A 40619-nucleotide genomic window follows, 5' to 3' on the forward strand; every position below is an offset into this window, starting at 1 on the left:
TTTCCTTGCCGGTGTGGCGGAATTGGCAGACGCGCGCGACTCAAAATCGTGAGGGAAACCGTGGGGGTTCGAGTCCCTTCACCGGCATCAAACTAAACAGATTTATAAATACACCCTAGTGTGATATTTATAAATCTGTTTTTCTTTTGCCTTTTTTTCATGTTCCATGCAATGTTTCTTCGGAATGCGAATCTAATCATTCCCTCCCCACTCCTTATCAGACTTTTCTTTATTGAAAAATCAAATCTTACAAGCATATAATGAAGACTCAAAGCAGATCAGGTCGTTATTGGTCAGGCTTGGATGAAATCGTAAATGATTACAGGAGGAAGCTGCTTTGTTAAGTAGTTGGTATCAGACTTTTATTAAAGACAAGACGCTCTCGAAGATGGTGGTTATATATAGTCTGATAGCCATCGTTACTGTGATAGGCATCGCCCAAGCGATCTTTAGGAGCATGTTGGATTCGGCCGTGCAAAGTCAGATGGAAATCCAACGCAGAGCCTTGGACAGTATAAATGACTACGTGCAGAAAAATGTGGACTATGTGGAGCAGATTACAAACGAAATATATAGTCAATCAGCGCTTGCGGATAATGTGTCTTTTTTTCTCATGCACAATTACAACGAATATGTAAACTACAGATTGGAGAAACTCACCGGTTCCGGCGCCTCATACTGGGATGCCGCGAGTTTCTTTGTTAGGAAAATGGATGCCAATCCCGCGATTAAAGAGCTCATTCTTTATGGGGAGGATAGTCAGCAAGTATACGATTTCTGGCATGGGCGATTGAAGTCCTATCAAGTAAACGCCGAGAAATCCTATGTGCCGGGAGCCATCATGAACGAAACCGCTCGGATCTCTGTCCCTAATCTATGGCTTGAAAAGCTGGTCGATAAGAACCAGGAACGGATGTACACGGCGCGTACGAACATCACAAACCGGTATAATCTAAAGACGGTTGGACATCTGCTGGTATACTATGATTCCGACCAAATCGGCTCAGCCATAGCCCCATACGAAAATAAGCTTAAAGGTAATTTATTGGTGCTCACCCCAAAGGGCAAGGTGATTTATGATCGGTCCGGCCAATATTATAACGAACCGTATCCATATGGCGAGCAAGTTCTATCTTACAATGGTTCGGCCATTTTGAAGGAAAATTCATGGATTAGCGCTGTCCAAAATAATAATGGTTACATTGTGCTAAGTGTCGTTCCCAAGGCGGAAATCAATGCCGGATTAGTGGATATTCAGCGAACTATTGTGATTTTGAGCATGGCTTGCATACTTGTCATCATTTTGATTCCCTTTGGATTCGTGATGAATTATACCAAACAGATGCATCTGATTATCCATTCAATGCGCAGTGTTGAAACAGGGGAATTGAGCGTTCGCATTCCCGTTAAAAGGAAGGATGAATTAGGGCTGATCGCAGGCAGTTTCAACCAAATGCTGAATAAACTTACCCACCATATTAACCGAAGTTATAAGGCGGAAGCAGAGCAAAGCCGGGCGGAAATGACCGCGCTTCAGGCTCGCGTGAACCCGCATTTCTTGTTCAATACACTGGAAGTCATCCGAATGAGAGCCGTCTCGTTGGGCGTAACGGAAGTAGGGGACATGGTCTACAATCTGGCGAACTTATTTCGGAATCTAGTCGAGGAAGAGATGTTTGTAAGCCTTCAGCAAGAGATGGAGAACAGCAGGATGTATCTGGAATTGTTCAAGTCTCGTTACCAGGATAATTTCAGCTATGAGATCCGATTGGACCCTCGAACGGCGGACCATTGCATTGTAAAGTTGTCGCTACAGGTCATCATTGAGAACTTTATCGTTCACGGTTTGCGCGACGACGATATCATCAACCGCATTGAGGTGAGTTCCGAACTAAAGGACGAACTTGTATCAATTGTTGTCAGCGACAATGGAGTAGGGATGAGCGAGGAGAGGTTAAATGCAATCCGACAATCTTTGTCACAACCTGATTCAGGCAGCAAATCCTTCGGACTTCGTAGTGTATACCAACGGCTGATTTATATCTATGGCGATGAATGTACCATGGATTTGGACAGCAGGTATGGCGAAGGAACAACGGTAATAATCAGTATGCCTTACGTGAAGGGAGATTTATAGGTGTACAAAGTTCTTCTTGTAGATGATGAGAAATATATTCTTGAAGGTCTAAGCAGCTTAATCGATTGGGGAGCAATGGGACTGGAAATCGTGGGAATGGCAAAGGGAGGAAGGAAAGCCCTTGAACTGCTTGCCACCACGAAAGTGGATGTTTTGATTACGGATATCTCCATGCCGGGAATGAACGGGTTGGAGTTAATCCGCAAGGCACGTCAAGACGATGATCAACTCAAGGTCATCATTTTGAGTGGTTACAATGAATTCGACTATCTCAAGGAAGGGATGAGTCTGGGCATTGAGAATTATCTCTTGAAGCCGGTCAATGTGTCTGAACTCACCCAAACTTTGAGCACGCTCATGGACAAGTTGGAGGCTGCCAGACCCAATTACGATGATTTAAATGACATTTACATTATCAGAAATAACACCCTTCATCGCTGGATGACCAGGCAAATCGCGGCAGCTGAGTGGAAAGAGCGCTGTAAGCTGCTTCAGCTTGGCCCTACTCGCCAATACAGATTGGCCGCAGTTGCCAGGAAGGGAGACTATGCAGACCGGTTATTTGATGAATTGGACGAGACGAAGGGCAATCAAGCCCCGTGGGTCTACCGCGATCTTGATGGGGATGTGGCCATCATATTTCAGTCGGACAATGAGGGAGGGTTGAGCGAGTTTGCCCAAAGGTTTCTGCAAGAGTGGTGCTCGAGAGTTGGACAGGAAGAGCGAAACGATATCCGGATCGGACTTGGACGAGTCGAGGCTACGGAGGACTCTGATTCTCTGAGCTATGACGAGGCGAAACAGGCATTGGATTATTTCCTGCTGTTTCCCAGAGAAACAATTTTCCAATATGAGAAAATGAACATGTCTAAAGTGTTGATACGTTCGGAAAGCAGCATCAGCTGGGAACAGTATATCCAATTGCTTCATACCCGGGACGCCGATAGACTGAAAGACGTGATTCAAGAAGATTTTGTCAAGCTGCAGCAACAGGAGGGCATGACGCCTCGGCACTTATGGAGAATTGCCGCTGAGGTTATGATCCGCCTTAAGCTGGCCGTGGAAGAAGTAAGACCTGCGGATCCTGCGCTGGAGGAGAAGTTTTCCGATCATCTAGATCTTCTTCATAACACAGTAGAATGGGCAGGATTTATGGAAATACTGAGAAATATGGCGCAAATGTCAGTGGACACGTTACAGGCGGCCAATTACAGCCCTGTGATCCAGCAAGTATTAAAGCTGGTGAAAGATACGTATACCGAGAACTGGACACTCATGCAGTTGGGGGATCGGTTTCACACGCATCCTGTCTACTTGGGCCAACTGTTCCGCAAGGAAACGGGTGTGAGCTTTGCCGGATACGTGAACCGCTACCGAATTGAGCAGGCGAAGAGATTACTGCGAGAAACGAACCTGAAGGTCAATCAAGTGGCTCGTGAAGTCGGATATTGGGAAGTTGCTTATTTTTATAGGCAGTTCCGAAAATATGTCGGGGTCTCACCAATGGAATATAAATCACTCGTATGAAAACGGGTGAGCAACGAAACGCCGTTATCGTCGATACATAAACGGCGTTTTTATTATGAAGTGCTGCTATGCTCCGAGGGGTATCGCACCTTTCTTTAGTTTGGTTAAGGTATCTTAGTTTTGTCTTCTGTTGGAACGGACGGATTTTTGATAGCCTGAAAATGTAAGAGTAAAGCGGTTTCAAAACAAAAGGGAGGTTAACGCAAGATGAAAAAGAATTTCAAACTATCTCTGATTTTGGTCCTCGTATTGGCATGTACGACAATCTTGTCGGCCTGCGGCGGAACCGGCAAAGAGAAGGAGGCCGAAGGCACCGGCAACAGCGGGGCTGCAAAGCCGGTGGAGTTGATCTGGTATAACATTGGCACGCCTCAGAAGGATACCGATATGGTCATGGCTGAAGTGAGCAAGTATACCGCGGAGAAAATTGGGGTCACCGTAAAGATGAAACAAATCGACTTTGGCGACTACACGCAAAAAATGCAGGTTCTGACGCAATCCGGTGAGCCCATGGATATTCTGTTTACGGCTTCGTGGGGGTTTGATTATGTACAGAATGCAAGAAAAGGCGCATTCATGGAATTGAATGATCTTCTGGATAAATACGGGCAGGGAATCAAGGAAACGCTGGATCCCGCATTTCTGGAAGGATCCAAGGTGGATGGGAAGAACTATGGGATTCCCGCCAATAAGGAGCTTCCCGCCCAGGATGTCTGGCGTTTCAATAAGCAATGGCTCGACAAGTACAATTTGGATATTTCGGGCGTAAGAAGCCTGGAAAGTCTGGAGCCGCTCTTGAAAACGATTAAAGAAAACGAGCCCGGTGTAGTTCCGTTCATGATTGACCGAAACTTTATTCCTAATCTTCCCTATGATTACGTTATTCAGAATCTCCCAATGGCTGTGAAGCTCGATACGAACGACTTTAAAGTGGTTAATATTCTGGAAACTCCTGAGTTGAAGCAGTCTTTGGCGACAATGCGCAAATACTATCAGGCAGGATATATCGATCCTGAGGTAGCAACGACGACAGAAACTTCAGACTTAACCAAAACAGGCAACTGGTTTGTAGACCGTCCAACGACCCAACCGTTTGCTGATAATTTGTGGACGGCTTCCCTCGGCTATCCGGTAGTTTCTACACCGGCGACGGATCCTATCATTTACAATTGGTCGGTTATGGGATCCCTGCAGGCGATTTCCGCAAATTCTAAGCATCCGGTAGAAGCCATGAAGTTCCTCAATCTGCTGAATACCGATGCGTATCTGCGTAACTTGGTAGACTCCGGCATTGAGGGCGTGCACTATGAGAAGATCGGAGACAATGTTGCTAAAAATTTGGACAAATCGAGAGATTACGATATGCCTTCGTTTGCCATTGGAAACATGATGCTGACTTACTTGACTGAGGGGGATCCTGCAGATAAATGGGATGGCTTCCGCAAATTTAATGAAGAAGGAGTACCTGCTCCACTCTTGGGCTTTAATTTTAACGGCAATGATGTGTTACCGGAGTTAGCCGCATTGAATAATGCAAAGGATCAATTCTGGGCGCCGTTGATGACGGGTTCCGTAGATCCGGACAAATATTTGCCAAAAGCAATTGAGGAGCTAAAAGCAGCCGGATTGGATAAGATCATCGAAGAAACTCAAAGACAGCTGGATGAATGGCGCGCGACGCAGAAATAATGAATCAGAAACGGAGACAAGCGAACCAGACTGGGGTTACCCCAGTCTGGTTCGCTCCTAAACATCGAATAAAGTTTGGATAGGAGGAACGAAATGCATGCGATCCGCCATTTTTTTAAAGACTTTCACAAGAATTTACCTATTTTGCTAATGGTTCTGCCAGGAGCCATCGGTTTTATTATTTTTTCCTATTTGCCGATGGGGGGGACGTTGCTTGCCTTCAAGCAGTACCGATATAACGGTGAGGGCTTTTTGTCCAGCTTTTTAAGCAGCGAATGGGTAGGGATCAGAAACTTTACCTTTCTATTTGGTACCAATGATGCCTATATCATTACCCGAAATACGCTACTTTACAATATAGCCTTTATTACGCTAGGCACTTTAGCTGCTGTCATTATGGCGATCCTATTATCGGAGATCGTGAACAAGCGCTTGTCCAAGCTATATCAGACGGGAATGTTTCTTCCTCATTTCATGTCCTTTGTGATTGTCGGTTTTTTTGTTTACAGCTTCTTGAATGCGGATAAAGGACTACTTAACAGCGTGTTGAGCGGTTTCGGTTTGCAAGAAATATCGTGGTACGCTACGCCTGAATACTGGCCTTACATTCTCATTATAACGAACCTGTGGAAAAGCATAGGTTATACCAGTGTGGTCTATTTAGCGGCCATTACTGGATTTGACCGTTCATTATACGAAGCCGCCATGATTGATGGAGCCAGCAAATGGAGGCAGATTCGCAGCATTACGATCCCTCTCTTAAAGCCGTTGATCATTATCATGACATTATTGGCTATCGGTAGAATCTTTTATGCGGACTTTGGATTGTTTTACAACGTTCCGCGCAACTCGGGCGCACTGTATCCAGTGACGAATGTCATCGATACTTATGTGTATCGCGGATTGAATGCTACCGGTGAAATGGGAATGGCGACGGCGGCAGGATTTTATCAGTCCATCATTGGGTTTATTCTGGTCATCACTTCAAATTACACCGTTCGTAAACTCGATAAAGACAGCGCGTTGTTTTAATAGATTTATGGAAGCGAGGAAAGCTTGTGGCTAGCAAATCCAAAACATATCGGGATATTCATAGTCTCTCGCCACGTATGAACCTGATACTTAATGTGGTCGTCGCAATATGTGCCTTAATTTGTGTATTTCCGTTTGCTTTTGTCGTGATTCTCTCCTTCACGGACGAAAAAAGCCTGGCCTATCATGGCTATCGCCTGATTCCTGAAAAATGGAGCACGTATGCGTACGAGTATCTATTTCAGAATGGCTCTCAGCTTTTGCGATCCTACGGAGTCACCATTACCGTAACGGTAGTGGGGACAGTGCTTAGTCTTTTAGTCATTGCCTTGTATGCTTATGGAATCTCTCGATCCAGCTTTAAATACCGCAGTTTTTTTTCGTTTTTGGCGTTATTCACCATGCTGTTCAACGGTGGACTTGTACCGACTTTTATCGTGGTCACCCAGGTACTTCATTTGAAGGATACACTATGGGCACTGATCTTACCCATGGCGATGAATGCTTTCTATATTATGATCATGCGTACATTCTTCAAAGGCCTTCCGGATGGAATTATCGAATCGGGAAAAATTGATGGAGCCAGCGAGTTTCAAATTTTCGCCAGAATTGTGTTGCCGCTTTCCTTGCCGGGCTTGGCTACCATTGGTTTATTCTGCACGCTCGGGTACTGGAACGACTGGTTTAATGCCTTGCTGTATATCGACAATCCCGACCTGGTTCCGTTGCAATCCATGCTGATGCGGATTGAGAGCAGCATGGCCTTTATTCTGCAGAATGCAAAAAACAGCGGTTTAGGGAGCGTGGCAGCGAGCTTGCCTCAAGAGACTTCGCGTATGGCCATGGTTGTACTGGCTACAGGTCCGATCGTGTTGGCCTATCCGTTTTTCCAGCGTTTTTTCATCCAGGGTCTAACCGTAGGCTCGTTAAAAGAATAATGGAAATGCAGCAATCGCTGTACACCGGGAATGGAGTGCAATGATGAATAGAATTGATCGACTAATCCGCCATTTAAGCGAACTGCAATGGAAGGATTCGCAAACACTGACTACCTGGAAAATCAAGCGGGGACGCTACCTTCTCCCCGGCGAATATGATTGGGAAGAGGAAATATCAGTTGAGTTTGCGGGAGATGCACTGAACGGGGCTGCCGGAACTACGTATTTGCTGCGAAAAAGCGTGGTTGTCCCTGCGGAGTGGACCGCCGAGGATGTAGGATTGGTGTTCGAATCCAACGGTGAAGGACTGCTGCGAATCAACGGCCATTCCTATCATGGCTTGGACAGTAATCATTGCTTTATTCCTATGGATCCGCGTGAGGTCGGGTACCTTCCGGAATTGGAAATTGAATTGATGGACCCGGAACCGAATCCGGATGATCGCCTGAACCAACAATTCAATCCGCGAAGACAACCGATAGCCGACTTAAACGTTAGGCTCGTCATAGTAAACCGGCCCATCCGAAGTCTGTTGTATACGATAACTGTGGCGGCGGGATCCGCAGCGTTGCTGCCGGAACGGAGCCTTGAGAAGAACCGCCTGATGGAGGCGCTTTACAGGGTACATGACGCCTTTGCGTATTTGTCCGGGGACGCGGAGGAGGATCGGGCGGTGTTTCCGGACCCGGAAGAGGTCCAACGGCTTGAAGAAATGCTGCTCCATGCACTCCGCGAGGACTCGACGGGCAAAAAAGCGGGCGTGATGCACATGGTAGCCCAGTCCCATATTGATATTGCATGGCTGTGGCCTATACGGGAAACCGTGCGGAAAGGCAGCCGCACGTTCTCGACGGCTCTTCGTTTGATTGAGGAGTTTCCGGAGTTTCATTACGCCCAGAGCCAACCGCAATTGTATGCCTATGTCAAAGAGCATGATCCCGAGCTCTACGGCCGCGTCAGGGAACAGATAGCCAAGGGACGGTGGGAGCTGGTAGGGGGGATGTGGGTTGAACCGGACCTGAACATTCCCAGCGGCGAATCCTTGGTGCGACAAAGTTTGTATGGACAGAAGTTTTATATGGAGGAGTTCAGCAAACGCTCCTTTATTGAATGGTTACCGGATACCTTCGGATATTGCGCTTCCCTGCCGCAGATTTTAAAGCTTTCCGGGGTCGAGTACTTTATGACCAGCAAGTTGAATTGGAGCGATACCAATCCGTTCCCTTACGACATTTTTCATTGGGTAGGAATAGATGGAACGAGTATTCTTTCTTACCTGAATCATGGTTTAGGCGAGGATACCCGCCCGAAGGATATCAGAGAGCATTGGGACTTCTTCCGACAAAAAGACGTTCATGACGAAGAAATGCTGCTCTATGGTCATGGTGATGGGGGCGGCGGGGCGACTAGAGAAATGGTCGAGTACGTTGCGCGATCCGCCAATCTCCCCGGATTGCCTGTCAGTAAGTTCAGTACGGCCGAGGAGTACTTCCGCGGACTGGACGCTTCGGCAGAATCGTTTCCTAAATGGTATGGTGATCTGTATTTGGAATATCACCGCGGAACCTATACATCCCAGGCGAGAAACAAGCAGATGAACCGGAAGATGGAGCTGTTATTCCGGGAAGCGGAGGTATGGAGTAGTTTGGCGACTAGCGTGAATAGTGAATCCGCATCGAATAGGGGGTTCGCGACGTCTTTGGAAGAAGGCTGGAAGCTGATTTTGCTAAATCAATTCCATGATATTATTCCAGGATCCTCCATTCCCGAGGTATACGAGACTTCTTCAAGGGAGTATGCCAAAGTGGCTCAAATCGGCCGTTCGGTTTTGAGAAGCGGGATTGCCAGTTTACTTTCGAAAATTAGCGTTGCGGGAGAGGGCATCCCTTACGTCGTTTTCAACAGTTTGGGCTGGGAACGAAATGCCGTGATTCAACTTCGGTTGGAAGCAGCGACAGTTGCGTGGGTGGTTGACAGTCAAGGGAGAACCCTGAAATCCCAGGTGATTGAGGACGAGAATGGACGCTATCTGCTGACGGAACTGCCTGCGGTTCCCGCATTCGGTTATACAACGGTATGGCTGCGTACGAAGCCATTGGACGTTACGCGGAATCAGATTGACACTGAGCAGCAAGCGGGTGCGGTTCAGCCGTTACGCTGGGAAACGGATACCTACGTACTTGAGTTTAACGAGCGCGGAGAGATTACTCGCTGGCGGGATAAGGAAGAGAAACGCGAACTGCTGATAGGCGGAAGGGTAGCCAATGAATTTCAGTTCTTCCATGACCGGCCCGTGGAGTGGGATGCGTGGGACGTAGATCATCGTTACGCCAAGCAGTCTGCCGGAACGGCGAAACTGGAATCTTTCGAGGTCATAGAAAACGGAAGCGTCAGAGATGTGCTGCGTTTACGCTGGTCTTGGAGCCGATCTACGATTGCGCAGGATATCGTCTTCCAAAAGGGCATGCGAAGAGTGGACTTCAAGACTTCTGTGAACTGGCAGGAAAGTCATAAATTATGGAAAGTAGCTTTTCCCGTGGATCTTATTGCTACCAAGGCCACTTATGAGATTCCGTTCGGCGCTTTGGAACGTTCCACGACGAATAATACGAGTTGGGATCAAGCCCAGTTCGAAGTTTGCGGGCATCGCTGGGCCGATCTATCCGAGGGCGGTTACGGAGTCAGCCTCCTGAACGACAGCAAATACGGATATGACATAAAGGAGGGTGTCTTGAGACTCTCCTTGTTGAGAGCACCGAAATGGCCGGACAAGCATGCGGATTTGGGGCAGCATGAGTTCACTTATTCGCTATATCCGCATCGCGGGAACTGGCGGGAGGCGAGTGTCGTACGTACCGCTGCGGAATTAAACCAGCCAGTGGTCGTTGAGCAAGCCAAGATTCAGGTAGGAATTCTGCCAGGCGATAATTCGTTCTTCCGTCTAGTTAGCGATCATGTCATATTGGATACGATTAAAATGGCAGAAGACAAAAAAGGAACGATTCTGCGCTTTTACGAGTCGTCAGGGGCTCGTGAACAAATTCGCTTGAACTGGAAGCTTCCTATGCTTAAAGCCATGGTGGTTAATCTAATGGAAGAAGAAATAGAAGAAGCATTGGTGCATGACGGAGAGCTCTATCTTGATTTTCGTCCTTATGAGATCAAGACCGTAAAGCTGATTCATGAAAATGGCTGCTAATGGCTGTTACTAAAGAACGAGGATTTCAAATGAGTTATTCGCAGGAGGCGGAACATGACATTAAAAGTTGGGTTTATCGGATGCGGCGGGATTGCAAAGGGCAAGCATATGCCAGCACTTTCAGAGGTCAAAGAGGTAGAAATGGTGGCATTTTGCGATATCGTTGTGGAGCGAGCAGAAGAAGCCAAAGAAAAATTCGGTACCCAGGATGCGCAGGTCTTTGATGATTTCAAGCAAATGTTAGCGAACACCGATTTGGATGTGGTCCATGTTTGTACTCCGAACTCTTCTCATGCCGAATTATCCATTGCGGCCATGGAAGCGGGCTGCCACGTGATGTGCGAAAAACCGATGGCGAAAACTTCCGAAGAAGCAAGAAGCATGGTTGAAGCGTCCAAGCGCACCGGTAAGAAATTAACGATAGGTTATCAAAACCGGTTCCGGACGGATTCAAGATATTTGCATGAGGTATGCAGAGAAGGCGAACTGGGGGAAATTTATTTTGGGAAAGCCCATGCGGTTCGTCGCCGCGCCGTCCCAACATGGGGTGTTTTCCTGGATGAAGAAGCCCAGGGCGGAGGACCATTGATTGATATCGGCACACATGCCTTAGACCTCACTCTTTGGATGATGAATAACTATAAACCTAAATACGTGGTCGGGAAAACCTATCATGCATTATCCCAAACTCCTAATGCGGCGAATGCTTGGGGATCGTGGGATCCTGCTCAATTTACCGTCGAAGATTCGGCTTTTGGTTTTGTTGTGATGGAAAATGGTGCAACGATCTTTCTGGAATCAAGCTGGGCTTTAAATAGTTTGGATACCAAAGAAGCCAAAACCACGCTGTGCGGTACTAAAGCGGGGGCCGACATGAACCATGGCTTAACCATTAATGGCGAAGATCACAGCTTGCTCTATGAGAAGAACATAAAGCTGCAACCGGGCGGTGCCGATTTCTATGATGGGGATATTGAGCGGCCGGAATTTCTAGAAGCGAATTCTTGGATCAATGCCATTCTCAATGATGCCGAACCTGTTGTGAAACCGGAAGAAGCCTTGGTGGTTACTGAAATTTTAGAGGCACTCTATAAATCTTCCAAGCTGGGCGAGCCCGTTTATCTATAAAAGAGGACCAAAGATTTCCATTCATCCGCGATGGCTATGAACCACGTGTCAAATAGAAGGGAGTACCAACCATGAAACTGGGCGTATTTACCCCGTTGTTTAACCATTTAAGCTTTGAAGAAATGATTGAGGAAGTTTCAAAAAAAGGGTTGCAAACGGTAGAAATCGGTACCGGGGGCTCTCCGGGCAACGCTCATTTGAATATTGACGAATTATTGGGAAGCCGTGATGCAAGGAAAGAGTACTTAGCTAAATTAGCCGACAGGGGATTGGAGATATCTGCCTTAAGCTGCCACCATAATCCGATCTCTCCGATCCCGGAAGTGGCGGCGGAAGCGGACGAATTACTCCGTAAAACCATAAAGTTGGCAAGTTTAATGAACATTCCCGTGGTGAACGGTTTCTCCGGCGTTTCGGGCGGGAATGCATCGGACACCCAGGTGAACTGGCCTGTATTGCCTTGGCCGACCGAATATGACGACAGCTATAATTATCAATGGGAACAAAAATTGATTCCTTACTGGAAAGAGATGAACGCGGAAGCGGAAGCCGCAGGCGTGAAGATCGGAATTGAGCTTCACGGCGGCTTCTTGGCCCATACGCCATATACGATGTTGAAATTGCGGGAATCGACCGGAAAAGCCATTGGCTGTAATTTGGACCCAAGTCATTTATGGTGGCAAGGAATTGATCCGGTAGCGGCCGTCAAAATTCTTGGCGAAGCCGGCGCAATCCACCACTTCCACGCAAAAGACACCTATTTGGATCAAGACAATATCAATATGCATGGATTAACGGACATGCAGCCCTACGGAAACGTGAAAACTCGTGCCTGGACCTTTCGCACAGTCGGCTGCGGCCATGATTTGAAAACCTGGTCGGATATCATTTCGGCCTTGCGGATCTATGGTTATGATTATGTTCTGAGTATTGAGCATGAGGATCCGCTGATGACCGTCGACGAAGGATTGACGCGTGCCGTAGCCAATTTGAAGTCAATTCTGATTCATGAACAACCTTCAGCAATGTGGTGGGCATAATAGTAGATAAACGGTATCAACAGGCAGGTTCAACGTTTTGCTTTCGGGCAAAGGGTTGATCCTGTTATTTTTTCTTGACTTCTTCCTTGAAGTCGCTATAATAGTAAAAGTGACCCGATTTTGTGCGGACACAACTTTAGTTAACGGGACGTAGCTCAGCTTGGTAGAGCACCTGGTTTGGGACCAGGGGGTCGCATGTTCGAATCGTGTCGTCCCGATCATGGAAACAGTCATCCTTTAAGGATGGCTGTTTTTGTTTTGCTTTTTTTTATGAGGCGCCGTTGTCTCCTAGAATTGAATAAACGCTCTCGCTATCGGCCACAATAGAGACAAAAGTCCGATAGAAGGGGATAACCGTGAATATCTTCCATATCAAAAAACATCTAAAAAAACGATGGAGAAGATGGAGACGCGCCATATGGACCGCCAGCGCCTTTTGTTTGATTGCGGTTATGGCCTGGATGGGGCTCCCATTATCTAATCAAATGGAAAAGCTGATGGCCCGAGAACCGATGGCGATCGAAACTTTGGGGAAGTGGCAGGAAGCTGCACCGGATGCCGATAAAGCGTGGTTGTTAGAGCTGGATGAGGATAAATCGCGAATCGTTCATTTGACGAAAATATATACCTGTGGCGAAGAAAGCACCGTTCTTGGAATTATGACCCCGGAGGAAATTACAACGCTCATGAAAGATCACCCTTCATGGGAGGGAAGACTGGGCGCAGGCGGCGACGTTTGGGTTGAGGAAAAAATCAATGGTCTTTCCGACACCTGCAAGACGAGGGGTTACATCGGTTTGGACAAGGATGGCAATTTGACGTTGTTTGACGGTCCACCGAAGAAGGAAAAGGTGATTCGTACTTTTTTTCAAATGGACGTGGAGATGATGGAGAGTGCGCTTCCGGCCGAAGTGATTCAACAACTACAGCAAGGAATTCGCATTCAGGATGTGGAAGAGTACAACAGCGTGCTGTCGACCTTTAGCGATTATGCGATTGAGCCCTCGGAAAGAGTCATGCAGCAGGATGATGAGGCATCGCGGTAGATCATCTCTCGTTGCTCCACTTTCCACCGTATGACAAGAAGGACGTTACTCCGTAACGTCTTTTTTGTGCTTTCTCCGGCAGTGCTCTCCTCTACAAAGTTTTTCCTCAATCTTTGCGATCTTTTGCTATAATAAAGTGAATACATATGTTCGCTTTACGCTGGAAGGGCTCCGTCTTAGGATCATGAGGAGTTTAGCAACGATAGGGAGAGATCAGTCTTGCGTATACTTGGAATTGACCCCGGCATCGCGATTGTCGGGTTCGGATTTATTGATAAACAAGGCAGTAAGGTGACGCCGGTGCAGTACGGCTGCATCCAAACCGAGGCTCATACGCCGGACGAAGAGCGGCTCTTGCATGTTTATGAGGCGATGGTTCAGTTAATCGACAAATACAAACCGGAAGCGGTGGCGTTTGAGAAGTTGTTTTTTAATCGGAACGTCACGACGGCGATGTCAGTTAGCCAAGCAAGGGGCGTGTTGGTACTTGCTGCGGTACAGAAGGGGCTGCCGATTGCGGAATATACCCCAATGCAAGTGAAGCAAGCGATTGTGGGTTACGGCAAGGCAGAAAAACGTCAGGTCCAGGAAATGACGCGCATGTTCCTGAAACTGCAGGCGATCCCCAAGCCGGACGATGTGGCGGACGCATTAGCGGTAGCCGTTTGCCACGCGCATTCTTACACATTAAATTCTAAAATAAACGAGGTATTGCGTTCATGATCGATTTTTTACGGGGGCAGATTGCCCATTTGGAAACAGAGTACGTCGTATTAGATGTGCAAGGGGTCGGGTATCGGGTGTTTTGTCCAAATCCGTACGCTTTGGCAGCCAAAGGGCAAGAAACGGTGACGGTCTATACCCATCACCACGTGCGTGAAGATGCCATTCTGTTGTTTGGTTTCCCGACCCGTGAGGAGCAGAAGCTGTTCCGAAAGTTGATTGAGGTGTCCGGCATCGGCCCACGTGTGGCGCTCGGGATCCTAAGCGGCGGTAGCCCGGACCATGTGGTGGCGGCGATCCATCAAGAGAATATCGCATTTCTGACCAAGCTGCCGGGAATTGGGAAGAAGACGGCACAGCGGATGATTCTAGACCTTAAGGACAAGCTGGAGGGCGTCGGCGGCACATTATTTGATCCGGTGCCTGCTGTCATTGGAGAAGCCGGGCTAGACGCCGGCAACCCGGGGTGGCCAGAGGCTCGCGAGGGCCTGAAGGCGCTGGGGTACACCGAGGCTGAGCTGGACAGGGTATGGCATCGTTTGAAAGACGATGTCGGGCCGGACGAGGCGGTGGATTCCGTCATGAAGAAGGCGCTCAAGCTGCTGTACGCCGGTTAAGGATAAGGACAGGAAGGGGAGCTTAGCGCATGATGGAGGACCGGATCATCTCCGCGAATTTGATGATGGAAGACCAGGCGGTGGAATTAAGCCTGCGGCCTCGTTATTTGGCGGAATATATCGGACAAAACCAGATCAAGGAAAACTTGAAAATATATATTGAAGCGGCGAAAATGCGTAAGGAAGCGTTGGATCACGTACTGTTATACGGACCACCGGGGCTTGGCAAAACGACGCTTGCGAATATCATTGCGAATGAACTTGGCGTCAATTTGCGGACAACTTCGGGACCGGCCATTGAGCGGCCGGGGGATTTGGCCGCGCTGCTGACCAATCTGCAGGAGGGGGACGTCTTATTTATCGATGAGATCCACCGTTTGCATCGGACGGTGGAAGAAGTGCTGTATCCAGCGATGGAGGATTTTGCGCTCGATATCATGATCGGCAAGGGGCCGAGCGCACGCTCTGTTCGGTTGGATCTGCCGCCGTTCACGTTGGTTGGCGCCACCACACGGGCGGGGCTCCTGTCGGCGCCGTTACGTGACCGTTTCGGGGTGGTCAGCCGCCTTGAGTTTTATAATATCGATGAGCTCAGCTATATCGTATCGCGGGGCGCGGACATTTTCGGCATTGAAATGGTTGGAGACGCGGCTACGGAAATCGCGCTTCGTTCGCGCGGGACGCCTCGGATCGCCAATCGCTTGCTAAAGCGGGTTCGCGATTATGCACAGGTACGCGGCGACGGCATGATTACCACGGAGATCGCCAAAGAAGCGCTGCAATTGCTGCAGGTTGACCCTATGGGGCTAGACCTGATCGACCATAAAATGCTGCGAGCGATGATCATGAGTTTCCGGGGCGGCCCCGTCGGGCTGGATACCATCGCCGCAACCATCGGCGAGGAGAGCCAGACGATCGAGGACGTGTACGAGCCGTATTTGCTGCAAATCGGTTTTCTGCAGCGGACCCCACGAGGGCGGATGGTGACGCCGGCGGCGTATCAACATCTGGGTTTGCCGATGCCGGAAACGCCTTAACCTTAACTTGATATAGCCCAACGTCATCATGAAGGAGGAGAAGCGGGTTTGAAACGTATAAAACGGACATTTTCGTTAGGTCGATGGGGGAAAGGAATTCTCGCCGGCTTGCTGCTGGCCGGGGGCGTGTACCTTCCGGCAGCGGCCGACCAATCGGACACAACGCGCGTGCGGGTGGCCATGTACTTGGATTTGGGCAGCACGTATAAATCGACGACCCCGGCAGTCACGCTGAAAACAACGGCGCCTGCAGAAGCAGGGTTTGCATTCAACTCGGTGTTGGAGCCTTGGCTCCAACTGGGAGCGGGTGAAACCGCAAGATTCAGCGTCAGCGGTTATAAGGTCAAAGCGTTAGAATCCGCGGATTGGGCCGCGGTTGCCGCGGCGGTCAAGAAGCTGCAAGGCACGTCGGATAAGCCGGTAGCCTACGCGGTAGACCTAGCTGGAGGTGCGGCATACCGCGTGTATACGGGGCCTTACGTCAGCGCGGCAGAAGCCCAGAAAGCGGCTGACCGGGTCAGCCAAACGTTGTCCGCTTCCTTGAAAGGCGGCAAAGCCGAAGCACGCGGGCCGTTGTACGTATCCGCGGGTTCGTTTGCAAGTCAGGCGGAAGCCGTGAATCTTCGCCAAACCCTATCCGCGCAGCATGCGGAGGCGGTAGTGGTAATGACCGGACCGCAGCAATATGCGGTATGGGTTGGCGGCGCGCTAAGCGCATCGGAGCAATCTGCGCTGCAAACCGAGCTATCCGGACTGTATCCGGGGCTTTCCTGGGCCCCGGTGAACGAGAATGTCCCGGCCCTACTGCTGCACCGCGACGTGACGTTGAATTTGGACGCTCCTGCAGGCGTCGACCACTACGAACTTAGCGGAGAAGGCACCAAGTTAACGATCCGGGACGACGGCAATTCCCCGATCCAGGTTGTGGAGCGTTTTGCACGTAGTTACCGTGGTGATTTTGAGATCAGTAAAATGAACGGTCAGCTGGCTCTGGTCAACGAGCTGCCCTTAGAACAATATCTGTATTCCGTTGTCGCCGGTGAAGTCCCGTCGTCGTGGCCTCAAGAGGCGCTGAAAGCCCAGGCGGTCGCGGCGCGCAGTTATGCCCTGTACAATGCAGGACTAAACAAATTTAAAGTAGCCGGGCTTGTGGACACAACCTTAAGCCAAGTTTACAACGGTACGGAGAAGGAAGTACCCAGTATTGTCCAAGCGGTTGATGCCACGGCCGGTGAGGTGCTGGTTGCGGCGAATGGACAAATCGTGGAAGGCATTTTCGCGTCCAACAGCGGCGGCGTGACGGCGGATTCGAGCGAGGTTTGGGGGAATGTCAATCCGATTTACTCCAGCGTGACAAGCGATGGGGATGAATCGGCACAAGCCTCCTTGAAATCGTGGTATCATGTACTGCTGTCCAGTGGGGTTACAGGATATGTTCGGGAGGATAATACGGCGTTAAACGGAACGACGCCAGCGGGCTTGCAGAAGTTGACGGTGACTACAAGCAACGTCTTGGTCCGTAAGCTGCCGCTCATTCAATCGGAAGTTGATCCGGTCGCCAAGCTGAATCCAGGTGACCTGGCCATCGTTTTGGACAAGGTGCCTGAATCCAGCTCCTATGCTTGGATTCGCGGACCTTTCAGCTCGGATGATTTAGTGAAGTCCCTTAAGGGAAAAACGTCTACGGAAGCACCGTCCCCTATTTTGAATCTGGAAGTCACCAAGCGTGGACCGTCCGGACGAGTAACGCAGGTCAAAGCTAACGGGCAACCGCTTGACGTCAAATATCCGGATTCGTATCGCTCTGCCTTAAACAGCTTACCTAGCACTTTGTTTGATATCGTTCAAACCGGACGGTATACTGTACAAGGTGCAGGAGGAAATACAGGAACAGGTACTGCCACGTCGGCAACGACGATACAGTCGGCATCAGGCAAGACGACGGCAAACAGCGGTTTAGTCGTGCTGAGCGGCGACAAGACGGCGCGCGTGATTGGGTCGACAAACCAATTTGTCTTCGTTGGCCGCGGAAACGGGCACGGCCTGGGGCTCTCGCAGTGGGGGGCTAAAGGATTGGCCGACGGCGGGTATGATTACCGGCAAATCTTGCAACACTACTACCAAAATGTGACTATCGTTAAGGAATGAATAAACCGATGAATGTGGATCTTTATGATTTCGAGCTCCCAGAAGAGCTGATCGCTCAAACGCCGCTGGCCGAACGAAGTGCTTCGCGCCTGCTGACGTTGAATAAACAAACCGGGGAAATCCGGCATCATACGTTTTCTGATATTCTGAATTATTTACAGCCCGGCGATACGTTGGTACTGAACGATACACGAGTCATTCCGGCCCGTTTGTTCGGAATAAAAGAGGATACCGGGGCCAAAGCCGAAGTGCTGCTTCTCAAAAATCTGGGCGATGACCGTTGGGAAGCCTTGGTCAAACCCGGCAAGAAGTTGAAGTCTGGCGCGGTCATCGTCTTCAGTGAGGAATTGCGGGCCACGGTCGAGTCGGAAGGCGAGATGGGCGGACGCATACTTCGGTTCACCTATGAAGGGATTTTTAATGAGATCCTGGATCGGCTGGGTCAAATGCCGCTGCCCCCGTACATTAAGGAAAAGCTGGATGATCGCGAACGCTATCAGACGGTGTATTCCAAACACGAAGGATCGGCTGCCGCGCCTACCGCGGGCTTGCATTTCACGGAAGATTTACTGGAGCAGGTGCGGGCTAAAGGGGTGACCCTCGCGTTTGTCACGCTGCACGTTGGGCTTGGCACGTTTCGACCGATGTCGGTGGACCGGGTTGAAGATCACGTCATGCATGAAGAATATTTTGTCCTGCCCCAGGAAACGGCCGACGTGCTAAACGAGACGAAAGCCAGAGGCGGAAGGGTCATAGCCGTCGGGACCACTTCGGCTCGAACGCTGGAGACGGTGGCCCAGCAATGCGGGGACGGCCCCATCGTCAAAAGCAGCGGTTGGACGGGGATTTTTATCTATCCCGGGTATCGATTTGGGTTGGTGGACGCGCTCCTCACGAATTTCCATTTACCGAAGTCGACGCTAGTCATGCTGGTCAGTGCGCTGGCGGGGCGGGAGCGAATCATAAGCGCTTATCAGGAAGCGATTGACCAAAGATATCGGTTCTTCAGCTTCGGCGACGCCATGTTTATTTATTAAAAGAAGAGGACGGTTGATCAGATTGGCAGCAGCAATAACCTATGAACATATCAAGACCTGCAAGCAATCCGGCGCCCGGCTTGGACGTGTGCATACCCCGCACGGTTCGTTTGACACGCCGGTGTTCATGCCGGTCGGGACGCAAGCCACCGTGAAAACAATGAGTCCGGAAGAACTGAAGGAAATGGATGCTCGGATCATCTTGAGCAATACGTACCATCTCTTTTTGCGGCCAGGACACGAGATCATTCGCCAAGCAGGCGGATTGCATAAATTCATGAACTGGGACCGGGCCATTTTGACGGATAGCGGCGGGTTCCAGGTGTTCTCTCTCAGCGAGATGCGCAAAATCACGGAGGAAGGCGTACATTTCCGCTCCCATCTGAACGGAGACAAACTGTTCCTCTCTCCGGAAGTGGCCATGGAAATCCAGAATGCGTTAGGCTCGGACATCATGATGGCGTTTGACGAATGCCCGCCGTATCCGGCGGAATACGACTACGTCAAGAACTCGCTGGAGCGCACGACCCGTTGGGCGGAACGTTGCTTGCAAAGCCATGCCCGTCCTCAGGATCAAGGGCTGTTTGCCATTGTTCAAGGCGGCATGTATGAGGACCTACGTAAGCAAAGCGCACGCGATTTGACTTCGCTAGATTTCCCGGGGTATGCTATTGGTGGACTGAGTGTAGGCGAGCCTAAGCCGCTGATGTATGAAGTGCTGGAATATACCGTTCCCCTGTTGCCGGCGAACAAGCCGCGTTATTTGATGGGGGTCGGTTCGCCGGACGCGTTGATCGAAGGAGCGATTCGCGGTATCGACATGTTCGACTGCGTCTTGCCGACTCGGATTGCGCGTAACGGTACGACGATGACCAGCCAAGGACGGCTCGTAGTACGCAACGCTCAGTATGCCAACGATTTCGGACCGCTGGATCCCGAATGCGACTGTTATACCTGCCGGAATTACTCCAGGGCGTATCTTCGCCACCTAATCAAAGCCGACGAGACGTTTGGGCTGCGGTTAACTACATACCATAATCTGCATTTTCTGATCAATCTGATGGGTAAAGTCCGTCAGGCGATTATGGACGATCGGTTGTTGAGTTTCCGGGATGAATTTTTTGAACAGTACGGTCTGTTTGGCAATGACAAAGGATTTTAAGCTATACCGTTAGCGATTTTAGAAAGGGGGATAAGACATGTTCTTTCAGTATGCCGCACAACAGCCGGCCGGCGGTTCGCTGGTCACCATGATCATTCCGTTTGTAATTATGATCGCCGTTTTTTACTTCCTACTGATTCGCCCGCAGAAGAAAAAGCAATCGCAGCGCTCTACGATGCTGAACGCTCTTAAGAAAGGCGACAAGATCGTGACGATCGGTGGTCTGCATGGGACGATTATGGAGCTTACTAACGACACGGTAGTGCTTCGCGTCAATGATGTAACCAAGCTGACGTTTGACCGCAGCGCGATCAGTCACGCCATTAAAGAGTCGGAAGGTTAATCGCGATAAAGACAAACCAAGAAAGAGCCTGTTGCGAACAGGCTCTTTTTCTTATATACCTCAGATTATTTTCGACCCAAATTTACCCCGATCATTCCCCCAATGGCACCAATGACAAACCCCGGCAGGATCAAAGCCCATTCCTGAAAGCCTAGGGACGTATCCATGGCTAGAAAGCTGATCAGCAGCAAAAGCAGCACATAAAGCGCTCCGGTCAGAGCCCCTTGATACCATCCTTTCTGTTTCGCGCGCTTGCCGGATACGATCCCCCCGAACAAGACGGCAGCTACATGCACGAGATAGGTATATAACGTCATTTCGAACTCTTCCAGCATGTCTCCTTGGAGTAATAAGGATAAAATCAATGCGCCAATCATCATCCACAAAAATCCATACCATAACCCGGCAACGGTGGGTTGAGACAAACGAATCCCGAAAAATCGGCGGAACAAATGCATTGTGGTCGGCCTCCTGTCTTCAATGTCTACGACAGACGTTTTACCCCATTTTATGGTCAAGCTTTCCCAGATAGACCTGACTTGGCCAAATTGAGCGAGGAAGATTATTGCAAGCTTCCCGCATTTTAACCTGTGATATTTCGCATGGAAAGGAGAAGGGGCGGTCAGAATAGCTATACCATGTCTTGTGCGAACTTCTAGATCGAGGAGGGATTGCCCATGGTTGAGCATATGGCAAACCATATCTTCCGAACCGTCCTGATGTATTTCATGGTGTTCGGAGTCATGCGTATTATGGGAAAAAGAGAAATCGGCGAGCTATCCATCTTCGACCTGGTGATCTCAGTCATGATCGCGGAAATCGCCGTTTTTGCCCTGGAAGATATCGATCGGCCGATCTATGACGGAATTGTCCCCATGCTGACGTTGTTGCTGATCCAAATTGCGATCGCGATGCTGTCGCTCCGGTTTCGCAGGGTGAGGTTGTGGTTTGACGGCAAACCGAGCGTCATCATTCGAAATGGGCAAATCAACCGGAAAGAAATGAGGCGTCAGCGCTACAATTTGGACGATTTGCTGATGCAGTTGCGCTCGCAAAAGGTCGATAGCGTAGCCGACGTCGAATTTGCCGTATTGGAAACGAGCGGACAACTAAGCGTGGTTCCCAAGGACAAGTCCGAACAAGGGAAGGGGGGGCAACAAGCCCCAAAACGGGAAGCCAGTCTGTCCGCGAAAATCAAATTCGAGGCGCTTCCGTTGCCGCTCATTATGGATGGCAAGGTGAACGATGAGAACCTGAAGCAAATCGGGAAAACCCGCTTTTGGCTGAAAAATCAAATCCAGTCGAAGGGATTGACGGATTTTAAACAGGTGTTCTTTTGCAGCATCGATCATAAAGGAAAGCTTTATATCAATGCAATGGACGAGAAATAATCACAGCGGATTACATTCGGTTTCGGAACCATTTGCCAAAGATGGGAAGCCGCTTGAGGTCCTGAAGATCAAACAATCCCATGATTCCGGCAAGAGCTAAATACAGCAACCCGGACAGCATCGCCGCTATTAAGAATTGCCATCCCATCTGTGAGCTGAGGACAAGGTTCTTATAGAAATAGTCAGCGGCGGCAGCCATAATGACCATTGCAGCACTAACCTTGAGCATATCAAGGAAGGGCAAACGGTAGCGAAGTGTCTTGGACACGCTGTACCCGTGCATGACTGTAACGATGATAAAGTTGACGATAATCGCGATAATCGCACCGTAGATACCTAGCGCCGGATTGGAGGCAAGGTAGAAGATCAGGGAAATTTTGATAATAGCCCCAACCAGCGTATTGATGAGCGCACGCCCCGGTTTGTCCAGAGCCTGCAACGTGGCCTGGAGCGGTGTTTGGATATACAGCAAGAGGGCAAATGGCGCCATGATCTTAAGCATGCCTCCGATGGAGTCATCGTTATAAACCAGCCTACAAATCGGTTCAGCTAGAACGAACATGATCGCGGCAAACGGAGCACCGGTAACGAGGGCAAGCCGTATGGATTGATGCAGTCGTAAATGGATCGTTTTGACATCTCCGCGTGCCTGGGCTTCGGCCAGGGAGGGAACCAGCGATACGGCAAGCGAAGACGTCAGCGCCCCGGGAAGCAGAAGCAGTGGGATGATCATCCCCTGCAGCGCTCCGTACTGGGAGGTGGCCACGGCGACCCCTACACCGGCGATTGCCAGACTTCGCGCGGTCGTGATCGACTCCAGCAGGTAGGATAACGAACCGACTAGTCGGCTGCCTGTCACCGGTATGGCGATGCGCAGAATCCGGCGCAGTGTGGCTCCAAACGGAGATTCGGTGGAGGTTAAAGGTTCGTCCGAGTTGGCGATGTCCGTGGGGAGATCCGCGATGGCGCTTGGTTTGGAGGACTCCAATCGCTCCCGCCGCTGCAGTCGGCGGTATTGCCACAGCAAGACGCCCATGCCGACCACTTCGCCGGCTACGACGCCAAGCATCGCCCCTGCGGCTGCGTAGGCGATCCCCATTGGGAGGAGCAAGTAAGAAAACCAGAGGACACCGATGATTCGGGCGACCGTCTCCATGATCGAGGAAACCGCCGAGGGGATCATATCCTGCTTCCCCTGGAAATACCCGCGATAGACCGATGATACCGAAACGATGATGATCATCGGACTCATGGCGATAAACGTATGATAAACACGTGGATCGGTGAGAACATACTTGGTGACCCAGGGGGCGCCAAATAAACAGAGAAAAGTAAAAAGAAAGCCGGCTGCCGTTGTAAACACCAAGCTTGTCCGCAAAATCGACACAGATCGCTCCGGTTTGCCCGAGGATTCCGCTTCTGCCACCAGCTTAGCCACGGCGAGAGGAATACCGCCGGTAATAATCGTAACCAGCACGAGAAAAAACGGATATCCGAGCTGGTACAGCCCAACGCCTTCGGCCCCGATCACACGGGGCAGCATGATGCGTGGAATGAAGCCCAGGAGGCGGTTCACGATCCCTGCCACCAACAGGATCATCGTACCCTGGATAAAGGTTTGTTTATTCAATCGAAACTCCACTCCCCCTGCAGCGCTCGTTGGATCTGGCAAAAACTCGATGCCGATAAGCTGCCTAATAAACTCGTAAACGAGGCTGTACAACCTCTCTCTTCATGGATATGACAAACCTGTCCCGGTTCATGACTTGTCTTTTTTGCAAGTTTTGAAAATGGAAGAACTCTTCTAAGCAGGATTCGGAGATTTAGGGTAGAATGTAATAAGACGGGTTTTCGAAGGAGGCTTGAAGCGTGGCTGAAGATCAAATGACGGACCAACAATTGAACGAGGCTGTCGAAAGCTTGTGCCGTAGCAAAGCCGAAGAATTCCAGCTAATCGGGTACGAGCATATCACTGGACCTGACATTTGGGAGTGTATCAGCCATAAATACGAGAAGGGCGGAGTCCCTCCCTTGTATCAACTGGTCAATGACATTCTTTCTCTGAAAGTAACCCAGTTTATGAACTATATGACGATGTCCGCTTATCGGGGATCCCGTTTAGATTGAATGGGATCTTTTTTTTCGTGCCGGTCGTTAATCAAATTGACAATATTAGATAAATTGACTGGTTTTTCGGCCATCGCTATAATAGGAATATTGAGAAATTGAAAGGGGAAAGAAGTACGGGATGAAAAGAATTATCGCATTCATAACCGTCGTGGTTGTCTCGTTTGGCATCATGGCATGGACAACCCCCGACCTGTTAAACAACGTACGTCTCGGCCTTGATCTGAAAGGCGGCTTTGAGATTCTATATGAAGCCAGTCCGCTTGAAGGCGGAGGCCAGGTCACGAAGGAGTCCTTGATCCAAACAGCGAAGAGCCTGGAGGACCGGGCCAACAAACTAGGGACAAGCGAACCGGAAGTAACGACGGAAGGCACTAACCGGATCCGTTTGAAAGTGGCCGGTGTGACCGACGAAGAGACGGTACGCAAGACGATGAAAGAACCTGCTTCGCTGACGTTCCGCAGTAAGGACGGTACAGAGAAAAATGCCGACGAGTACAACAAGATCGAAATGATCGGCACGGACTTTGCCGCCAACGGGGCTAAACTGGAATTCACTCAAATGAATGAACCGGTTGTCAGCATTAAAGTGAAAAGCAAAGAGAAGTTTGCCGAAGTAACCAAACGCTTGCTGGGCCAACCCTTGGCGATTTATATGAACGAAGAACTGGTCTCCGATCCGGTCGTTCAAGCGGTTTTGACCGATGGGTCTGCGCAAATCAGCGTTGGCGGTGATTTGGATAAAGCGAAGGAATTGCGCGATAAGATTAACCTTGGTGCGCTTCCATTGAACCTGACGGAGAAATATTCCCAAAGCGTCGGAGCAACCCTGGGTAAACAATCGCTGGACAGAACGATCGAAGCCGGTCTGATCGGCTCGCTGTTCATCCTGTTATTCATGATTGGGATGTACCGGGTTCCAGGTTTGATTGCCGCGTTTACGCTGATCGTGCATACTTGGCTGCTCATTCTCGTGTTCGTTTGGGCGGACTTTACATTAACCCTTCCGGGGATTGCGGCTTTCATTCTCGGGATCGGGATGGCGGTTGACGCCAACATCATAACCAATGAACGGATTCATGAGGAAATGCGGACCGGCAAAAGCATTATGTCTGCTGTCAAAGCCGGGGACAAGCATTCCCTGCGTACAGTACTGGATTCGCAGATTACGACGATCATCGTTGCGGCCGTTATGTATGCGTATGGTACGGGGGCCGTCAAAGGCTTTGCCTTGGTGCTCATCGTGGAAATCGTACTCAGTATCGCCACGAATATCTATCTCTCCCGTTTCCTGCTGAACCTGCTGCTAAAAGCCGGCAAGCTGTTGAAACCGAAGTACTTCGGTGTGAAGGAGCGTGACATTCGTGAGCTTTAAAAAGAATTTGGATTACGTCCATCTGAGTAAATACTTCTACACCCTGTCAATCGTTCTGACGATTGCCGGCCTTATCTGTTTGTCGTTTTTCGGCTTGAACTATAGCGTCGACTTCAAAGCGGGATCTAATGTAGATATCTCGCTGTCCAAGCCGTTGACGGCCGAACAAATCAGCCCGATTCTAAAGAATATGGGCATCGATGAGAATGAGGCAACCATCAGTCCCGGACAAGACCGGATGAACATCCGTTTTACGAAAGTGCTTAGCGAGGATAATGACGCGAAGCTGAAAGCGGAAATTACGAAATTGGACGATAAAGCTTCGTTCGAGGTGAATACGGTTGACCCGGAAATGGCCAAGGAGCTGGCACGCAACGCAATTTATGCCGTTTTGATCTCCTGCCTAGGGATTATCATTTACGTCAGCATCCGGTTTGAGTGGCGGTTTGCTGTGGCCGCGATCGTAGCGTTGCTCCATGACGCCTTTATGGTCATTGCCGTCTTCTCCATTTTCCGGCTCGAAGTTGATTTGACCTTTATCGTAGCGGTATTGACGATTATCGGTTACTCCATCAATGATACGATCGTTATCTTTGACCGGATTCGGGAAAATCTGCGTTTCTCCAAGCAGAAGTCTCGCGAGGATCTGATCAAACTGGTAAACCAAAGCGTAGCGCAAACGATCATGCGTTCCTTGTATACCGCGTTAACGGTGTTCGTAGCTGCGTTCTTCCTTTTCCTGCTGGGCGGGGAGTCGATCCGGATGTTCTCGCTGGCGATGGTAATCGGCCTGTTGTTCGGGGCATATTCTTCCATCTTTATCGCCAGCCCACTCTGGTTCGTCCTGAAGAGCAAGCAAAAGCATAAACCGGCCAAAGCATCCTAAGCGGCCGCTATGCCTGATTGAACCACCAATACATGAGCTGGATATGGATAGAGCCGCGTCTTATGACGCGGCTTTCGCAACTTTTCCGTTTTTACGTGCATCAGGAGGGTGATTATGACACGAGAACAAGCCGTAATTCCGGCACCCACAGCCTGGCCCGGCATCGTGGGGGATATCGTCCTAGCCGTATTCTTGGGGACGGTGGGTTTGCTGTATGGAAGCTTGGCTTTACTGGGCGGGGCTTTATATTCCGCGTATGATGCCGCCGCTGGCGTCGCTGCTAGGCTGCCCGGCCCGGGAAATCTCCGTTTACGGCAGTTCGGTTTGACGCCTACGGGCAAAGAGGCGCCCGAGCCGCTGCCAACCATTTTCTTCTCCGTCTTTCTGCTCATGGGTGGGGTGGAGCTAGGGATTGCGGCTTTCACCGACATCGCCGAGGCAGATACGGCTCCGCCGGAAACCTTCGTCTTGGCGGCCGTGCTCCTGTCCATGGCTTTACGGGAAGCCCTGTTTCAGATCAAGATGCGGTCTTCCCGCAGGAAGGCGGGTTTTGACTTGCAACCGATCGTCGAGAAACACCGTCATTCCCTGTTCTCCTCCGTCATTGTACTGGCCGGGGTCTTTGGAGCGATGGGAGGCCAAGCCTGGGATTTACCGGCCATGGTGTATCTTGAACCGAGTGCAGCGATTCTCGTAGCCTTGCATGTGCTGTTTCAAGTCTATCGGCTGGTGAAGCGCTCCATCTACGGTTCGTCTGCGCCGCAGCTCCGCGAAGAAGATGCCGCTTCATTGGTAGAAACGGTACAGCGCGTGCATGGTGTGATCACCGTAGACGATTTGAAGGCACAGGAGAACGGCCATTATGTGACCGTGACGGCCAAAATTTGCGTTAACCCCAAGATCACCGTTATGGAAGCCAATGACATCGCCAATCGAGCTAAAATGCTGTTACTAAACCGATTTTCCCATATCACTGATGTTCGGATTCATGTCGCGCCTTATGAGGCGGGGTATCCGTACAAGAGCAATACCGAGGAATCGGATAGCGATTTGCCGAACTTGCTTCAGTAAGCCGGCCCTGGGAAAGAACTGACAGGAAGAAAGAAGGTGCCGCTTTTGCTTCATTCCAAATACCGCTGGACACCGCTGCCCTGCGACGAAGAGGCTGCCAGCCGGCTCGCCGGTCATTTGAACATTTCCCCGCTGCTCGCGTCTTTGTTGGTTACGCGGGGGATGGAGAACTCAGCGGAGGCGGAGCTTTTCTTAAAAGGAAGCCTTGTGGATCAACATGACCCCTTACTGCTTAGCGGCATGAAGGAAGCCGTTCCTCGTATCCGCCGCGCGGTGGAAGAAGGCGAACGGATCTTGATCTATGGGGATTACGACGCCGACGGCGTTTCGTCCACGACGTTGATGATTTATCTGATGAGGCGCCTCGGCGCTACCTATGACTTTTATATTCCGCACCGAACTAAAGAAGGTTACGGCCTGCATATTCCGGTATTAGAGCATTTTCATAAGAAGGGCTTTACGCTGCTCGTGACGGTAGATACGGGAATTAGCGCGGTTGATCAGGTGGCATACGCCAATGCGGCCGGGATGGACGTGATCGTCACCGATCACCACGAACCCCCGGCGGTTCTGCCAGAAGCGTATGCCTTGATTAACCCCAAGCTTCCCTACTGCACATATCCCTTTAAGGGGTTGGCTGGAGTCGGAGTAGCCTATAAGCTGGCTCAGGCGCTGCTCGGGGATGAAACCCCTGAAGCATGGACAGAGCTCGCCGCTTTGGGGACGATCGCCGATCTCATGCCGTTGACCGGAGAAAACCGCGTCATCGTCAAGGCAGGTCTCGCCTCGATGGCGCGATCGGCCTTCCCGGGAATGACGGCGCTGCTCGGGACCTCCGGCTGGTCCAGCGGAGAAGTGACTTCGACAGCGGTCGCCTTTGGATTGGCACCGCGGATCAACGCCAGTGGCCGCATGAGCCACGCTAACCGAGCTGTCTCCTTGCTGACGGCAGAGAGCATGGAAGAGGCTGAAGCGATTGCCGAGGAGCTGGATGTGCTTAATAAAGAGCGTCAAATGCTCGTTGAGGACATGGTTGAAGAGGCGCTTCAGCAATTGGAAGGCCAGGCGGAGGCGGAGGGATTACCCGACGTGATCGTCGTAGCCGGCGAAGGCTGGAACGCCGGCGTCGTCGGGATCGTCGCCTCCAAATTGCTGGAACGTTATTTTCGCCCGACTATTGTGCTGGGCATCCACCCGGAAACCGGGGAGTGTAAAGGCTCGGCCCGTTCCATCCCCGGCTTCGACATTTATGAAGCGTTAACGGATTGCGCCGACCTATTGGATCATTACGGCGGGCATCCTTCCGCGGCGGGCATGTCCCTTGGCCGGGAGCATTTGGAGGAATTCGGCCGGCGACTAAATGCATTTGCTGCCGACCGGCTTCGTCCAGAGCATTTCGTGCCGGTCTTGCAAACGGATTTGGCTTGCTCCTTGAAGGACGTCACGCTCCAAGCCATCGAGCAGCTTCAGCATCTTGCGCCGTTCGGTATGGCTAACGCTTGCCCAAGGTTGCTTCTGAAGGATCTGAAACTACTGGAGTGCCGACAGATGGGCAAAGACGGCAAGCACTTGAAGCTGATTCTCGGCCAAAACGGAAAGACCGTAGAAGCGGTCGCGTTCGGCAAGGGCGAATTGGCCTCACTGCTTGCGGAGGAAGCACGGGTTGATATCGTCGCCGAAGCCGGAATCAACGAATGGAATGGGGCCCGCAAGCCGCAGTTGATGATCCAGGACCTGGCAGTCTCGCACCTGCAGGTATTCGATTACCGCGGCTCCCGGAATCCGGCGCTTCTGCTGGAGGAGCTGCGCGGCAAGCTGGCAAAGCTACCCGCCTGCGGTTCGGGAACATCCGCCGTTGTGCTTAACGCGGGTTCCGCTTTTTACCAGTCCCGTGATTTGAAGGATACCCCGGTTTGGGTATATGATAAGAACGTTGGCGCGCTTCCTGGGAATGACCTCGCACAATCGGCGGGGAAAGACGCGATGACGACGCTGTTTGTCATGGAACTTCCGGAATCGCCGGAGGGATGGACCGGGATGATGTCCGCTTTTGCCGGATTGGAGCGCATCTATATGTTACATTCGCCGCGAGCGCCGCAGGAGCGAATCGAACCGCCTTCTCGGGATCAGTTCAAGCTGGTGTACAGCTTGATCTATCGTGGGGCGGAACAGGGATTGCGCGAGGAAGATCTGTTGGCTGCGCTTGCGAAACGTACCGGCTGGTCCCAGCGAATGCTGGAGATGTCGCTCGGTGTGTTTGAAGAACTAGGATTTATCATCCGGGCATCTGGAATGATTCGGCTCCATCCGTCACCTTCCAAGCAGGCCTTGGAAACCTCAAGCCGTTATCGAGAGCTGGGAGTGCTGGCTGAGATCGAGCAGATGCTGCAGTTTGGTCGGGTGCCGGAAATTACTGAATGGATGCTAACCCATATTCAGGGAGCTTCATAAATGATTTTTCGAGAAAATGAAATGATTTCGCACGCATTTGAACTAGGAGGAGATTGGTTTGGATTTTAAAGAGTACATTCGGGTGATTCCTGATTTTCCTCAGCCTGGCATCAGTTTCAAGGACATTACCACGCTGTTGAATGACGGCGCCATGTATCGCAAGGCGGTCGATGAACTGAAGCAGTTGGTGTCCCATCTTAAGATCGATCTGATCGCCGGTCCCGAGGCTCGTGGTTTCGTGGTTGGCGCGCCGCTGGCTTACGCGCTGGGCGTGGGGTTTGTGCCGATTCGCAAAAGCGGGAAGCTTCCCTATGAAACGATTGAGGTGGAATACGACCTAGAGTACGGTAAGGACCGTTTGGCGATGCATAGCGATGCGGTGAAACCGGGGCAAAACGTCCTAATCGCTGACGATTTGCTGGCAACCGGGGGGACGATTTCTACCTCCGTTAATCTGGTTCGCCAGTTGGGCGGCAACGTCGTCGGCACCGCGTTCTTGATCGAGCTCAGCGAGTTGAACGGCCGCAAGAAGCTGCCGGAAATCGATGTATTCTCGCTTGTGAAGTACGAATAAGCCGAAGAAGAGAAGGGGCTGTAGCCATGTGATCCATGGCTACAGCCCCTTGTTTGTTAAGTGAGTGAGCTTAATGCGCAGCGTCCTCATTGTCGTTGCTTAGCTTCAGGACCTGAATCAGCTTGAAGAACAAGCTAAGCAGGATCCCCGCGATCGTTGCCAGCGCCATGCCCTTCAGCGCGACATTGCCCATGGTCAGCGTGGTACCGCTAAGACCGATGACGAGCACGATCGTCGTCAACAACATGTTGGTCGGCTTGGAGAAGTCGACCTTCTGCTCAACGAAGATACGCAAGCCCGAGGCCGCGATCACGCCGAACAAGAGCAGGGACACGCCGCCCATAACGGGAGGCGGGATCACGGCGATCAACGTGGAGAACTTCCCGGAGAAGGAAAGCAAAATCGCGAAGATGGCCGCGCCGCCAATTACGAATACGGAATACACGCGGGTTAACGCCATGACGCCGATGTTCTCCCCATAGGTCGTGTTCGGCGTCGATCCTACAAAACCGGAGAGGATCGTAGAAATCCCGTTCCCCATGAGCGATCGATGCAGGCCCGGATCCTTGGACAAGTCCTTGCCCACGATGTTGCTTGTCACCAGCAGATGGCCGATATGCTCCACGATAACGACCAGCGCGACCGGTATGATCGAGATGATGGCGGAGGTATCCCATTGCGGCGTCGTTACCGTCGGCAGGGTAAACCATTTCGCATTGGCAATAGCCGCGGTGTCCACCTCGCCCATGAAGTAGGCTAGTACATAACCGGTAACGATCCCGATCAGGATGTGGATGATCTTTGGAAAACCGCGGAACAAGACCGCGCCAAGTACCGTAACGCCTAACGTTACGAGCGACAGCGTGATGTACGTCCCGTTGGGCGTCCAGCCCTCCGAGCCATCACTGATCCATCCGGCCATTCCGGCAGCGACCGGAATCAACTCCAGACCGATCAGAGCTACGATGGCACCCATGGCTGCAGGCGGAAACACAACATCGATCCACTTGGTACCGGCATACTTGATCAGCAGGGCGACCAAGAGGAAGATGACGCCGGTGACGATGAACGCGCCGAGCGCTAGGGCGTAGCCGTTCCCCGGATGACTCAGCAGAACCGCCTGAACCGGTGCGATGAAAGCAAAGCTGGAGCCCAGATAGGCAGGGATTTTTCCTTTACAGATGAGGATGTAGAGCAGGGTGCCGATGCCGTTCATTAGCAGGATCATGCCGGGGTCTACGCCAAACAGGTTAGGCACCAGCACCGTACTTCCGAACATGGCAAACAAGTGCTGCAGGCTTAACAGCACGCCAGGTCCGAACGGGACTTTCTCGTTAACTTGAATTTCACGTTGCAACGCGTTCACTCCTCTATAGGTACGTTCATAAGATAACTATCCTTAATAGGATAATGACTATGCCGACAATTTTCAACAGAAAATTACTTGACTTTTGCCTTTGATCCTTCCATCATCATTCCCTAGGTTTGCCTGTAGGCATACGGCCAGGGTTGCATGAAGGCTCAGCCATGCCGATGTCCTTGGTGCAGGGACAATACCCGGAGTTGACGGAAGGGAACGCAAGAGTCATAATTATAGGAAATCAAAATGAGGCGAATTATGCTCTTGTATGCGTTTTTTCAGTATATTTTCATATAGAAAGGAATCAACAGGATCTCAATGGGCATAGAGCAATTACTCGAAAAGGCGTCTGCCTATATAAAGGAACCGGATCTCGATCGGATTCGGGAAGCGTACGAGTTTGCGGACGAAGCCCATCACGGACAGGTTCGCAAATCCGGAGAACCTTATATTCTTCATCCTTTGGCTGTGGCGGATATTGTTGTAAACATGCAAATGGATGCGCTGTCGGTCATTGCGGCCCTGCTTCATGACGTGGTCGAAGACACGACGGTGTCTTTAAAGGAGATACAGGAGCATTTCGGCAGCGATTGTGCTTTGCTCGTCGACGGGTTGACGAAGTTGGAGCGGATTAAATTCCAATCCAAAGAGGAGCAGCAGAACGAGAACTACCGCAAAATGTTCATAGCGATGGCACAGGACATTCGGGTGATCGTCATTAAACTGGCGGACCGACTGCACAATATGCGAACGCTCAAATACCAGTCGGAGGAGAGTCAGCGTCGAATCGCCTACGAAACGTTGGAGATTTTCTGCCCGATTGCCAACCGTCTGGGGATTTCGGCCATCAAATGGGAGATGGAAGATATCGCCCTGCGATACCTGAACCCGCAGCAATATTACCGGATTGCTAACTTGATGCGAAAGAAACGGGCGGAGCGCGAGGAGTACATCAAGAACGTCATCGCTCGCATCTTTGAGAAGTTAGAGGAAATGGGCGTGCAGGCGGATTTGTCGGGGCGCCCAAAGCATATTTACAGCGTCTATAAGAAGATGACGATGAAAAACAAGCAGTTCAACGAAATTTACGATCTGCTGGCCATTCGCATCATCGTTGACAATATCAAGGACTGTTACGCGACCCTGGGGATCATCCATACGTTGTGGAAGCCGATGCCGGGGCGGTTTAAGGATTACATCGCCATGCCGAAGGCGAACATGTACCAGTCGCTGCATACGACGGTCGTTGGCCCGAACGGGGAACCCACGGAGGTTCAGATCCGCACCTGGGAGATGCACCGGACGGCCGAATACGGGATCGCGGCGCACTGGGCATATAAGGAAGGCACAGGTACCGGCGGTTTGGAAAATAAAATCACGTTCTTTAACGAAATCCTGGAGCTTCAGCATGAAGCGAAGGATGCTTCGGAGTTCGTGGAATCGCTGAAAATGGATTTCTTCTCGGACCTCGTCTTTGTATTTACGCCGTCCGGGGAAGTCATCGAGTTGCCGGCGGGCTCGGTGCCGCTGGATTTTGCGTACCGCATCCATACCGAGGTCGGGAACCGGACGATCGGGGCCAAGGTGAACGGACGGATCGTGCCGCTGGATCATCGGCTGAAAACCGGGGACATTGTGGAGATTCTCACGTCCAAGCATTCGTACGGACCAAGTCAGGACTGGTTGAAAATCGCCCAATCCTCCCATGCCCGCAGCAAAATCAAGCAATGGTTCAAGAAGGAAAAACGCGAAGAGAACGTGGAAAAAGGCCGCGAGGCGATCGAACGCGAGCTGAAGCGGGCAGGAATCGAGCCTTTCCAATGGATGAGCGACGACAAGCTGCTGGAGGCGGCGAAGAAATACGCCTTCAACGACATCGACGACATGCTGTCGGCGATCGGGTTCGGCGGGATCACCGCCTCGCAGGTCGTGACCAAGCTGACCGAGAAGCTGCGCAAGGAACAGGAAGAGGCGTCCGGGCATATCGAGTTGACCTCGGAGGTCAAGGAAGTAAAAGCACCGGAAGAACGCAGACACCGTCCAACGAATGGCGTCGTCGTTAAGGGCATCGACAATTTGCTTGTCCGCTTTGCTAGATGCTGTAACCCGGTTCCGGGCGACGATATTGTTGGCTACATCACCCGCGGCCGCGGCGTATCGGTGCATCGGAGCGACTGCCCGAACATTCCGGGCGGAGGTGACGGCGAAGAAGCCGCACGCGTGATAGACGTGGAATGGGAAGAGGCCATCGAAGCGAATTACAGCGTCGACATCGAAATTACCGGCCACGACCGCCGCAACTTCCTAAACGAAGTGTTACAGGCGGTATCGGAGAGCAAAACGAATATTTCGGCCGTTTCGGGCCGATCGGATAAGAACAAAATGGCTTTGGTGCATATGACGATCCTGATCCGCAATACCGATCATCTGCAGTCTGTTGTGGAGAAGATCAAACGGGTGAAGGATGTGTACACGGTACACCGGATCATGCAGTAACGGATAGAAAGGATTCGAAGATCGATGAGAGTAGTCGTGCAGCGCTGCCGCGAGGCGCGTGTGAACGTAGGGGGAGAAACGGTCGGAGCGATCGGCCCCGGTCTTATGCTACTGGTAGGCGTGACGCATCAGGACACCGAACAGGATGCAGCCTATTTAGCGGAGAAAATCGCCGGCTTACGGATTTTTGAAGACGAAGCGGGTAAAATGAACCTCGCGGTAACGGAGATCGGCGGGGCGATTTTATCGGTCTCTCAGTTTACCCTATACGGCGATAGCCGCAAGGGCAGACGTCCGAACTTTATGGCGGCGGCCCGGCCGGAAATGGCTGAGCCGCTGTACGAGCGGTTTAATGAATTGCTTCGAGCTAAAGGATTGACGGTTGAAACCGGGGTGTTCGGTGCGGAAATGGACGTTGGGCTGACGAACTGGGGGCCGGTCACCTTGATTGTGGACAGCCCTGGTGGCGAGATCTAAATATGAAGAGGCAAAAGCGGGCCAAGACGCAAAGAATCAAGTGCGTCTGGCCCGCTTCTCTTTATGAGGCCGAAATCGGGAAGGTTTTCTCATAAATGCTGATTTCATTTTCCGGTTTCATCCCGGCTTTCTCATAAAGGCGGTAAGCCCCCGTTGGATTAGCGGCGTCGACGCCAAGGGAGACGTTGATTTGCCCCGCCCGGTAGGAAGAAGCGAATACATTCTGCAGTAGGGCCAGTGCCAGACCGCGACCTCGGTAACAGCGGCGGACGCCCAAATGTTCAATGAACAACAAGTCTTCACTCATGCGGCATAACGCAAAACCGGCAACGGTATCCTCCTCGGAATCCCAAGCGATCAGCCACCAGCGCTCTTCGAAAGTTGGCAGTTGCGTTCTTTCGATAAACTTCTCGATGGAAGGCACAGCAAAATCCCAATGGTCGGCGAATGCTTCCGTGTAGGCTTCGTAGACGGCCTGTTCGTCTCGTCCCTTAACGTACGGTACAATGGCGAAGCGTTCCGGCAAAACACCGGCAGCCGGTTCGGCTTCCAAACGGAGTGTCATCCGTTTGAAGTAGCGGATAGGGGCAAACCCGTGGCCCTCAAACAAGGCTGCGGCATCGCTGCACGAGGAGGGAATCATGCCTTGCAGGCGCTTGGTCTTGCCGGATTCGTCCCGGAGCGCCAGGGCACGCGCTTCAAGCACGGCCACGAGCGCGGCACCAACTCCTCGTCCGCGAGCGGAGGGCCGTACGCAGCCATAGCTGAACAGCTTCTCTTCGCTGTCCTCTTCTAGAAAGGCGTATCCGACCAGATCGTCGTTCTCATCCTCGGCCACCCATACGTTATGATCCAGGTCGAAGCCTGACCACATGTTCAGAACATCATCCAGAACGATGTCGGGCGCTCCGAGATCTTCGGTGTCGCAAACGGCAACCAGATCGCAAACGGCCTGGGCATCGTCTAGGGTAGGATGGCGTAGGCGAAAGCCCAAATGGTTCATGTGAGGAAACCTCCTTATGCGGGATTTGGACCCATTATACCTCAAGATGGAAAATTTTCCTCTAAATTTAATGAAGGATTTGCGGTTCTAAAGGATAAGCGGACCGTTTTTGGTACAACCTTGTGGTAAAGAGCTACACGACCAAAGGAGTTGCTGACCGTGCACCAATCCGCGAAATCGAGAGATTGGCAATCCATTCCGCTCATCCCGGTGGGACATCGCAGCGAAGCCCGGGTGTCGGCCCGCTTAGCCGAGCCGGAGCGCTTTGATGCTGTGATGCCGGAGGCGAAGCCCTCTACTGAATGGCTGCCTCGGCCGGGAAGCTGAAGTTGATCATAAGGAGGTATGGGGCATGACCCAACATATTCAGGCCTATTTCAATACGGAAGATCAGGTGGAAGGCGCGCGCATTACTTTGCGGGCCTACAATATCAATGAGGTTGAAGCAGGTCATGTATCAAACGAATGGGGAGAGGACGACCGGCTCCAGGTTCCGCTGTTACCTTTAAATAACGGGGTAATCAGCGCATCGGGCGCGAACAACCCGGGAATCGTTCCAGTGCCCGGAACGGTGCGGGGTGTCCAGAGTGTGCTGCCCGTTACGGTCATGGGAGAGCGATATGCGGGTGATTCATTAAACGGAGAGCGCAGCGAAGCCGTTTCCGGGGACCGGCCGATGGCGTCGGAATCCCTCATCGACACCAGTGACGAGCCCCAAGGATGGAAATACGTACTTAGCGCAAGCGTTAAGGATAGCGATTATGAGACCGTCGTGCGAAAATTGCGCGAGCAGGGAGCTTACATCGCCGAGCCGTAATCCGATTGGAGCTTTCAATACGCTCTGTAATATAACTGTAATATTAGATACATGTTCCCTTAACATTGCTTGTTTATAATAACAGCATGACCCCCTTTTAATATAATACCTTTTGGACCTGCACCCCGTTGGTGACAGGTTTTTTTCTTTGTTTAGACATTTTTCAAGGGTCCGGGCTTGACTTTAGCGCGGTGGTTTCATACAATCTAAAAATAACAGTGTGACCTATTGAACTGCATCTAATATTCGATGACGGGAGAAAGTAGTGCAACCCCACATCCACAGAGAGGAATCCCCGACTTCGACGGCGGTCTAACGGACGTATCAAATCCGTTACTCGGATGGCGAAGCAGGCTGGAAGGATTCCGGTGATGATTGAACGAAAGACTTCCCCGAGAACCGACGGCGAAATCCCAGAGCGACCCTTCGCTTGGAGAGTAGACGTATGGCGTAGGCGGGCGATAACCGCTTAAAGCGAAGGCGAACATGGAGGACGCCGCGCAGTCAGTGTGACTGGGCAACCTCAGGTTTCGAATTCGGAATGTGGGTGGCACCACGGGTGATTGCGAACCGATCTCTCGTCCCTGTTTGAATCAAACAGGAACGGGAGATTTTTTATTTTGGCTTACGAGTCTGAGATGGAGGATGAACGATATGGCTTTTCAGAAACCGACGGGTACGCAAGATTTGCTGCCGGGAACCGTCGAGAAATGGCAATTTATCGAGGAGAAGGTCAGAGATTTGTGCCGGCGCTTTAACTACCGGGAAATCCGTACCCCGATTTTTGAGCAGACCTCGCTGTTCGAACGGGGCGTAGGGGAAACGACGGATATCGTCGAGAAGGAAATGTATACGTTTCTTGATAAAGGGGAGCGCAGCATGACGCTGCGTCCGGAAGGAACCGCCGGCGTCGTTCGTTCCTATGTGGAGAACAAGCTTTACGGCGAACCGGATGTCAGCAAGCTGTATTATATCGGGCCGATGTTCCGCTATGAGCGTCCACAGGCCGGGCGGCAGCGCCAATTTCACCAGTTTGGGGTAGAGGCGTTTGGGGCGACGGATCCGGCGATCGACGCCGAAGTCGTGGCACTGGGTTACCAGTTTTGCCGCGAACTGGGGCTGCAAGGCGTAAAGGTGGAGATCAACTCCGTTGGTAATCCGGCTAGCCGGGCGGCCTATCGTGAGAAGTTGCTTGCGTTCCTGCTGCCGATGAAGGACAGCTTGTGCAAAGACTGCCAAGCTCGGATGGAACGCAATCCACTGCGCGTGCTCGACTGCAAGAACGATCAGGACAAGTTCGTTGGCGCACCTTCCATTCTGGATAGCTTAGATGAGGAATGTACTTCACATTTCGCGAAAGTGCAGGAGCTGCTGAGTGCGATGGAGGTCGATTATGTGATCAATCCTCGTCTCGTCCGCGGATTGGACTACTATACGCACACTGCGTTTGAATATAAGGCTCAAGGCATCGGTGCGATCGATACGATCGGCGGCGGCGGACGTTATAACGGACTGGTGGCTGAGGTGGGCGGCCCGGATCAGCCGGGCATCGGGTTCGGAATGGGACTCGAACGGATTGCATTGATTCTGGAGAAGCAGGAGATCGAAGTCGGCGCCGTCAAGCCGCTTGACGTATATCTCATCGCCTTAGGCGAAGCGGCGGATAAGGAAATTACGACCCAGCTGTTTAAGCTGCGGCAAGCGGGAATCTCCGCCGAACGCGATTACCTGGGCCGGAAGATGAAAGCGCAGATGAAATCCGCCGACCGGATGCAGGCGCGCTACACCGCGATTCTCGGCGACGATGAGCTGGAACGCGGAGAAATCGCGCTGAAGTCAATGGAAAACGGCGAGCAGCGCACAGTGAAGTTAAGCGAACTGATTCAAGAGCTAAAATAACCAAAACTATAAACAAAACGAAAACGCGAAAAGGGGAGTTACGATGAAACGAACGCATCAATGCGGGACACTGAGTACCGCGAACATCGGAGAAACCGTTACATTAAACGGCTGGGTGCAAACCCGCCGCGACTTGGGGGGCGTCCTGTTCATCGATCTGCGTGATCGCAGCGGTATCGTACAGATTGTCTTTAATCCGGCTTATTCCGGTGAAGCGCTGCAAATCGCCGACCGGGTGCGCAGCGAATACGTGCTGGCCGTCACGGGGAAAGTCGTAGCCCGGGACGCCGAAACGGTCAATCCGAATCTGCCAACCGGTGACATCGAAGTGCAAATTACGGAAATTGAAGTGTTGAATGCAGCGAAAACGCCGCCGTTCTTCATTGAAGACGGCGTCGAAGTCGATGAATCGCTGCGCTTGAAATACCGTTACCTCGACCTGCGCCGTCCGGAAATGCAGCAAACGCTGTGGCTGCGCTCCAAAGCGGCTAAGGTGTTCCGCGATTTCCTTGACGGAGAAGGATTTATTGAAGTAGAAACTCCGATCCTGACCAAGAGCTCGCCGGAAGGCGCGCGCGATTATCTTGTGCCGAGCCGCGTGCATCCGGGCGAATTTTTCGCTCTCCCGCAATCGCCTCAGCTTTACAAGCAACTGCTCATGGTCAGCGGAATCGAACGCTACTACCAAATCGCCCGTTGCTTCCGCGACGAGGATTTGCGTGCTGACCGCCAGCCGGAATTTACGCAGGTCGACATTGAGACTTCGTTCCTGTCGCGCGACGAACTGCTGGAGATGATGGAGAAGCTAGTGGTGCGTCTGTTCAAGGAAACAAAGGGAATCGATATTCCTACGCCGTTCCAGCGCCTGAGCTATGCCGATGCGATGGATAAGTACGGCTCGGATAAGCCGGATCTCAGATTCGGCCTGGAGCTCGTGAATGTTAGCGACCTGGTTGCTACAAGCGGCGTCAAGGTGTTCGCCTCCGTTATCGAGAAGGGCGGCGAAGTGAAAGTCCTGAACGCCAAAGGTTGCGGGACATGGAGCCGGAAGGATATCGACGATCTTGGACCTTATGCGGCCCGTTACGGCGCGAAGGGTCTCGCCTGGATTCAAGTGAAGGAAGGCGAATTCCGCGGTCCGATCGTGAAGTTCTTTACGGAACAGGAAATCGAAGCGATCAAGGAACGCACCGGCGCGGAAGAAGGCGACCTGCTGTTGTTCTCCGCGGATAGTAAAAAGGTTGTCGCGGACGTTCTCGGTGCGTTGCGCCTGAAAATCGGCCGCGATCTCGGCTTGATCGACGACAGCGTCTATAAATTTGCTTGGGTGGTCGACTTCCCGTTGCTGGGCTGGGACGAGGAGCAAAAACGTTATATCGCCGAGCATCATCCGTTCACCCGCCCGCGTGAGGAGGATCTGCCTCTATTTGACACGGACCCGGGCAAAATCCTCGCTCAAGCTTACGACCTCGTGCTGAACGGCTACGAAGTTGGTGGCGGCTCGATGCGGATTTACAAACGCGATGTGCAGGAGAAGATGTTTAAAGCAATCGGCTTGTCGCAAGAGGAAGCCCAAGACAAATTTGGCTATCTGATGGACGCGTTCGAATACGGCACACCGCCGCACGGCGGAATTGCCTTCGGCTTCGACCGCTTGGTGATGCTGCTGACGGGCCGTTCCAACCTGCGCGAAACGATCGCTTTCCCGAAAACGGCCAGCGCGACGGATTTGCTTATGAACGCTCCTTCCGAAGTCGACGGATCGCAGCTTGATCAACTCCATATCAAGGTCGCGCCGAAGTTGGCGGAAGCGAAGAAGTAGAATTGGGCGTTTGAAGAACGAGCTATAAATTGGAAAAGACTCTCCTGTTGGAGAGTCTTTTGTTTTA

Annotated in this window: 33 protein-coding genes and 2 tRNA genes; 31 read left to right on the forward strand and 4 right to left on the reverse strand. The window is 51.5% G+C overall.

Annotated features, from left to right (window positions below; genetic code table 11):
- The first annotated feature begins 7 nt into the window (after window positions 1-7).
- From IM700_RS21520 to yajC, 18 genes are all read left to right on the forward strand, one after another.
- Window positions 8-87, forward strand: a tRNA-Leu gene (locus IM700_RS21520).
- Between the two features lie 250 nt (window positions 88-337).
- The gene (locus IM700_RS21525) at window positions 338-2137 is read left to right on the forward strand and encodes a sensor histidine kinase (protein WP_193418970.1); all 1800 of its coding nucleotides are present in this window, start codon (window positions 338-340) and stop codon (window positions 2135-2137) included.
- Window positions 2138-3664 carry a response regulator gene (locus tag IM700_RS23470; protein ID WP_193418968.1) on the forward strand — a complete coding sequence of 509 codons (1527 nt, stop codon included), beginning with the start codon at window positions 2138-2140 and terminating at the stop codon, window positions 3662-3664.
- 207 nt (window positions 3665-3871) lie between these two features.
- Window positions 3872-5353, forward strand: a complete 1482-nt coding sequence (locus tag IM700_RS21535) for an ABC transporter substrate-binding protein (protein ID WP_193418967.1) — start codon at window positions 3872-3874, stop codon at window positions 5351-5353.
- Window positions 5354-5446: 93 nt separating this feature from the next.
- A complete protein-coding gene (locus IM700_RS21540) occupies window positions 5447-6385 on the forward strand; it encodes an ABC transporter permease (RefSeq protein WP_193418965.1) in 939 nt (312 codons plus the stop codon).
- A 77-nt stretch (window positions 6386-6462) separates the two neighbouring features.
- Window positions 6463-7323: a carbohydrate ABC transporter permease gene (locus IM700_RS21545; RefSeq protein ID WP_193418977.1), complete on the forward strand. Its 861-nt coding sequence runs from the start codon at window positions 6463-6465 to the stop codon at window positions 7321-7323.
- A gap of 43 nt (window positions 7324-7366) precedes the next feature.
- Complete coding sequence (locus IM700_RS21550; protein ID WP_193418975.1) at window positions 7367-10522, forward strand: alpha-mannosidase; 3156 nt, start codon at window positions 7367-7369, stop codon at window positions 10520-10522.
- Between the two features lie 54 nt (window positions 10523-10576).
- Window positions 10577-11650 carry a Gfo/Idh/MocA family protein gene (locus tag IM700_RS21555; RefSeq protein ID WP_193418964.1) on the forward strand — a complete coding sequence of 358 codons (1074 nt, stop codon included), beginning with the start codon at window positions 10577-10579 and terminating at the stop codon, window positions 11648-11650.
- 71 nt (window positions 11651-11721) lie between these two features.
- Entirely contained in the window at window positions 11722-12690 is a 969-nt protein-coding gene (locus IM700_RS21560) for a sugar phosphate isomerase/epimerase family protein (RefSeq protein ID WP_193418962.1), read from the forward strand.
- A 144-nt stretch (window positions 12691-12834) separates the two neighbouring features.
- A tRNA-Pro gene (locus IM700_RS21565) sits at window positions 12835-12908 on the forward strand.
- Window positions 12909-13187: 279 nt separating this feature from the next.
- Window positions 13188-13736, forward strand: coding sequence for a BofC C-terminal domain-containing protein (locus IM700_RS21570; RefSeq protein ID WP_239484122.1), 549 nt, complete (start codon window positions 13188-13190; stop codon window positions 13734-13736).
- 219 nt (window positions 13737-13955) lie between these two features.
- Window positions 13956-14459, forward strand: coding sequence for a crossover junction endodeoxyribonuclease RuvC (ruvC, locus tag IM700_RS21575; protein ID WP_155608754.1), 504 nt, complete (start codon window positions 13956-13958; stop codon window positions 14457-14459).
- A complete protein-coding gene (gene ruvA / locus IM700_RS21580) occupies window positions 14456-15076 on the forward strand; it encodes a Holliday junction branch migration protein RuvA (protein ID WP_193418958.1) in 621 nt (206 codons plus the stop codon). The genes ruvC and ruvA overlap by 4 nt, the downstream gene beginning before the upstream one ends.
- 32 nt (window positions 15077-15108) lie before the next feature.
- Window positions 15109-16113, forward strand: coding sequence for a Holliday junction branch migration DNA helicase RuvB (gene ruvB, locus IM700_RS21585; RefSeq protein ID WP_155608760.1), 1005 nt, complete (start codon window positions 15109-15111; stop codon window positions 16111-16113).
- A 48-nt stretch (window positions 16114-16161) separates the two neighbouring features.
- Window positions 16162-18261: a SpoIID/LytB domain-containing protein gene (locus tag IM700_RS21590; RefSeq protein WP_239484123.1), complete on the forward strand. Its 2100-nt coding sequence runs from the start codon at window positions 16162-16164 to the stop codon at window positions 18259-18261.
- Window positions 18262-18269: 8 nt separating this feature from the next.
- Window positions 18270-19298, forward strand: a complete 1029-nt coding sequence (queA, locus tag IM700_RS21595; protein WP_155608752.1) for a tRNA preQ1(34) S-adenosylmethionine ribosyltransferase-isomerase QueA — start codon at window positions 18270-18272, stop codon at window positions 19296-19298.
- A 22-nt stretch (window positions 19299-19320) separates the two neighbouring features.
- Window positions 19321-20460, forward strand: coding sequence for a tRNA guanosine(34) transglycosylase Tgt (gene tgt, locus IM700_RS21600; protein ID WP_155608751.1), 1140 nt, complete (start codon window positions 19321-19323; stop codon window positions 20458-20460).
- A 37-nt stretch (window positions 20461-20497) separates the two neighbouring features.
- On the forward strand, window positions 20498-20803 hold the full coding sequence (gene yajC / locus IM700_RS21605) for a preprotein translocase subunit YajC (protein ID WP_155608750.1): 306 nt from the start codon (window positions 20498-20500) through the stop codon (window positions 20801-20803).
- A gap of 65 nt (window positions 20804-20868) precedes the next feature.
- Here the strand turns inward: yajC and IM700_RS21610 are convergent, their stop codons facing one another.
- On the reverse strand, window positions 20869-21261 hold the full coding sequence (locus IM700_RS21610) for a TIGR04086 family membrane protein (protein ID WP_155608749.1): 393 nt from the start codon (window positions 21259-21261) through the stop codon (window positions 20869-20871).
- A 219-nt stretch (window positions 21262-21480) separates the two neighbouring features.
- On the opposite strand from IM700_RS21610, the gene IM700_RS21615 reads away from it, so the two are divergent.
- Entirely contained in the window at window positions 21481-22194 is a 714-nt protein-coding gene (locus IM700_RS21615) for a DUF421 domain-containing protein (protein WP_193418956.1), read from the forward strand.
- 10 nt (window positions 22195-22204) lie between these two features.
- Here IM700_RS21615 and spoVB read toward each other — a convergent pair whose 3' ends face one another.
- The gene (spoVB, locus tag IM700_RS21620) at window positions 22205-23824 is read right to left on the reverse strand and encodes a stage V sporulation protein B (protein ID WP_193418954.1); all 1620 of its coding nucleotides are present in this window, start codon (window positions 23822-23824) and stop codon (window positions 22205-22207) included.
- A gap of 254 nt (window positions 23825-24078) precedes the next feature.
- Between spoVB and IM700_RS21625 the strand changes: the two genes are divergently transcribed.
- The 6 genes from IM700_RS21625 to IM700_RS21650 all read left to right on the forward strand — a co-directional run bounded on the left by IM700_RS21625 (window position 24079) and on the right by IM700_RS21650 (window position 30678).
- Window positions 24079-24321, forward strand: coding sequence for a post-transcriptional regulator (locus tag IM700_RS21625; protein ID WP_155608758.1), 243 nt, complete (start codon window positions 24079-24081; stop codon window positions 24319-24321).
- Between the two features lie 121 nt (window positions 24322-24442).
- Window positions 24443-25696, forward strand: a complete 1254-nt coding sequence (secD, locus tag IM700_RS21630) for a protein translocase subunit SecD (protein ID WP_155608746.1) — start codon at window positions 24443-24445, stop codon at window positions 25694-25696.
- On the forward strand, window positions 25686-26582 hold the full coding sequence (gene secF / locus IM700_RS21635; RefSeq protein ID WP_193418950.1) for a protein translocase subunit SecF: 897 nt from the start codon (window positions 25686-25688) through the stop codon (window positions 26580-26582). Before secD ends, secF begins: the two co-directional genes overlap by 11 nt.
- A gap of 114 nt (window positions 26583-26696) precedes the next feature.
- Window positions 26697-27653: a cation diffusion facilitator family transporter gene (locus IM700_RS21640; protein WP_193418948.1), complete on the forward strand. Its 957-nt coding sequence runs from the start codon at window positions 26697-26699 to the stop codon at window positions 27651-27653.
- 45 nt (window positions 27654-27698) lie between these two features.
- On the forward strand, window positions 27699-30104 hold the full coding sequence (gene recJ / locus IM700_RS21645; protein WP_193418972.1) for a single-stranded-DNA-specific exonuclease RecJ: 2406 nt from the start codon (window positions 27699-27701) through the stop codon (window positions 30102-30104).
- Window positions 30105-30162: 58 nt separating this feature from the next.
- Entirely contained in the window at window positions 30163-30678 is a 516-nt protein-coding gene (locus tag IM700_RS21650) for an adenine phosphoribosyltransferase (protein WP_155608744.1), read from the forward strand.
- A 70-nt stretch (window positions 30679-30748) separates the two neighbouring features.
- Here the strand turns inward: IM700_RS21650 and uraA are convergent, their stop codons facing one another.
- Window positions 30749-32035: a uracil permease gene (gene uraA, locus IM700_RS21655; RefSeq protein WP_193418946.1), complete on the reverse strand. Its 1287-nt coding sequence runs from the start codon at window positions 32033-32035 to the stop codon at window positions 30749-30751.
- A 321-nt stretch (window positions 32036-32356) separates the two neighbouring features.
- On the opposite strand from uraA, the gene IM700_RS21660 reads away from it, so the two are divergent.
- Together IM700_RS21660 and dtd are read left to right on the forward strand one after the other, a co-directional pair.
- On the forward strand, window positions 32357-34534 hold the full coding sequence (locus IM700_RS21660; protein ID WP_193418945.1) for a RelA/SpoT family protein: 2178 nt from the start codon (window positions 32357-32359) through the stop codon (window positions 34532-34534).
- Between the two features lie 24 nt (window positions 34535-34558).
- A complete protein-coding gene (gene dtd, locus IM700_RS21665; RefSeq protein WP_193418943.1) occupies window positions 34559-35011 on the forward strand; it encodes a D-aminoacyl-tRNA deacylase in 453 nt (150 codons plus the stop codon).
- Window positions 35012-35072: 61 nt separating this feature from the next.
- On the opposite strand, the gene IM700_RS21670 is transcribed toward dtd, so the two are convergent.
- Window positions 35073-36014, reverse strand: a complete 942-nt coding sequence (locus IM700_RS21670) for a GNAT family N-acetyltransferase (RefSeq protein ID WP_193418941.1) — start codon at window positions 36012-36014, stop codon at window positions 35073-35075.
- 159 nt (window positions 36015-36173) lie between these two features.
- Between IM700_RS21670 and IM700_RS21675 the strand changes: the two genes are divergently transcribed.
- The 4 genes from IM700_RS21675 (at window position 36174) to aspS (ending at window position 40552) form a co-directional block, all read left to right on the forward strand.
- Complete coding sequence (locus IM700_RS21675) at window positions 36174-36341, forward strand: hypothetical protein (protein ID WP_193418939.1); 168 nt, start codon at window positions 36174-36176, stop codon at window positions 36339-36341.
- Window positions 36342-36366: 25 nt separating this feature from the next.
- Window positions 36367-36831, forward strand: a complete 465-nt coding sequence (locus IM700_RS21680) for a hypothetical protein (protein WP_155608738.1) — start codon at window positions 36367-36369, stop codon at window positions 36829-36831.
- 654 nt (window positions 36832-37485) lie between these two features.
- Window positions 37486-38730 (forward strand): histidine--tRNA ligase, encoded by a 1245-nt coding sequence (gene hisS, locus IM700_RS21685; RefSeq protein WP_193418937.1) that lies wholly within the window; start codon window positions 37486-37488, stop codon window positions 38728-38730.
- A 43-nt stretch (window positions 38731-38773) separates the two neighbouring features.
- A complete protein-coding gene (gene aspS, locus IM700_RS21690) occupies window positions 38774-40552 on the forward strand; it encodes an aspartate--tRNA ligase (RefSeq protein WP_193418935.1) in 1779 nt (592 codons plus the stop codon).
- Window positions 40553-40619: the final 67 nt, after the last annotated feature.

It is taken from the genome of Paenibacillus rhizolycopersici (genome assembly GCF_014947195.2).
In the GTDB taxonomy this organism is placed as follows: Bacteria; Bacillota; Bacilli; order Paenibacillales; family Paenibacillaceae; genus Fontibacillus; species Fontibacillus rhizolycopersici.

What these genes read in the sequence shown, in the direction of transcription:
- aspS (WP_193418935.1), top strand. Translation starts at nt 38,774, where the DNA reads ATGAAACGAACGCATCAATGCGGGACACTGAGTACCGCGAACATCGGA.
- IM700_RS21640 (WP_193418948.1), top strand. Translation starts at nt 26,697, where the DNA reads ATGACACGAGAACAAGCCGTAATTCCGGCACCCACAGCCTGGCCCGGC.
- IM700_RS21555 (WP_193418964.1), top strand. Translation starts at nt 10,577, where the DNA reads ATGACATTAAAAGTTGGGTTTATCGGATGCGGCGGGATTGCAAAGGGC.
- IM700_RS21540 (WP_193418965.1), top strand. Translation starts at nt 5,447, where the DNA reads ATGCATGCGATCCGCCATTTTTTTAAAGACTTTCACAAGAATTTACCT.
- ruvA (WP_193418958.1), top strand. Translation starts at nt 14,456, where the DNA reads ATGATCGATTTTTTACGGGGGCAGATTGCCCATTTGGAAACAGAGTAC.
- IM700_RS21570 (WP_239484122.1), top strand. Translation starts at nt 13,188, where the DNA reads ATGGCCCGAGAACCGATGGCGATCGAAACTTTGGGGAAGTGGCAGGAA.
- IM700_RS21615 (WP_193418956.1), top strand. Translation starts at nt 21,481, where the DNA reads ATGGTTGAGCATATGGCAAACCATATCTTCCGAACCGTCCTGATGTAT.
- IM700_RS21535 (WP_193418967.1), top strand. Translation starts at nt 3,872, where the DNA reads ATGAAAAAGAATTTCAAACTATCTCTGATTTTGGTCCTCGTATTGGCA.
- dtd (WP_193418943.1), top strand. Translation starts at nt 34,559, where the DNA reads ATGAGAGTAGTCGTGCAGCGCTGCCGCGAGGCGCGTGTGAACGTAGGG.
- ruvB (WP_155608760.1), top strand. Translation starts at nt 15,109, where the DNA reads ATGGAGGACCGGATCATCTCCGCGAATTTGATGATGGAAGACCAGGCG.
- yajC (WP_155608750.1), top strand. Translation starts at nt 20,498, where the DNA reads ATGTTCTTTCAGTATGCCGCACAACAGCCGGCCGGCGGTTCGCTGGTC.
- secD (WP_155608746.1), top strand. Translation starts at nt 24,443, where the DNA reads ATGAAAAGAATTATCGCATTCATAACCGTCGTGGTTGTCTCGTTTGGC.
- IM700_RS21560 (WP_193418962.1), top strand. Translation starts at nt 11,722, where the DNA reads ATGAAACTGGGCGTATTTACCCCGTTGTTTAACCATTTAAGCTTTGAA.
- IM700_RS21680 (WP_155608738.1), top strand. Translation starts at nt 36,367, where the DNA reads ATGACCCAACATATTCAGGCCTATTTCAATACGGAAGATCAGGTGGAA.
- queA (WP_155608752.1), top strand. Translation starts at nt 18,270, where the DNA reads ATGAATGTGGATCTTTATGATTTCGAGCTCCCAGAAGAGCTGATCGCT.
- IM700_RS21660 (WP_193418945.1), top strand. Translation starts at nt 32,357, where the DNA reads ATGGGCATAGAGCAATTACTCGAAAAGGCGTCTGCCTATATAAAGGAA.
- IM700_RS21625 (WP_155608758.1), top strand. Translation starts at nt 24,079, where the DNA reads ATGACGGACCAACAATTGAACGAGGCTGTCGAAAGCTTGTGCCGTAGC.
- hisS (WP_193418937.1), top strand. Translation starts at nt 37,486, where the DNA reads ATGGCTTTTCAGAAACCGACGGGTACGCAAGATTTGCTGCCGGGAACC.
- IM700_RS21550 (WP_193418975.1), top strand. Translation starts at nt 7,367, where the DNA reads ATGAATAGAATTGATCGACTAATCCGCCATTTAAGCGAACTGCAATGG.
- IM700_RS21610 (WP_155608749.1), bottom strand. Translation starts at nt 21,261, where the DNA reads ATGCATTTGTTCCGCCGATTTTTCGGGATTCGTTTGTCTCAACCCACC.
- IM700_RS21670 (WP_193418941.1), bottom strand. Translation starts at nt 36,014, where the DNA reads ATGAACCATTTGGGCTTTCGCCTACGCCATCCTACCCTAGACGATGCC.
- IM700_RS21545 (WP_193418977.1), top strand. Translation starts at nt 6,463, where the DNA reads ATGAACCTGATACTTAATGTGGTCGTCGCAATATGTGCCTTAATTTGT.